Below are 57,406 nucleotides of genomic sequence, written 5' to 3'. Positions count from 1 at the left end.
GCCAACGTGGTGAGCCACACCAGCCGGCACACCGCGCAGGGCCTGCGCGAGACGCTGCTCCCCGAACTGCGCACGGCGGTACGGGCGATGGAGGCCGAGCTGCGCGACGCCCCGCCGCCGTCACCGGGCCCTGCCCCGGCGGGCCTGGCCATCTGGACGGGCGCCTCCAAGCAGGAGCTGGGCCGGGAGTTCGTCGAGTCGCTGGCGCGGGGACTGACCGTGCTGACCGCGTTCGGCGAGGGCCGCTCCGCGCTCACCCTCACCCAGGTCGCCGAGGCGACCGGCCTGGCACGGGCGACGGCACGCCGCGCGCTGATCACGTACGAGTACGCGGGGCTGGTCGCGCCGGGTCCCGGCCGCACCTTCGCGCTGACGCCCGGGGTGCTGTCCCTCGGCTTCCCGCCGCTGTCCCGCACCTCACTGCCCCGGATCGCGGAACCCCACCTGGCCGCGCTCGCCGACCGGGTGAGCGAATCGGCCTCGCTTGCCGTCCTGGCGGAGACCGGCGAGGAGATCCAGTACACGGCGCGGGCCTCGGCGGGCCGGGTGATGAGCGCCCGCGTCGCCATCGGCGCCCGGCTCCCGGCGTACGCGACCTCGCTCGGCCGGGTGCTGCTGGCCGGCCTCCCGGCCGACGCCCGCCCGCCTGCCCCGGCGGCCGGTCTCCCCCGGCTCCTCGACGAGGTGCGGGAGCGTGGATACGCCCTGGTCGACGAGGAGTTGGAGGCGGGGCTGCGGTCGATCGCGGTGCCGGTGCGCGACCGTACGGGCCGGGCGGTGGCGGCGGTCAACGTGGCGATGCACGCCGCCCGCCGGACGCCCGAGGAGTGCGTCACGGAGATCCTGCCGGAGCTGCGCCGCACGGCCGACGGCATCGAGGCGGACCTGCGGGTGGCCGGACGGTTCACCGGAGTCGCCCCGGCGTGAGCACCGCCACCTGGACAGGTGTCGCTTACTGGACAGGTGTCGCCTACTCTCGATCGTATGGTGATCGAGATCTGGGCGGACGTCGTGTGCGCGTGGGCCTACATCGGCCGGCGCCGACTGGAACGCGCCCTCGCCGACCTGGGCGGGGAGGAGACGGGGGTCCGGGGCGCGGGCGGTGCCGAGGTGGTGTGGCGTCCGTTCCGCGTGGACCCGATGGCGCCCGACCCGGCGGTCCCGCTCGACGACGAGCTGCGCGACCCGCTGGTGGACGAGGCGCTGCGCCAGTGCGCCCCCGGCCTCTCCCCGGCCGAGAACCGGACCCGCGTCTCCCGCATCGCCGCGGAGGAGGGCATCGGCCCCCGCTGGGGCGCGGCCTGGCGCACCAGCAGCCACGACGCGCACCGCCTGCTGGTCCTCGCCCTCGACCACGGCGCCCCCGGAACGCAGGACGCCGTGGCGCGGGCCCTGTTGCGGGCCCACTTCGTCGAGGCCCGGGACATCGGCTCGCCTCAGGTCCTGGCCGACGTCGCCCGCGCGGCCGGCTTCCCCGAGGGCCCGGACCTGCTCGCGCGGGGCGAGGGCGAGACGGCGGTACGGGAACTGCTGCTCTCCGGAAAGGCCCGGGGCGTCACCAACTCGCCGACCTTCGTCGTCGCGGGCCGCTCCCTCACCGGCGCCCAACCGCCGGAGGCCATCGCGGAGTTCCTGCGGGCCGCGGCCACGGGGGACGAGCGGAGCCTGCCGGCCGAGGTACGGCGGTTCCGCGAGGCGGAAGCCCTCCTGGACCTGGGCGACCCGCTGGGCTGCCTCACCCTGCTCGCCCCGCTCCTGACCGAGCAGGGGACGGACCGCGGGGTCCGCACGCTGGCCGCCCGCGCCTACTTCCACTCCGCCCAACTGGCCCAGGCGGAGGCCATCTTGCGTCCGCTGGTCACGCGGGTCCCCGACGACTCGTACGCCCGCCTGCTGCTCGGCCGCACCCTCGAACGCCGGGGCCGCGCCGAGGAGGCGGCGGCCCACCTGCGCCTGGCGAGGGCGATGACGCCGTCCTACGGGACGTGAGGGGCGGCCCTCCCGCAGCGGTAGGGGCCCATCGCCCCGCATCCGTGGCCGCGTAGACCCACAGCCTCGTACCCGCGTAGCCCCTGAGCCCGCCTTCCCCCCGACCGGAGGACCCGCGCCCATGCCCGGCACCGCCCCGACCCCCGTCTCCCGGACCACCTCGGACGATCCCCGGGCCCGCCGCACCCGCGCGCGGCTGCACGCGGCCGTGCTCGCCCTGTCCACGGAACGCGACCCGGACACCATCACCATGGCGGAGATCGCGGAACGCGCCGAGGTCAGCCGGGCGACGGTCTACCTCCACTACAAGGACCGCGACGACCTCCTCCTCGACGCGGCCGACAGTGCGATGACCGACCTGGTCGAGGCGGTCCGCGCCTGCCGCGGCGCCCCGGGACCGGACCCGGCCGATCCCGCTCCGCCGGGCCATCTGGTCACGCTCTTCACCCACGTCGCCCGGCACCGCCCGCTGTACGCACGGATGCTGGGCGAGGACGGCAGCGCCCGCTGCGCCGCCCGGCTGCGGAGCCGGCTCGCGGAAGCCTGGCGCTGCGACGCCCGGCGCGAGCAGGCCGGCCCGGAGGCCGCGGCCCGCTCCCACTTCGTCGGCGGCGGTCTGGTCGCCCTGATCGCCCACTGGTCCCGGGGCACCCTGCCGGGCCCGGCCACCCCGGCCGACCTCGCGGCCCTGGCCTGGTCGCTCCTCAGGGCCCACTCCTGACCCGGTGCGCGCTCAGGTCCCGTGGGCGACCACGGGCGGGCCCAGCGGCGCGATCTCCCGGTCGAAGAAGTCAGGGAACGCCTCCCCGCGCTCGTACAGCGCCTCGAACCCGGCCGATGTCTCGCGGATCAGGGCCGGGTCGGTGAAGCGGTTCGCGCCCATCGCGTTTCCGTCGCCGTCATAGAGCACTTCGTACATGGCGACGTCCCCGAGGATCACCACTTCGGGAACCGTGCGGTCCTTCTCGATATCGGAGATCTTCCGGGCGTCGAGCACCCTGATGTTGTCGCCTAATTCCACCCGCAGACGCAGGACGTGAAGCTCCCACTGCACGTACGGGGTCACCGGGAATTCCACCACGCGCAGGCGCCGCTCCAGGATGCCCCGCCGTTCCGCTTCGCGGAACTGTCGCGCGTAGACATCGCGTTTCTCCTGGACAAGGGCGAGCGCACGGTCCCAATCGCCGGCGGCGAACGCCTCCCAACTGGCGAATCCCCGCTCCTTGAAGTCCTGCCCCCGTTCGAGCTTGTTCAGGTGGCGAATCCCGCTCCCGTAGACCTGGCGAAAGTCGGCGTGATACGTGGGACGATCCATGTATGCGGAAAGTCCACGCGAGAAGGATTCAAACATTCGGGATGTCCTGTTTCGCCGCAACCAACATGTTCCGCGGAATGACTACGAGCCGTTCGTCCGCGCCGACGGAGACCCCCGCCGGTAACTTCCGCCCCAGAGGTTCCGTGAGGTCACGGCCGATGACAGCGATGTCCCCGTTCTCCAGTTCCCAGATGTCGGGGCAGTCGGGATTATCGGTCGTGTTCCCCAGTTCCTGCGGCGTTTTCCCCAGCCGCCGCTTGAATGACGTGGCGGGGTCCGCTTCCCAAGGTCTGGTCACTTCCATCGCCCCCTAGATCGGGCCAGAGTTCATCACTGTAGCGTCGCGCACATCGACTTCGCCACGCCATAAGCGGACACACTGAAGAGGACATCCATGACCCCTGGTTGTCCCATCCGGCTCAAGAGTGCGACGATGAATGATCACGAAACAGCACAACATCACAGCGCATCCCATACCAGCCATTTCGACATATGATCCGAAAACTCGGAGAGTTTAGGCAGGGGGAACCATGGACTCGGAGGCGGCAGTGCTCGCGCAGAGCGCGGGAGCCACATTGGTCACGTTGATGACAACCGACGCCTGGGACCGCACCCGAGAGGGAATCACGCGGCTGTGGCGCAGAATGCAGCCGCACCGCGCCGACGCGGTCGCCGCCGAATTGGACGCCACCCGTGACGACGCCCTGGCCGCCGACGAGGCCGACGACCAGGAGACACTGGGCGAACTGCGCCGGGAATGGCAAGGACGGCTGCGGCGGCTGATCACCGCCCACCCCGGCGCCGCCGCGGAACTGCGCGCGCTCCTCGACGAGATCGAGCCGCCGACGGCGACCGGTCCCACGATCACCCAGCACGCCACCGCCTCCGGCCACGCCCGTATCTACCAGGCCGGACGAGACCAGCACACCACCGAACGATGACCGGCGCGATGGACGGCCACGCCGAGGACCGCGGCCGGGTCTACCAGACCTCGGGTGACCAGCACATCAGCGAACACCACCACTACGGCGACGCGCCGCCCCCGCCCGGCGGCCCCGACTCGGTACGCCGCCCGGCCGTCGGCCGGCCTCCGGCCGTCCTGCGTGACCGCACCGAGGTACTGCGACGCCTGGACGCGAGCGTGCGGGCGGGCCGGTGCGGCGAGGTCTACGTCCTGTACGGCATGGGCGGCAGCGGCAAGACCGCCGTCGCGTACACCTTCTTCCACCGGGCCACCCGCGAAGGCGACCGGGTCGGCCTGTGGGTCAGCGCCTCGGACCGCGCGAGCCTGCGCGCCGGCATGCTCGCCGTCGCCTCCGACCGGGGCGCCGACGACAGTGAACTGCTGGCCGCCCGCAACGGACTCCGCCCCGCCGCCGATCTCGTCTGGCAGCACCTCGACGCCTCCGCCGAGCCCTGGCTGCTGGTGCTCGACAACGCCGACGAACCCGAGATCCTCCGCGACGGCAGTTGGCTGCGGACCAGCCCGCGCGGCACGGTCCTGGTGACCACCCGCCGGTCGGCCGCCCGTTGGTGGCCGGGGGCAGAGCTCCAGCACATCGGCGTACTGCCACGCGAGGACGCCGCACGGGTGCTCCAGGACCTCGCCCCGCACAGCGGCACCCGGGAGGAGGCCGCGGAGATCGCGGAACGGCTCGGCCGGCTGCCGCTCGCCCTCACGCTGGCGGGCGGCTTCCTCTCCCAACAGGTGCTCGATCCCTGGACGATGGAGACCTACGGGCGCCGCCTGGAGGACGAGGAGGGGGTGGAACTCATCGACCAGGGGGCCGATGCCCTGTCGGACGAGGACCCCCGGCACCTGGTCGGCCTGACCTGGCAACTGACCCTCGACGCCTTCGAGGCCCGCGGCCTGCCCGAGGCGACCGCACTGCTGAGGCTCCTGGCCCGCCTCGCCCCCGAGCCGCTGCCGCTCTCCCTGCTCAACCGCGCCGAGATCGACGGAGCCCTGCCCCGGGCCCGCTGCGAAATCGCCCTGAGGGCCCTGCTCGACCAGTCCCTGACGGAACTGGTCGACGTCGGGGTGCGGTGCGTACAGAGCCACGCGGTGCTGCTGGACAGCGTCGCGGCGGCGACGCCGGCGGACAGGCTGCCGGCCCTCGGCACCACAGCGGTCCGGCTCCTCGACGCGGCCGTACCCGCCGTGCCCGACGCCGGCCCCCACGATCCCCTCCTGCGGCTGCTGGTGCCCCACACGCTGGCCCTCCTACGACGCGCAGGCACCCCCTCGGTGACCGCCGACGCGCTTGCCGTGGCGACCCGCCTGTCCACCGCCCTGCACCGCACCGGCGACTACCTCTCCGCCCGGGAGACCGCCCGGATGGCTGCGGACCTCGGCGAACGCCGCCTCGGCGCCGAGCACCGCCTCGTCCTGGCCGCCCGCTCCCGCGCCGGACGCGCCCTCTTCCGGCTGGGCCGATACACCGAGGCGGAGCCGCTGCTCGTACGCGTCCACGCTGCCCAGGAGCGCCTGTTCGGGGCGGACGACCCCGACACCCTGGACAGCGCCCACGGCCTCCAACTCGTCCTCGGCAACCTCGGCCGCCGCGCCGAGGCCCTGGCGCTCCTGCGCTCCACCGCCGCCGGCCGCCGAAGAACCCTCGGCCCCACCCACCCCCTGACCCTGCGCTCCCGCTCCAGCCTGCTGGTCCTGCTGACCCCGCCCGAGCTGCTCACCGAGGAGGACGGCACACTGCTCTCCCTGCCCGCCGACTGCGTCCGCTCCCTGGGCCCCGACCACACGGTGACCTGGGGCGCCCATCACAACCACGCCTGGGCGCTGTACCAGTTGGGCCGCTTCGAGGAGGCCGAAGAGGAGATCCGGCGGGTCACCGAGGCATACCGACGCCGCTTCGGCGCCGACTACCCGATCACGCTCTCCGCCCAGCAACTCCTGGCCCGCACCCAGTCCGCACGCGGCCACCTGGACGCGGCCATCGAGCTGATGACAGACGTCGTGACCCGACGAGAACGCGGCCTGGGCCCCACCCACCCCTTCACCACCGCCGGCCGCCACCTGCTCGACACCCTGACATCGGAGCGAGGACGCCCAGAGGCCCCATGACACCCCGGGCCGCCGCCGAAGCCACCACACGACACCTGGGGCACAGCCCCACCCGCTAGACTGTCCGTGGCGCACCACCCAGGTGGCGCGTCGTGCGGATGCCCGAATCCCTCGGAGCACCCACACATCCCACGCCTTCGTAGCTCAGGGGATAGAGCACCGCTCTCCTAAAGCGGGTGTCGCAGGTTCGAATCCTGCCGGGGGCACAGCGCAGTAAGCCGCTGACCTGGGGTTTCCTCTCCAGGGAGGCGCCCTATTCGGCCTCGGACTCCTCGTCCGGGGCCGTTTGCGTGAGCGGTGCGTGAGCTGACCACCGCTCGACAGCCCGCCCGCGTCCTGATCACCCGCATCCAGCACACCGGCCGCAACCCGGCACCCAACCGCCGAGCCGAAGCCGCCCGCCGCCGTTCCACCCTCGCAGGATCGATCCGCGCCCGGCAGACCCACGGCGGTCAGCTTCCGCCGACGACTGCGACGCCTATCGAGCAGCAGCGCAGACAGCGCCGATAGGGACCGTCAGGCCCGCAGGGGTTGCGTTCCTCCGGTATCGGAGGAACATGTGAGGCTTTTCCGGATCACGCTGTCGCTGGCGCGCAGAGCCGACGTCAGTTCTCCTCGCAGCTCGTCCGGGAAGAACCCCGTGCCGAGGGCGCAGGCGCCCACCAGCGCGCGACAGTCCTGCACTTGCCGGTCCGTGGCAATCTCGGCGAACCGAGGGTGAGCCAAATTCTCGCGGGCCGCATAGCCGTCCTTGGCGTCCGTCGTCCTGCGGTAGAGGTCCTCGACGATGAGGTGCGCGGCGAGCTCCTCGGCGGGCCCGATCGCGTCGAGGACGGTAAGTCCGAGGCGAGTGTCGAAGACGGTCATCCCGGGTTCGGCCTTCCGTCCGGAGTAGGCCGTCACCAGGTCGGGCAGATGGCTGTCGATCGGCTGCCCGGCGTCACGGCGGCACAGGACGGTCAGGCATGCCGTGACGGCTTGTTCCCACGGGTCGCCGGGCTTCGTGGCAGTAAGGAGACCCGCAGCCCCTGCCGTGTCGTTCGCAGTGAGGGCGGCGAGTACGGCGACCTGCCGACCGTCGAGCATCCGCTGCCCGATGCCATGGTGGGCTTCGATGTGCGCCAGGGCCTCGGCCCATCGCCCCTCGGTGGCGAGGGTGCGCGTGCCGTCTGCGAGGAGGACGCGCCACAGCCATGCGCGAACTTCCTGGCGGTCTTCACGGGTCGCAGTGAGGTCCGCAGGTACGGTGACGCCCTCGAACCGTGCCGCTGTGCCGGTCTCCACGGCCTTGTACAGGTCGAGGAGTCGCTGACGCCCCTCGTCGGCGTGGCCAGCGCGGATCTGGAGGCGGGCGAGGTTGACGACCGGTTCCAGTCCTCGGATCGCGGTCATGCCGGGCAGGGGGCAGGCGTGGAGGTAGGCGGCGGCGTGCTGGTGGCACATCTCGCGGGCGAGGTCGGGGAGGCCGAGGTCGGAGGCGATGAGCGCGGCCTGGTTGTAGACGGCCGATGCGAGACCCTGGTCGGCCTTCTTCACTGCGGTGTCGGCCAGGTCGACGAGTGCGCGCACACGTTCCGGCAGAGGCAGGCAGGCGGGGCGGAATCGGGCGACGAGCGGGAAGCGCTGGGCTGTGAGGCCGTGCGGGTCCATGGATCCCCCGGGTCGAAAGTGAGGACTGCTGAGGCGGCGGTGCCCGCCAGCCGTGTGCCGACGGGCACCGTCCGCTACGCGTGGGACGTCATCGCCAGTCGACGACGATGCGGTTCAGCGGGGTGTCGAGGGCGAAGAGACCGGGGCGCTGCTCGATCTCGGGGGCGTCAAGGGGCTGGATCTCGAACGTGGCCTCACGGTCGTGGTAGTCGCGATCCCAGGTGCGGATGGCGTCGGCGACCCTCGCGGCCAGTTCGTCACTGCCGGGGCCGTGGCCGATGACGCCGAACTCCCAGAGCTTGTCGCCCTCGGGCGTCTGCTTATTCGACAGCCGCCGGGCGAGGTAGGTGACGGCGCCCTTGTCGACGACCGCGGTCGACGAGGGGTAGGGGTCCTCCGTGAGCAGAGTGCCCTTGGCGCTCTGGGGAAACAGCATCCGGATCAGGCCGGAGGGAAGGGAGCAGGTGACGAACAGTTCCATCCATTCCGGCGACTCCATGGCGCGGACCGTCATGCCGGTCCACTTCTCGGTGCGCGGCTGGTCAAGTACGCCTGCGAGGGCGTCGGCGTCGATGTTGAGCCCGGCGGGGGCCTGGAGTCGTACGGCGCCGTCCGTACTGAGCGGGATCACTCGGCGGTCGTCGTCAGCGATGCCCCGCCGAAGCGGCATGAAGGTGTTCATCTCGCTGCCGAGGGACACCCACCGGCCGTCACGCTGCTCGTAGGCGATGGAGCGGGACACCGTGCCCTTGAGGCGCTGGGGGACGAGGAGCCGACCGCCGGGGGCAAGCTGGTGCAGCCAAGCATGCGGAACACCGTGCGCGCCCACAGTGGCAATGATCCGGTCGTACGGTGCTCCCTCGGTGTAGCCGAGAGCCCCGTCGCGGGTCACGGCCTGGACGTTGGTGATCCCGGCGGCGGCGAGGTGCGCACGGGCGCCCTCCACCAGATCGTCATCGACGTCGAGCGTGGTCACGTGTCCGCTCTCGCCGACCAGGTGGGCGAGCAGACCGGCGTTGTAGCCGGTGCCGGCACCGAGTTCGAGGATGCGCTCGCCGGGCTGGGCGTCGAGCTGGTCCAGCATGAGGGCGACGACGCCTGGCTGGGAGGCGCAGGAAATGGACGTGCCGTCGGTGTCGTACTTGATGTGCACTGGCGCGTTGGTGTAGGCGTCTTCGAGCAACGCCTCGGGCACGAACACGTGGCGGGGCACGGTCCGCAACGCGGTCTCGACGGCGGGCGTGCGGGCGTGTCCGTCCGCGCGGAGCTGGTCGACCAGGGCGTTGCGGAGACGCTCGGCGTCCGCCGTGGGGGTGGTGATCGTGTCGGTGTTCACCGCGCTGACGCTATCGATGTCGGCTGTTGCCTCGGTAGGCGACTCGGTGTGGTCACTCGTTCCCATGACTACCTCTCGTGCGATGTGGGACAGGGCGCTCTGGTCGTCCCGGAGGAGACCGGCGCGGTTGGCGTGGAAGATCACGTGATGGGCGATGACGGCTCGCAGGCCGCGGGTGAGGGCGCCGCGGCCTGCAAGCTCGGCGAGCGTGGCTCCGGCCCGTTCGAAGGCGGTCACCCATTCCTCGTGAGCGTGCAGTGGGCCACGCGGGCGACAAAGGCTGTGGGCATCGGCGGTCATGAGTTTCCGCATGGCCGGAGCCAGTTCGGCGGCTCGTGCGGGTGGTGGTGGATTGGCGGCCGGTCGCAGGGCCGCGACCTTCGCCCATACGTCGCCCTGTTCGAACCAGTCGAGTCCAGCACCGCGCATCATGACGCTCGCCAGCAGGACGGCGGTCTCCCGGCGTCCCAAGTGCATCGGGCTCAGCTGGTAGGTGAGCAGGTGGTGGGAGTCGCTGTGGAACAGTTCGTGGGCTGCATCCATGGCCTCGGGTCCGCCGAACGTGTCGGTCTCGGGCTCGTAGACGCAGGGCAGGCACGACACGGCCACGCCGTCGCCGATGAGATCGCTCAGGAGCGACTCAATGGCTGGTGAGGGCTCGTCCGCGAGGTAACGCAGCGGCCAGGCCTGCTTGTTCATGAACCACCAGCCGGCGAGCTGCCCGTCGGCCTCGGCCTCGATCAGGGCGGGGCCGAGGCGTTCGGCGATGGTGCGCCGGGCGCTCTCGCGGTCGAGGAAGGTGATGTTGTGCTGCTGCCAGTGGTCGGGAGGCATAGAGGTCCTTCGGTCGGTGGATCAAGCGATGAAGAGACATGCGTCCCAGGCGGACCGGGGTGGTGCGGCGGTGCTAGGCGCCAGGAGGGCCAGGGCTATGCCGGCGGCGCCGTCGAGGAGGCCGAGGCCGCCTTCCTCGTCCTGAACGAGTGCTGTGGCCGTGAGTTCGGGGTCGGTGTCTGGTGGGGTAACCGCAGCCAGGAGGGCCGGGATCGCGGCGTGGAGTTTCCCCGCGGTCGAGGGGTGGGCGTCGTCTGCCGTACGTGCGGCGGCGTGGGCGAGGCCGGCGAACCCGTGGCAGAGGCCGTTGTCCGTCGTGGCCTTCAGCTGCTCGGGGTCGGTGAGGGCGGCCACGAGCGCGTTCTCCGTGTCGATCTGGCGGCTCGTATCGCCGAGTTCGAGCGCGGCAAGTTGCTGGGCGCGGACGAGGCCGGCGGTGCCGTAGCACCAGGACGGCCGCCGGGGCGCGGACGGGGCGAGATGCCCCGTCCGCAGCTCGTCCTGAGTGACCCAGTACGGCCAGACCGGTCCACCGTCAGCTCTCTGCTTCCAGCGGTCCAGCCAGGTCAGGATGGTGTGCAGTGCCGTGTGGTGCCCGTCAGTCACGGAGCCGTTCCGAGCGGCGAGGGCCAAGAACGCGAGCACACCGCCGATGCCGTGCGCCATGCCGGTGTTGGCGTGTCCCCCAGGGAATCGGTCGTCCGGACTGCCCGAGGGCCCGGTCTCCGTCCACCAGCCCGGCAGGAACTCGCCATGGTGGATGATCGGTTCGGTGAGGCGCACGCAGTAGTCGAGAACGGCGCGCATCGTGGAACTGCCGGGGTTTCGGCGCAATAGGTAGGCGCCGTATCCGGTGAGGCCCCTGATGGCGTCGAACTCGGCGAGCTGCGGCAGGCGTCCGGCGTCGATGCGGCGGTGTGCGGCGTCAAGACGGCGTCCGACGTCGATTGCGATCTGTCCGTCCATCGCGTCGAGGGCGCGCTGGTAAGAGCCGGGGAGGTAGTCGGCGGCGCAGCTCAGGGCGTGAGCGAAGGCGGGCACTCCGTAGAACGGGTGGCTGTCCGGGCCGCTGGTGAGCGAGTGCCGGGAGGCGGCGGCGAGCCAGTCGTGGGCGCGGTGCCACGGGCCGAGGCCCCTCGCGGCCAGCTCGATGTGCAGGAGCGCGATTCCGGGCGGGCCGTAAGCAAGGTGCTGCCGATCCGAGGACAGCGTCCTGGAGCCGAGGGGCACGGTGTCGGGATCGGCGAGCCGGTCGGCGATGGCGTCGACCAGGCCGAGCGCGGGGTGGGCGGTCACGAAGCCCTCCCCCTGGTGCGGGCGGTCCAAGCCAGGGCGGCGGCACGTGCCAGGTAGAGGCACACCTCTTCCTCAGGGAAGTTCACGGCGACGTGGCGCACGAAATGGACGTGCAGCAGGGAGGTCAAGACATCGTCGACGGCGATGCCCTGGGTGTCCGGGCCGGGCAAGTGCGGCCGGTACGCGGCGAGCGCCGTGTCCCGGTCGGCCCATCCCGACACGATGGCGTCCCCGCCTGGGACGCGGCGCAGCGCCGACCAGTCGTCGCTCGGGTCGGCGAGCCGTACGGCGTCGGTGAACTGCGGGCGTGGAACGGGAGCGGGGGCTGTCGGAGGGATGTGGTCGATCAGCCATCGCATCCCGGCCTCGGTGCTGCCGAGGAACGCGGAGGCGATAGCGACGGTGTGGGCGGCCACCAGCGTGCGCAGTTCGGGGCGCTGTGGCTGCGCGAGCTGGGCCAGGACGGCGCGCGAGTCCGCCCGGAACACATCCTCGGCCGCCTCCCATGCGGTGCCGGAGCCCCAGCGGCCCATCTCGCGGTAGGAGGTGGGATAGCGCAGGTCGGCCAGCAGGCCGATGCTTCGTAGCTCGTCGGCCCAGGCGCTCACCGTTCGGGCCGTGTCGGCGAAGGCTTCCGGGTCGGGGAGGGCGATGCGTACACGGAGGTGCTGGTCCGGGTCGCGGAAGCGGATGAACCACCACGGCGGGTTGCCGAGTTGTTCGAGGAGGCCGGGCCAGTGCCGGGAGAGCAAGACGTCTTGGCGGCGGGGGTCGCCGTATAGGGCGGCCAGAAGAACCGAGGAAGCGGCGGGTGTCTGCATCTGGGTCGCAGACAGGGCACGGGCCGGGCTGGGGGCTGGTAGTGGCGGCCATGCCGACGGCCTGGTTGCTTTGAGGGGCACCACGACCTCGTGGGCTCGCCCACCGCACCAGCCGTACGCCTCTGGTTCCGGGGCCTCGACGAGTACGGCCAGGCACGTACGGTCGAGGTGCCTGCGCAGGAGCGCACGGTGGCCGGCCTCGTCGAGGTCGAGGAAGAGGCGCCGGTCGTCCTCTACGAGATGGACGCGGCGCGGCAGCCTCCGCCGGGCACGCCAGTCGCTGAACGCTGCGTCCCACTCGGCCCGAGGATGGGCACGGCCGGGCAGTTCGGACGCTTCGAGCCGCCAGCGCGCCGGGGCCAGCACGGTCCGGCCGTACCGCAGACGTGGCAGGAACGGCATCGCCGCTGCGGCGCCCCAGTCGAAGACGGTGACCTGCGCACACTGAGCGCGGGACAGTTCAGTGAGGAACCGCACCAGTGGCGGGGTGTGGGTGCGCAGGTTCAGCGCGTGCATCCCGACGGCCTCCACGCGGTGGCCTCGCTCGGGGACGGCGAGGTACATGCGGCGGCCGTCGCACCCCACAGCCATGTCCTCCGGGGTCAGGACGGTGTCCTGCGGGGCGTGGTGCTCCTGAAGGCTGATCACGGTGCGTAGAACCTGTGGGGAGCGGGTGACGTGTGCGCTCTCGGGGAGCAGGGGCGGGAAAGAGAGCTGCGCGGGCATGGTGCTGCCGTCAGCGGCCGGGAGGTCGGCAAGCTCTGTGGCTAGGGCCTCCCGGTCGGCAGGGGCCAGCACGCTGAGGAATCGGCCCGTGGAGACGCCGACACCGCGGGACAGGCTCACGACCTCCAGTCGGAACCGCCCGCGCTGCAACTCCTCCAGGCTGGCCGCGTGCACCCGCACCCCAATCTCCATGTGCGGCGGCAGCCGAGGCTCGTCGGGACCCACGTCCAGGGCCTCAATCTGTTCGTCCGTGAGGATCACTCCGTCACGGCCGTCGAGCGCGGCGGCCTGAGCCAGCCGTACGAGGGCGTCATCCCGAGCGGAGACGCGGGGCCTGCGTGCGCTGGCCGGAGCGCCTGGGTAGCCGTCGGGATAGCCGGTGCCGCTGTCCGCGACGACCTCCGCGAGCGGCACCATCGTGCCGATGCCGTACCGCTCGTAGAACCGCTGGTGGTACTCGTTCCAGGCGGCGGTCCCGTACGGGCGGATGCTCAAGCGGGTCAGGACGAGAGCGGCCCGCTCGATCTCTTGGGCGACCGCTTCCGGCAGAACGATCTGGGCGTCCAGGCGGAGGTCGAGCGCGACGGGGTGGCGACGCAGGCCAGGGACGAGGTCTCGCATCCGCGCCGCGACGCTGTCCCGGCCGCCGTGTGTGGCGCACTCCTCTAGGCCAGCCCGGACCGCGTGGAGTTCGCGTACGGTCTCCGCGACCGGGGCGAGGCTTCCGGCGTCGATTGCGTCGAGTTGGCTCACCAGATACCCGAGTGCGTCGGTCTCGGTGCTCGGAGCGTGCAGGCCCGTGATCAGTACCCGCCGCCGGATCAGCTCCGCCAGCAGTTGACGCGCCTTCTCGGGACCGGCCTCGGGGAACTCCGCCTGGAGCTTGTCCACGAGGGTGCCGAACCGGATCGGTAGTCGGGTCGCGGCCAGGACCGCGCTCACCGGTCCGGTCAGGGCCAGAGACGCCTCGACCGGGCGAGTCCGGTCGTCCTGAACGTCGGGCTGGAACGGCACGATGAGCCGGTCTCCCCGGTACGTCACGGTGTTGTTGATGACGACGGGCAGTCGTTCGACGAGGTCCGGGCATGACTCCAGCCGTGCAACCAGGGCCGCCAGCCACTCTGCCCCTGCGCGGCCCACGGCCACGTGCTCCTCGCCCCAGTCGGCCCGAGCCTGTGGGCCGAAGTCCGCGGTGGCCACGCCGGCGAACAGGCCGAAGGGTGTCGCCCGGTGCTGCGCCCGCAGCAGGTAGCGGGCCACGGACAGCGCGGCGCGCTGCACATCCCGGAGGGCGGGGTGCTCGGCCGTGCACAGGGCCCCTACCTGCGCGGCCAGGACCGGGTTGGAGTGCTGGAGTGCCTCGACGACGTCCTCGTTCGCCCAGACCGCGCGTAGCCACGCCATGCGGGCAGACGAACCAGTGGGCGAGCAGTCATCGAGGTCAGGGCAGGGAGGAAACGGCAGGGAGGGCCGGGCCACGGCGCGCACGAGAGCAGTGGAGCCGGTGCGGAACGCTGCGGGCGGAGCAACCACCAAGTACCTCCGTAGGTGGGGGCGGGCGGCTGGTGCCGCCGCGCGGAGACGCGGCGGCACCAGACCGGATTGACCTCGGGCCGGTCAGGCGACGTTGGTGGTGCAGGCGCCGCAGGTGGACCCGCAGTTGTCGTCGGTCAGGTTGACCAGGCCGGCCGGGTCGACGATCTCGACGAGGGAGACGTCCAGGTCGAAGCCGTCCGATGCCCCCGGGATCTGCGGGCGTACTTCGGTGCGGCTGGGAACTACGGTGCTGCGCGTCATGCTGCAACTCCTCGCAATCGTTGTGGTGTTACTGGGCTGGAGCGCCCACCAGGTGCCCACGGGAGCGGTGCCGGATGGCTGCTCCTCGACGGCTCCTGGCCACCCGGCGCGAGGTGACGTGCTCCGCGTAGGAAGTCCTCGCGGGGGTGCCTGCCTCAGGCCGGGAAGTCGTGTGCCGGAAGTCTGATCAAGCGGATGCCGGCCGCCGCTCCATGAAGTACGCGAGCGCCTGGGCCTGGAGGCGATCGAGGCACGGCTCGCACGCGTAGAAGGGGGCGTGCTGCCCGTCCCACTGCACCGGGCCGAGCCAGATCACCAGAACTCCGGTACGCCTGCAGCCGAGCCAGCAATCACCGGTGATCCACGGCCACTCCATGGAAGGACGTCCCCTTTCTCAGCTGGTGGGGATGGTCGATCTGGCGGCCTGGCAGTGGGGAGCGCAGGCCCAAAGCTGGAACGGCAGGCCCTGGTGGCGTATCTCGCCCAGCCGTCGCCCACTCGCTCCCAGCCGGCGGGCGCAGAGGGCGCAGTCCATGGCCATCTGCTGGCGGGGCCGGAGTCGGGCGAGATCCGGAAGGGGCGAGGGTGCCGTGGCCGGGATACTCACTCGCCGCCCCCGGTGCTGAGTTCCGCCCAGACCTCTTTGCCCCAGGGGCGTCTGCCCGAGCCATGCAGGTCGTAGCCCCAGCGGTCGGCGACAGCATCGACGAGGAGCAGCCCACGCCCCGACTCGTCGTCGTCACCCGCCTGACTGAGTATGGGCAGGCGCGTCGGTTCCCGGTCCACGACCCCGACACGCACTCGTGTCGCGCTCGGCCGCCCAACCGTGAGGCGGATCTCGGGACACGGAGTGTGCCGGGCGGCGTTCGCGATCAACTCCGTGACGATCAGCGCGGCACGGTCGGCGAGGCCGTCGAGGTGCCACACACCGAGGACGGCTCGGACGAGGTCGCGGCCGATCTCGGCCGTGGACGGCTCGCACGGAAAGGTCTGGCTGTACGTGGGGTGGCCGACGGATGGGACCTCAACTGGTGTTCTCAGACTCGTCATTGAGTGGAGCCTTCGTGTCGTCTCGGCGCCCGGCCCGCCCCCGCGGGAGAACCTCGGGGGCGGGCCGGGCCGTCAACAGCCGCCCGCGAGGTGGGGCATGCGAGCGACCAGCACCCAGACAACTCCCTTTCCCAGCTGGTTGGTTAGGACGTTCAGGTGGTCAGCCGACGGACCGACCTAGGGCGTTTTGACTCCCCCTTTACCTGGCGGGCGGGGATCGTGCGGGCTACCGTGCCCGCATGGACACCACCCGCAACACCGTTCTTGAGGCGTGGATGGCCGAACACGGCTACAGCTCCAACAGCCTCGCCGAGGCCGTGAACAGGGCTATTGAACGGTTGACCGGGCGCCCTGGTGGACTCGACGGCTCATCGGTCCGGGCATGGAAAGCGGGGCGGGTCACGTGGCCAAAGTCAGCCGCCCGCAAGGCACTTGAGGACGTCACCGGACTACCCGCCGTCGCTTTAGGGTTCGTGCCACGGAGCCGGCCTACGTCCACCCCGGCCCCACCGCAGCAGGAGGACCCCGACATGAAGCGCCGCACCCTTGTCGGCAGCATCGCGGCGGCTGCCGCCGCGGCAGCCGCACCCGGCACCGCATCGCCGCGCCGTATCGGCATGAGCGACGTCAACCGCCTCAACAAGCGCTTCGCCGAGATCATCGCCAGCGACCACCGCCACGGCGGTCAGCTCGGCATCGAGCAGCGGGCCGCCGCTCTCGCCGACGAGGCGCTCAACCTCCAGAACGCAGGCGGCGCCACCCAGCGCGTACGAAGCAACCTCTACGCCTCAGCAGCTGCCTTCCGCTCCTCCGCGATGTGGGCTGCCATCGACGGCCGGCGCTACGACGTTGCCAAGGCGCACATGCGCGAGGCCCAGGCCCTCGCCGAGATGTCCGGCGACCAGGCGATCAAGTTCCGCATCTGGAGCCACGCGGGCACCATGTACCGCCACATGGGCCGCCCCGCCGACGCGTCCGCCGCCAACGACGTCGCCCGCAACCTCCACCTCACCCGCCGAGACCCGCTGTTCGCCTCCCTCGGCCTGGCCCGCCAGGGCGCCATCCACGGCGCGGCCCAGGACCGCACCGGCACCCGCCGCGCCTTCGAGCAGGCCCAGGACGCCATGCTGCGCGCCAACCCCGCCGACTACCGCCCGGTGTGGATGCTCGCCTTTTACGACCAGGCCGAGCTGGACTCCCTGGCCCTCTCCGCACACCTGGCCCTCGGCGACTACTCCACCGCCGAGTACCACGCTCACCGCTGCCTGTCCGCCCTCCGACCCCACATGATCCGGTCCCGGGCCATCACCACCACCCGGCTCGCACACGCCCAGCTGGCACAGGGCGCCCCCGACGCCGCCACGGCCACCGCGATGAAGGTCCCCGCCGAAGCCGCCACCCAGCACGCCCGGGTCACGCGCATGCTCCAGGAGTTCGGGGCCGCACTGCGCGCCACCGCACCCGGAAGCACCACCGTCCAGACCTGGACCGAGCACACCGCCACCTGGAGGATGGCCGCATGACCACGGCGCCCGCCATCGAACTGCGCACCTTCACCACCCTCGACACAGCCCGCGGCGACCTCCTCGACGTGTACGCCGACGTGCGCGCCCCGCTCCTCCACCTGCCGAACTACGCAGTCACCGCGTTCGGCGAGCGCCTAGACCGGCACGGGAGTGAGCCGGGTTTCACGGCCGTCCTCGCGTATGCGGACGGGCATCCGGTCGGCTACGCCTACGGCAACACCATCGAGCACGGCGACCGCTACTGGCAGCGCACCAGCCCCACACCGGCGGAGACGTACACCAAGCGTCCGGCCGTGGCCCTGAAGGAAATTGGCGTCCGACCGACCTGGCGCAAGACCGGCACCGCCCGCCGCATCCACGACGCCCTCCTCGCCACACGCGATGAGCCGTATGTCACGCTCATGGTCAACCCGGCCGCCGGGGACGGAAAGGTCCACTCGCTCTACGAGTCGTGGGGGTACGAGGACATCGGACAGAGCCAGCCGTCACCGGCCTCGCCGGTCCTCACCGTGATGATCCGCACCATCCGCTGACCGGATGCGTACGGCGATCCCCCCACTCGGACCGCCAAACAAGGTTCCGTAGAGCCGAGGAGCTGGGCCACCTACGGCACGGTAGGTCAGCCACGGAACGATTTCGACGCATAGTCAACTACCCCATCAGTCCACCAGGTTGGGGAGGTCTCGGTAAGCTCACAGGGTGAACACGGGTGACCTGAAGAGCAAGGTAGACCGCGTCTGGGACGCGTTCTGGTCCGGTGGGATCTCGAACCCTCTGGAGGTGATGGAGCAGATTACGTACCTGCTCTTCATCAGGTGGCTGGACGAAATCCAAATCCTCAAAGACAACCAGGCCCAACGCACGGGAAACCCTGACCCTGCCCCGCTCTTCTCTGAAGGCCAACAGGATCTGCGTTGGCACAACTTCAAGGCCAAGCAACCCGAGGTCATGTACACCCTCGTCTCCGAGGGCGTGTTCCCCTACCTGCGCCGGATGGGCGGCGACGAGTCGACGTTCTCGCATCACGTGAAGGACGCCCGCTTCACCATTCCGACCGCGAACCTCCTGGCGAAGGTCGTCGACCTCCTCGACGACATCACCATCGAGAAGAGCGACCCCCGGAGCGACATCTACGAGTACCTGCTGGCGAAGGTAGCCACCGCTGGCCAGAATGGCCAGTTCCGCACACCCCGCCACATCATCGACCTGATGGTCGAGATGACCGAGCCTCGCCCGAGCGACGAGGTCTGCGACCCCGCATGCGGCACAGCGGGCTTCCTTGCCCAGACGGCTGCCTACGTGAAACGCGAGCACGGCGACGTCCTTCTGGAAACCAAGCAGCGCAAGCACTTCAACGAGAACATGTTCCACGGCTTCGACTTCGACTCGACGATGCTCCGCATCGGGTCGATGAACATGCTTCTCCACGGCGTCAAGAAACCGGACATTCGCCGCCAGGACTCGCTCGCGGAGAACCTGGCGGGCGAAGCCGGTAAGTATTCCCTCATCCTGTCGAACCCGCCGTTCGCTGGCAGCCTCGATTACGAATTCACAGCCGCAGACCTCGTCCAGGTCGTCAAGACCAAGAAGACGGAACTGCTCTTCCTGGCACTCTTCCTGCGCTTGCTGAAGATCGGTGGACGAGCGGCGGTCATTGTGCCAGATGGCGTCCTATTTGGCTCCACAAAGGCGCATAAGGAACTGCGTCGGATGCTAGTCGAGGACCACAAGCTGGACGCGGTGGTGAAGCTCCCGAGCGGTGTTTTCAAGCCGTACGCCGGAGTCTCCACCGCCATCCTCTTCTTCACCCGCACGGACACGGGCGGTACGGACCACGTCTGGTTCTACCAAGTCCTAGCCGACGGCCTCAGCCTGGACGACAAGCGAACCCCCCTCCTGCCCGAGGGTCGCCTTGGCGCTCGCCCCTCGGGTGGCCCCCTGTCAGACGACGAGCACGCCCACAACAACTTGCCGGATGTCCTGAACCGCTGGTTCAACCGCAACAACACGGAGCGTAACCGAACGCGAGCAGAACAGAGCTTCTGTGTCCCCAAAGCAGATATCGCCGCGCAGGGCTACGACCTGAGCCTGAGCCGATACGCCGAACGGCCTCGGTACTTGATGACCGGCAGACGCGTAACGCTGGCCAATCTTGTCGATGCGGGTCTACTCGCGGAAAGCACACGGCTGACCTTTGAGTGTGCGGGGGTAAGCCACACCGCAACAGTGACAGCTGCGGGACAGCTCGAACTAGCTGATGGCCAGCGGTTGTGGTCTCCCTCTCAGGCCGCGGCAGCAGCGGCCGGCGAAGGCTCCTTTGACGGTTGGCAGACGTGGATCCTGGAAGACGGCACAGCACTTGACCGGCTGCGCCAGAGATTCCTAGAAACCCCGACCACAGGCATTACTAGCCCTAGCATCGCTGACGTTACGCTCGCCGCTCAACGCCACGAAGAACTAAAGCATGCCAGAGAGCAGGCAGCGAACGGAACGCCGGTGACTCTAACCGTGACGGAGCTACTCGAATGGTGGGGGGTTCAGCGACGTAGCTCCATCACCAGCGACAAGATAGTCGCTGAATTGGCAAACCACAGCTTGGTCACATCACCCAACTTTGATAGCGTGCCCGCCTTCACCACGGTGCAATTGATTAGCGCAGTCCAACATACCGAAGCAACAGAAAAATCTCACCATACTCTATCGGTTGACGAATCACCGACAGCAGACACAGATGAGGATGCGCCTGTGGCCGGTCCGACCGTGGGCATGTTGCCCTCTGCTCTTGGTGGCGTCACCTCTGTCTCCCCGCATGCGACGTTCGATGAAGCCATCACCCAGATGATGCTCAACGACTACTCGCAACTCCCGGTTCTATCAGGACGCACCCTCCACGGGGCTGTCACCTGGAAGTCGATCGCCCGCGCACGGCACGCTAATCAGAAAGCCCCTTTCTCTCGGGCCATCATCCCCGCCAGGGACGTCCTATACAATCAAGATCTGATTGACATTCTTCCAGCCCTCACAGAGTCCGAATTCGTGCTCGTCCGAGACCAGACCAATGCCATCGCAGGGATAGTAACTGCGAGCGACGTGGCATCCGCTTACGGAGCCATGGCTACCCCGTTCCTCCTAATCGGGGAATTCGATCGACGGCTGCGCCGGATACTTTCCTCTTCTATCGAGCTCCGCGAGATCCAGGCCCTATGCGATCCGGAAGGCGACCGGAGCATCAAGGAATTCGATGACTTGTCGATCGGAGATTATCAGCGCACTCTAGAGAACAAGGACGCGTGGGAGAAGCTCGGTTGGCCGCTGGAGCGAAAGGTATTCATCGCACGCCTCGACCAGATACGAGGGATCAGGAACGATCTCATGCATTTCAACCCTGACCCATTGCCTGACGATGCCGTCCAGAAGATTCGCCACATGATCGCCGTGCTAAGAGAATATGACCAAGAAGAAAGTTAGGAACCTGCCCCATTCATACGCTCGCCCCTCAGCCTGAGATGGTCAGATATAGACCGCGGATAGCCTGAACGAGGCTCCCGATGTGGGTCATCGAACATCGGAGCTTACGAGGGAGCCAACAGGACCCGAGGGTGGCAACAGCCTACTCGATGAGGATTGCGGGACCGTTTGCCCGCCACCTGGCCGGCGAGCGGTTCTCTTACCGGCCCAGGCGCTGGAAGCCAACCGTGCCTCCGGCCCCCCCGTTATGTTTTCCGCGGTCCTGCAACGGGGCCGCCTTGGCAAGAAGCACGACGATGCTGTGCTCGTCGACCGCGCCACCTCGGGCACGGCGTGGCGCCGGGCGGACCGGTGAGGCCCACAGCAGAGAGCCCAACGGCGACGGCCCACCCTGTTCGTACAGCGTGGCCGTGGAGCGCACAGGCGAACTGGAGACGCAGTTCGGCCAGACAGCCTCCACATAAGGGCCGTCAACTTATTCTCCACGCTGTCGACGTTGCATAGCCCGGGGATTCTAACCCTGGTCTACTATTTTTCCTGAAACAGTGGAATCACACCTGGATCCAGGTGATCTTGATTTCCCATTGGCTTAGCCGCAAGGAATAGCTCTTCACGCACTGGGACTCTAGCCGTGACAGTCCGAAAAAGCCCCGGCGTCACTCGGGCCTCTCTAGCCAAGGACATTTCACTCATTCCGACACCGGAGAGAATTTCCACGGCTCGCGGATACAAAGACGGTTGTTCCACGGCCGGCATCTCGCCAGGCTCACGCCTCCGCCAACCCTTCGACGACAAGTAGGCGATCGCATTGCGGTAGGTTACGTCACTCATGACACCGAGCGCCCTGGAACGATAAAGCAACGCTTGTAGGCTGACACCGTACGTTTCCTTCAAGGTCGCGAGGACTCTCCAATCCGCCTTGTTGGGCAGAACATCTCTCAACTCATCTTCTGGCAGCAAGAGTTCGGCAGCGAATCGGTGAGCCTGATTCTCTACAATCCTCCCCCCCGGTTCGGCATCTACGTGCATAACCAGGTGCCCAAGTTCGTGAGCCACGTCAAACCGCTGGCGATAGTAATCTTCCTTGGCAGGATTCAATACTATTGTCGGCCTATATCCGTCATCAAATGAGTAGGCGTCGACTGCTGCGGTCTGCGCGGGGCTGAAGACGACCACGACACCGTTATTCTCCGCGAGTCGAACGAGGTGGCCGACTGGGCCGACCTTGATATCCCAGTCCTTGCGCAGCAGTCGGGCCGCCTCTTCAGGCAGGGCACTGGCTTCGTCATCTATGTCAACGCTCAGCCTTGGGATGTTCGACTCAGGGAACTCGACATGTCGCTCAAGAGCGGCGCCGACATCCCCGGCGATCATCCCATAGGCGAAGGCTTGATCACGCGCTAGCTGCGTTGTGGAACGCAGGGACCGGAAATGAGGAATTGTGTTGCTGACAGCAGGCTGATGGGGGCCAGGCAGAAAGAAACTCGGCTCCACACCAAGCGTTAGGCACAACTGAGCAACCGTTGCCGGGGCAGGTCGCTTCGTGTTGTTTTCATACGCAGCGACGGCAGTTGCGCTTTTGTCGATTTTCGCCGCAAGTGCGTTCTTCCGAAGACCGACCAACTGCCGTGCCAGCGTCAAGCGTTGTCCGTCAAAGAGGCGAGAGGCGTCACCCACCTGCACTTCGGTGCGGCGCAAGGACTCCATGACCATCCACTCGTTTCATTACTTGTCGTTCCCCTCCCGCACCTCGCGACGGAGACGAACAGGGGCATCCTGCACGCCGGGCGTTCCGGGACGGGGGCCGGGAGAAGCCGGAATCGTTCCCGTACCGGGAGTTCCGAAGTCGGTAGCAAGTAGATCATGCTTCCAGTACCAGGCTTCCCCTCTTCCACGGTTCAAACGAGAGCGTCCTAGGTAAAGTTCTCGGATACCCACCTCAAGTTCCACACTATGGGCGGCAATGAGCGACGTAAGGTCCAGATCCTCCCCTTCCTCACTCATTGCCTGGGCTATGGATGCAAGGGACGGGGCAAACTCATCGCCGAACGGAAGCATGGGGTGTGGGTCGACATACCCATCAGGCTTGCCCTGGGACGCAACGCGCTGCTTGGTGGGGCTCTTCCGGGGCCAAGGGATGCGATTGCTCTCCCCATAGACGAACGAGGCAAGGAGGATGCGCCACCTCCCGCACCGCCACCCTGGCGACTGGTTGAGATCCGACCACGTGACGACGCCCGGAGTGATGATCGGCATCTTGCGGTGCTCGCCAGGGAACAAGCCGGCCGCTACGGCGTCCAGACCCGCGCCAGCAGCCTCGGGGGCATCCACGGCGTACTTGCCCGTGGAGAACACCCTGTGCAGACGGTCACAGAAGAGCCTGTGGGCAGTCGTTCCGACCCAACCCTGATCATGCCCCGTGTCGGGGTCGTAGTCCTCCATCGTGCGCCTGTAAGCCGACGTACCGGCCCAGGCCAGGGCGGAGAGCACACCACTGGACCCAAGGTCTTCAAGCGCATCCTGCTGCTCGCTCATGCCACGGGACTATACACCTTAACCAAGTAATCCGTGCATGAAACTGAACCAAGGGACCCCTCTCGCGTGCCGACATGAACCGAACATGTGAGCTATTTACGTGGGGAACCTACCGTACCCACTGTGGTGACACCAGGGATACACACCACGCAAACACGGCCCAGGGGCAGCAGGTCGTCACTGACAGCCAACACTCGACACCAATCAGTGCCCAATCGGTGTTGCGCAACCCGGTTCGTGCTTGGTACCGTTTAGGTGTTGCCCCTCACAGGGCAGCCTCACATACTAACCCGAGGCGTATGCCTCCAGAGGGCGAGACCTTTACGGTCTCGCCCTCTTTGTTTGGGGTGACCACTTGACCACTGCCTCCATTCCTGACGGCAAAGACCCAAACTCCGCCTACAGCCGGCACGTCACAACCCGACTGTTCGACTTCACCAGCGCTTGGACCCCTTGGCACCGAAGACTTTGGGCTATTGGCTCCTTTTTGTCACTAGAGGAAGTTTACGAGGCCGGCCAGTGGATGGAAAGAAAAGTCCTTGGCAATTCCACCGTCGAGTGGCATAAGCATGCATTGGAACGCCTGCTTGGGCAGGATGCAGCAATCGCAGATAAAATCCGTAAGCAAGAGCTTCAGAAGCTACTCCGAGGCGACCTATCGATTGCTAGCGCAGATCGCAGACGCCTTAGACTCTTCATCGACCGCTGTCGTCCCGGCTACCTGGAAAGATGGGCAGACAAGGCTGCGGAGGCAACTCCGCCTAGAGCTGAACTAGTCGCTCGGTCGGTTGCGTCCCATCTTCTCGATGACGGGCATAGCTTCTCAGGTCTTCAACACTGGATTCGGAATGGCCGCTCTAACCTGTCCGCTTATGACGTGATCCGCGAAGCCAGCCTCCTCGCTGACCAGGGCAGCAGCATTTGGGAAATCTACGTCCCTTTCAAGTCCCTTCCGAAGTTTGAAGAGCTTACGGAAGGGCTCAGCCATTGGGTCATGACGAAAAATGCCCCTTCCTGGCTATCGCAATGCAGCTACGTAACGGATCCAGATGAGGTCGGCGGTTTTATCTATCGCGTGGAAGCTCGGGACTTCGAGCGAGCCATTGAGATAGCTAGCGACCTGGTTGACCGAGTAAAAGCTCGATCAAAGTTCGCCCGCCTCGCTGGGACAGTAGCCCCCTGCGCAGATGTATGGGTGAAGGGTGTTTCTGGCCCTCAGCCACTAACTTCCGCCACTCGCGGGGCCCACGTATTGTCGCTGGCATCCGAAAAGCAGATCTACGCTGTTGGTAGCGGAGTAAACCGGGCAGGAGGCGACAGGGAAGAGTTCATCGATGATGCCTTGGAATTGGCCGCCACTCTCAATACGGGCGGTCTAGCGCCAGCGCTTTCGGGGTCTTGGGCGGCACTGGAGTCTCTTCTAACCGAGCCACGGGACCCCACCGAGCCAGGCAAGGTTATTGCGGCCACACGCGCTGCTCAACTGGTGGCTTGCTCGTGGAGCAGAGCAGAGCTTACCGCAATTGCTCACCAAGTGCGGGAGCGTCAAGGTGACACCATTGCCGCCGACCTAAAGGCCATGGGAACCAACCGGGAGCGGGCCGAGCATGTGGCAAAGCTGATTGAGTCAAACGTTGCCATCCCCTTGAAGAAAAGGTGGCGCCTACGTAGTGATGTTGCAGCTATCGAGAGAATGCAAGAGTTGCTCGCCAACCCTTCCGGGGTACTGAATCGAGTGCATTTTTACCTTGAGTCATCTCTACGCGGCCTCTACAGGGCTCGCAACGTGGTGGTGCATGGTGGCTCAACGGGTGGCGTCGCGCTAGCAGGAACGCTGAGGGTTGCTGCACCCTTGGTCGGTGCGGCTCTGGATCGAATTACTCACGCCTACCTTGTCTCGAATACTCCGGTCCTTGAGCTGGCAACCCGCGCGGAGTTCAACCTGGCGCATGCTGGCGACGAGTTGGGTCCTCACGTGTGCAACCTCCTTGAGTAGCGCGCAGCGCTTCGAAAGTTGGCCGCACCTGCCAGCGGGGGCCAAACGGTGCAGCCTCACCAGTACTCCCGCGGACTGTCGTAGGCAGCCACGGAGCCGAGCTGCCTCTCCGAATCTGCAAACGCCAAGGCGTCCCGGTCCTCGCCGACCATGCCTACATGGGAGCCGGCCAGTGGGTGACGACACCCCTCTCGGTTGGAGCACAGCTGGTCATACGCCTGAATGCGTGAGCGATGCGTGAGCGATGCGTGAGCGATGCGTGAGCGGACAGAGCGGCATCCGGTGTCAGAGGGCAGGGGCGGGGGTAAGGCCGGGTGGTGCTGACCTGCACGGACAGCACCACCCGGCACGATCAATCACTGACGATCACGGATCCAATCCCACTCCTAAAGCGGGTGTCGCAGGTTCGAATCCTGCCGGGGGCACAGCGAGAAGGGCCAGCTCAGGAGGGGTTTCCCCTGGGCTGGCCCTTGGTCGTTTCAGGGGGCGTGCCATACGTGTGCCGCGGGAGGTCACGTGGAGTCCGCGTCTTCGGGGAGCGTCTGAACGGTCAGTGACCTCACCCGGGCTTGGGGCTACTCGGAAGCGGAGGCACGCGACGGCCGCCGTGACCGTGCAGTGCACGGCGGCTTGTGAGCGGTGTGTGAGTGCAGGGGAAGTCGGTCTCCCGGGCGTCTTCCCATGGATCACCACCGTTCGGTACGGGTTTCGCGGCGCTCTTCTCCACGGCGAGTCGCTCGGCGATGGTGATGAGCCCAGGGGCCAGGTTGGTGTCGGCCTGCGGCGTGGCCGAGGAAGGGTCCGGTGCGTTGCCCGTGAGGGGTGCGGTCTTCGGCGGGTCACGGGCCCATGTGGACGTGTGCGGCCCAGAGGGTCGGAAACCGGGGGTAGCGGTCTCGGATCAGTTGGATCGCAGCGTGTACGGAGGCGCCGGTGCGGGTGGAGTCGAAGCCGTCGGCGGCGAGTTGGGCGTAGACACGTTCGGCGATCTCGACGGCGATGGTGTCGTTGATCTGCCACAGCGTCCCGACGACCTGGGGAAAGCCGGCGAGTTGGAACGCGGTGACGACGTGGAGGGACTCGTCGGCCAGGTCTCCTCCGGTCACGGCGGTGTCGCATGCGGAGAGATAGGCGAACTCGCATGTCTCCAGGCGCAGCCGGGAGATCTCCAGCACGTTGAGCGGGTTGACGGCGTGGTCGTGGACCAGCAGGTGGCTCCGATAGGGGTCGTCGGGGTCCGCGCCCGCGTGACACGCGAAATGCGCCCAGGGGTGGGTGGCGAGGCTCGAAAGCACGGCCTGGCGGGTCGCCCCCTCCCCGACCAGGCCCTCCACCGTGGGAAGGAGCCGAGCCAGGTGCCGGTATTCGGTCAGGGCACCCGGCAGGTCCCGGGCATCCGGTGTGTGTGGCATGGCGACCGCCAGTAGGCGCGGTGGGCCGGATTCCCCGGACGGCGTCCTGCGCCGGGCGTGTTGGGCCCGTGCATGGGAGAGGGCGCGCACGGTGGGCGCGTACGAGGACACGACTCTGTCCATGACCGTTCGACGGGTCCCGCCCTCGGGGGGCGTCTCGAGATGGTGGCCGGCGGCATGCAGCGGAAAGTGCGCCAGCGGGCCGCAAGGTATCCACCACAGCCGGCGGGTGCCGGATTCCCCCAAGGGCCGGGTGGGGAGGAGCAGGTCGAGGACCGGTTCCGTCACCGTGTCCCAGAGCCAGGGCAGCACGTCCTCCACGAAGCCACGTTCGGCTTGGAGGCGTGCGTCACGGGAGCTGCCGCTCCGCGCCAGGAGGTTCCGCATCTCGCCGAGACGGTCACGGACATCGTTGTGGTCGACGTCCGGCAGCTCGCACACCCGAATGCCCTCGGTGGTCAGAGCGAGGGCGTCGCACCGGTAGCGGCTGACGTTGACCATCACGATGGGCCCGCCGTGCGCTTCGGCGGCCAGTCGGTCGGCGCGAGGGGGCAGCAGGAAGCCCTCCAGCCCGGCCAGTGTCCGAATCCGCGCGACAAGAGCGTCCAGCTCATGGGCCAGCCGGCGGCGGAGATCCGGATCTTCCTCGCCCCCGGCGATCAGGTCGGGGCCGTCCGTGGCGGAGTCGTCCAGCCGGGCGCAGAGGTGATCGAACCGTTCCGCCAGGGCCGGCGCGCGTTCCCTCAGCTCCGTGAGATCCGTTCGGGACTCCAGGGCCTGCGCCAGGAGCACGCCCCGTCCCATTTCGAGCACTTCGACGGCACGATCCGGCTCTCCTGCGGCGAGCGCGCATGCCGCCGCGTCACTCGCCAGACGTGAGTACTCGGCCATCCATCGCGTCGCGTCGGACCGCGGGAGTCCACGAGCCGCCAAGCGGGGCAGCAGTTCCACGCCGAGCGCGAACCCACGCGCCGCCTGCTCGGGCCGGCCGGTCGCCATCGCGAGCTCGCCCCATTCTCGAGCGGACGCGAGCCGGACCGTCGTCGGGGCGCTGTTCCTGGACGCCGCCGTCTCCAGGAGACCGAGCGCCTCCTGGACGTGCCGTCCGTCCTCCGCCGTCACACCGTGGATGCTCAGCGACAGCGCGAGATTGACTTCGCACTGTGCCCGGAAAGGATGGTCCTCGGCGGTGCCGTCGACGGCGGCACGGCCTGCCGAGATCGCCTCCTCCAACGAGGGCATGTCCCCCGAGTGTGCGAAGTACAGCCGTAGGGAGTTGCCGAGATTCGTCAGAGCGGCGGCTCGGTGACGGCCGCCGCCCTCGGAGGCGAGATCCGTCATCTCGCGCTCGAACACGATGGCGTGCCGCAGACTGCCGAGGTCCTTGGTCCGGTGGGTCCTGGCCTTCAGCACGACGGCGAGGTTCGCCACGTACATCCACCGATTCGGGTGGTCCTTCGGCGTCGCCGCGACCGCTTCACTGCCCAGCGCGATCGCGCGGTCCAGGTCGTGTGCGTCTCCCACCTGGTTGAACCTGTGGTTCAGCATTCCCACGAGGGCCGACCGATAGCGCGCGCCGTCGGGGTGTCCGGCGGGCGAGGCGTCGACCGCGGCGCTCGCGGCCTCGATGGCCTCGTCGAGCGCGGCCATGTCCCCGTTGCGTTCGGAGAGTACGTGCAGAAGGCTGCCGAGGTTGTGAAGCGAGGTCTGCTCGATCGGCGTACCCCGCGGCGCGGCCTTGGCCGCGCCGCGCGACATGGCGATGGCCTCGTACAGGACCGACCGGTTTCCGGTGCGCTCGAAGTGGTAGCGCAGCAGGATGGCCGAGTTCAGGAGCGCTGCCGGCCGATCCCGGTCGGACTCCGGCAGGGCTTCCAGCGCGGAGGCGCTCAACTGCAGGGCCTCGTCCAGCACGGTGGCGTCGTCTGTGCGTTCGTACAGCATCCGCAGGGAGTCGGCCAGCCCGCCCAGGGGCAGGTACCGCTTGTCGTCCGTCTGCGGCACCTCGCGCACCGCCGCACGGCCGATGTCGACCGCCTCCCGGAGGTGTCGGACCTCACCTGTGCGACCGAACAGCGCGCGGAGGGACTCGGCCAGGTTGTGCAGGGACATCGTCCGGTCCGCGCTTCCGACGGCGGACTCCCTCGTCAGGCGCCGGGCGATCACGACGGCCTGCTGGATGTCGGCGAGTTCCCCCGTGTGCTCGTACAGCCGCTGCCAGGCCATCCCCAGGGTCCTCAGCCGGCCGACGAGCAGGGCAGGATCTTCAGCGGTGTCGGCGGCGGCGTTGCGCGCGGCTTGGATCGTCAGCCGCGCGGTGTGCGCGTCGGCGCCGCCGCCCAGGTGCATGGCCAGCACCTGGAGGAGGTCCTCCCACGTCGCCTCGCCGTCCGGCCTCAAGGGTGCCCCGGGCGGTCGCGGCACCGGATCAGGCAAGGGCAGATCGGGTCTCAACAAGCTCACGACGACGAGCAGTGCCGTGGCCGTCCGTACCTCCGGCAGGGCGCGCGCGTCGGCGAGAGACAGTCCTCGTTGCCAGTGCAGCATCCCGACGAGGTGGCAGGTCTCCACGATGTCCCGCGTCCGGGTCGTACAGGCAAACAACTCGACCGCCTCGGTCAAAGCGGCCTGGTCGAGGAGACCGTACGGGCCGGCCGCACCATCGAGCCTGGACCGGACCGCCGCCGTCCACCGTCTCCGCACGCATCCCCCCAACGCCCGTCGCACACAACGGATTTCACGGCGTACGGGTCTCAACACCGCATTCTCGCGTGAAGCTTATGACTCAGCACGTAACGTGACCACATGGCAGATTTGGTCGAGACCCTGTCCGACGTCATCCTGAAGTCCAGTGAGACAGTGCTCCGAACGCACGGTGCCTGCCCTCGGCCGCAGGTTCACATCCTGGCCGAGGACATGGACCAGCCCTACGTCGGCTTCGTCACGTGTCGGCTCTTCTACCGTGGCGCGGACGCGGCGTCCGCGCTCGCGGGCCTGGGGCTGTTCCCCTCGGTCCTCATGGCGACGCGAGTCCTGGTCGTGTGGGAGGACTGCGACCTGCGTACGGCATTGGAGTCACCGGGCGACTCCTTCGCGACCGGCGTGGTCATTCTCGACGCCGGCCTCGATGAGCACACGCTGAACTGGCACCCCTTCGACGTCGAGGTCGGCGGCACCAGTCCGCACGGCATTCCCACGGTCATCCCGCGCTGGGGCACCACCGCCCACTACAAGAACGTGCGACTGCCGGCGCCCGTCGCGGAACTCCTCGGGGTATGGCGGGAGTTCCGGCAGGAGGACATCCAGGAGACGGCGATCAGACTCCAGGAGGCCGGGTACGAGTTCGACATGGTCACGCGCTGAGACCGTGCTGGGCGTTGCCGGTGGGCGGCTGCTGCTCGGCTGTACCGGACGGCGACGCGCCGGCGGGCCCCGGTGGCGGCTCCGGCGGCTCCTCAGGGGCGTCGGCACCGCCCTGCGGCTGATACCCACGAGGGTCACCGGGTCCGGCCAGGAACGCCCGCTCCCACGGGGTCAGTTCCTCATCCGCTGCTGTCATCTCGCCCACCTCCGGGTCGGTGTTCCGGGGCCTTCACCATCTCCACCACGTCAACATCGGCCATACGCAGGTAGATCCCGCCCGTGTGTTCCACCCGGGAGACGAAGGAACCGTCCGCGGCCATCCGGTACGAAGCCTGCAAATACAGGTCGGCCTCCTGGGGATGGCTTGAGGCGTACGACCGCGTACCGAACCAACCGCCCACCCACGTACCGTCCTTCAGCCGCGCCCGGACGAAACGCGGCCCGCTGTCGGCACTCGTACCGAACACGTAGTCCCACGCCGTCGGCACGGGCCTGTACACGGAACGGGCACGGCGTCGCTCCCCGTACGACACCGTCGCCGCGGCGGCGGCCGGTACGCCGAGGAAGAGCACCAGAGCCCACATACCGGTCTGCCGTGGGCTCTCTGCCGCCAGCGCGCTCAAGCCGGACCGTTCGGCCCTGCGCCATGCCCGCACCAGTGCCGGACCGGCGATGACCGCGTACACCCCGTTCAGAACGACGCCGGCGGTGATGGCCCGCAGCATCCGCTCGCCGAGTTGCGCCTCCGTGGCGACCGGCCCCCGCCAGCGCTCGCGCAGAAACTGATAGGTCAAGCCGGGCAGAACGAGCAACACGAGGGCCAGTAACTGGCTCATCGTGGACGGTGGTTGCATACCTCCCCCTGCACCCCGAGCCCTCGAAGTCTCCCACAGAGAACGCGGTTCCGGTCTTCTGTCGTCACCGTCACCCCACCAGGACGACGCCGATCGCTACGACCACGGCGATCCCCCCGGACCGGCATGTGGCAACGGCAGCACGAAGTGGCTCGGTCAGCGGTCAGCGGTCAGCGGTCGGGGTCGGGGTCGGGGTTTTCCCCGGTGGTGTCGCAGGTTTCCGGGGTGGTCGTCCTCGGGGGGCGTTTCTTGAGGATCTCGCGGGCGCGGGTCTCGGACCAGCTCGTCTCGTACCAGGACGCCGTTGCCGGGCCGAGGTCCCTCGCCAGGGGGGCGAGGGCGCAGGACCGCAGGGGCTCTTCGAGTCTGTCCAGGGCCGGGACCGCGTCCGCCGAGAGGTCGCGCGCGTAGTGCAGGTCGAACTTGTGGGTCGTCTCGTATCGCCGGACGTTGTTCTCGGCGATCAGCGCGTCGGGGGCGGCCAGGCCGAAGGCGAGGGCCCCGGCGGCGGCCGACGCGGCGACGGCGCGGGGCAGCCGGCGTGCGCCCCAGACTCCGGCGGCCATGATCAGCAGGATGACCAGGCCGAGCCACAGCTCCATGGTCACGACGGAGATCCGCAGCCGGGTCAGCCCGTACGCCTCGACGTACATGTCCATGCGCCGTACCGCGGAGGCGACCACGATCAGGGTGAGTGCGGAGAGGGTGCCGAGGATCGCCCGCACCAGGTTCCGGTCACCGGGTCCGCCTCGTGGTGCCCAGCGCAGCGCGACGACGATGACCAGGAGGGTGAGAAGCGTGGCGATGAGGAGCTGCCAGAAGCCCTGCCGCGCGTACTCGGCGTAGGTCTGGCCGGTCTTGTCCAGGACGGCCTTGTACCCGCCGAACAGGACGGCGAGCTGGATGGCGTTGAAGACGGCGAACAGCACGCACAGGAGGAGCAGCGGGAGCGCCCATTCGGCCCGGCCCCGGGGGCGCCCCGGACCGGTTCTGAAGCTGTCCCACCGCAGAGGGGCGGCGGCGCTGCGTCCCGCCGCCAGGGCGCCGAGGAGGCCGAAGGCGAACAGCACCAGCCGCCAGGGGCCCTCGCCCAGGGACGTGTCCGGGACGAGCCTGCCCAGCAGGTCGGCGAAGGCCGCGTCGGCCCCGGCGAACAGCGCGCCGAAGACCAGGAGGAGCACGGCCGTCACGGCAAGGGCGCGCAGCGCGGAACCCAGGTTGCCGGCGGCGTCTCCGGCCCGGGACCGCACTCCTCGCCAGCCCCACGCGGCACCCTTGGACAACGAGTCGACCAGCCCGAAGGGGCTGAGGAGGACACCGGCCCAGGTCCGCGAGCCGTGGAGGGCGAGCGACGCGAGGCCGACGGCGGTGGCCACGGCGAGGAACGAAGGCCACTGGGCGGCGTGCAGCGCCGGTACCAGCAGGAGGGCGAGCCCTCCGGTGCCCCAGGCGAGCGTCCAGGGGCGGGCCCGCGACCGGCCGGCCCGGCGCGCGGCGAAGTACGCGGTGAGCGTGGCCGGCAGGGCTACGAGGAGCAGGTTGACGCCCACACCGTCGTCGAGGAGCGCCATGCTGAGCACACCGGTGGCGAGTGCCGCCCAGAGGACGTCGGTGCCGACGGCGGGGGGCGATCCGCGGCGCAGTCCGGCGAACCAGACGCCGTGGGCGTGATCGCCGTCGTACGCGAGGCCGGGGGCTTCACCGGGCTGCGTCTCCGTCGCCGCGCGCGACCTGCCTTTCGGTGGTGTCGCCGCCCTCTGCGCCCTGCCCGTGCGTGCGGTCTCCCCCTCAGGTATTCGCTCCGACTGCCGGGAGCGCTCGGGCGGTTCGGCGGGCTCAGGCAATCCGGCGCGCACCGGTGGCCTCTCTTTCACGGGACCCCTCCCAACCGGCCCCGGGACGCCCGTCCTCGGGTACGTCGAGCGGGTACCGGTGTCGCTTGCGAAGCCGCCGCCGTGATCGTCAGGGCGGCGTGCCGCAAGGGTAGCGGGACCGAGGGGCGCGTCCGATCACAGTCAACTCAACGTGTTTACAGGGGTGTTGTGCCAAGAGCTGTCCCGTCCATCCTGCCGATACGGCTTGGTGTCCCGGGGCGGGAACGGGAGTACGGGTCAGGGCGTCCCATAAGGCAGGGGGGTGGAGACCGGGTCACCGACGGCCGGCCCCGACCGGACACCGAAGGAGTGGACTCAGCCATGGAAATCTCCGCGGAAGCCCCCACCACCCTGGGCGAGCAGCTCCTGCTCCTCTCTCTGGACGACGAGTCCGGCGAGACGCGGGAGTTGGTGAAGGTGGTCCCGGCGATCGCCGCGGCCGAGCTGGTGGAACTCGCGTTGGCCGGCCGGATCGAGGTGACCGAGGACGAGGTCACCGTCGTCGACGCGACTCCTCTGGGTGAGCCCGTTCTGGACGCCGCGCTCAGCACCGTCGCCGGTGAGGACGAGCCGGGCCGGGTCGGGGACTGGATCAACGTGTTGAAGGCCGACGCGGTGCCCCGGACGATCGCGGGCCTGGTCGGCAAGGGGCTGGTCCGGGAGGAGAGGAAGAGGGTGCTCGGTCTCTTCCCCGTGCGCCGCTATCCGGAGGCCGACGGCACGGTGGAGGCGGCGGTACGGCAGCGCCTCCACGCGGTCGTCCTGGAAGGCGCGACACCGAACGAGCGTACGGCGAGCCTGGTGGCCTTGGTCCACGGAGCGAGAATGCACCGCCTGGCCTTTCCGGACGCCGACGCGCGCCGGGTCGAGGCGGCCATGGAGTCGATCTCACGGGGACAGTGGCCCGCAACGGCCGTGCGTCACGTCGTGAAGGCCACGGAGGCCGCGCTGACGGCGATCACCGCCGTGACGGTGGCGACGACGGTCGTCACGAACGGCTGACGCTCTCGGGGACCGCGTCCCGTTGCAGCGCGGGGTCGCCGTCCTCGCCGGACGTCTCCGCCGGCAGGTCGCGGTAGTGAGCCTGGCCCTCGTGCCGGGCGAGCCTCATCTCCAGGCCCTCAGGCCGTAGATGACGAACAGGGTGAGTGCCGGCCACAGGGCCCAGCCGAGGGCCAGGGACAGGCCCACGTAGCCGATCCATCGGCTGATCTTGGCCATGACGGGTTCGTCGTCGTTCAGGATCTTCGCCCTTCAAGCGAAGCGGGAGCTTGGATACGCGGACTTCCGGCGTCCCTACGGCAGTCCTCTCCCGGCGTTCGTCGGGTCCTGCGCCAGTAGGTCCAGTGCCTCCTCCCAGCGGAACGTGTGCGCCCCGCCGCCGGACTTGGGGCGGTGTGGGTCGTAGGAGCTGACGCGGATGCCCATGTCGCGCAGGCGGGCGAGGCTCTGGGGATAGGCCGGGTGGGCGGCCTGTGCGGAGTTCAGGTAGGGCAGGACGACGGTCGGGACGCCCATGCCGTACGCCTCGCACAGGATGCCCAGGGCGAGGGTGTCGGAGATGCCCGCGGCCCACTTGTTGAGGGTGTTGAAGGTGGCCGGGGCGACCGCGATCGCGTCCGGCGGCGGCAGGGGGCGCGGTTCGCCCGGTGCGCGCCAGGCGGAGCGGATCGGGTACCCGGTCTGCTTCTCGATCGCCTCCGCGTCGATGAAACCGAGCCCCTGGGGTGTGGCGACGACGCCGACGTTCCAGCCGGCCCGCTGGGCGGCGGTGATCAGCGTGCCGACCTCCCCGGCGATGCCGCTCGCGCAGACGACGACGTACAGGAAGGGCTTCTCGCTCGGCTCGGCCGGCTCGCTCGGCTCGGTCACGCGGCGCTCCCCCGGTGTGGTGGCTCGGACTTCGGTTCCGGCAGCGTACGTCGGCCGGCCGGGGCGGCGCTTTCCCTCCCGCTCGCGGGCGCGCGGGGTGGGCGGTGTGCGCTAGCGTCCCTGCGTATGCGGAGACTTGGGGCGGGGATACGCGGGGTCGTGGTGAGTGCCGGGGTCGTGGGGCTGGTGGGGGTGGGGATGCCCGCGGTGGCCTTCCTGGCGGAGTACGGGTGCGGGGAGCAAGAGGAGCGGCTCGGGGCCGTGCTGGCCCGGGAGGCCGTGCTCGGCACCGCGCCCGAGGGGGCCCGGCCGCAGGGGCGCTACCGGGGCTGTGACGACGACGACCGGCGGGTCGTCGCGGGGGCCGGGCACCGGTACGGCGGCTCCGCCGAGCAGGTGCTCCGGTACTACGACGAGGCCGCCCCGGCGGCGGGCTGGCGCGGTACGGAGGTGCCGGGGTGCTTCGCCAAGGAGGTGGACGGCACCACCGCCTACCTCACCGTCGAGGGGCCCGAGGGCGGGGTCTTGCTGGTCGAGGTCCTCGCCGACCGCGAGGCGTCCGCGATGTGCTGAGCCCCCGGGCCGTCCCGGCGCTCAGGTCGCCCGGACGGGCAGCAGGCCGCCGCCGGGGGTCGTCCGGCGGCTGGTCGCCGTCAGGGCGAGGGTCACCGCGAGGGAGCAGGCGCCCATCACCGTCATCGCCGTGGCCGGCGAGGTGAGCTGGGCGACCGTGCCCGCGAGGGCCGCCGCGACGCCCTGCATGGTGAGCATCCCGGCGGAGTGCAGTCCGAGGGCGTGGCCGGTGAGGTCGTCGGGGGTCAGGTCGACCAGGCGCTCCTGCTGGACGAGGCTCGCGCCGAAGCCGATGGAGGCGACGGCGACCAGCACGGTCGCCACGGGCAGCGGCGGGCGCAGGAAGAAGACCAGGTACGGGGCGGCCAGCAGCACCAGGAGCGGGATGCCGAGGTGCGGGCGGAGCCGGGGCGGCAGCAGGCGGCCGACCAGTACGTCGCCGGTGAACATGCCGAGGGCCGCGCCCGCGAACAGGGTTCCGGCGGCCCGGGGTTCGTAGGAGACGTAGAGGGATTCGCAGCCGACGACCAGGCCGTTGGGCAGCCACAGGGCGAGGTAGAGGTGGCGGCGGGGGCGCGAGGACCACAGGGCGGCGTTGGCCCGCCGGGTCGCCGCGACGGAGGGCCGGCCGGTGGCGCGGGGCGGGCGGTGGGTGAGCCGGAGGGCGAGCAGCGCCGCGGCGGCGTACAGGCAGGCGGCGACGAGCAGGGTGGTGCGCGGGGAGAGCAGGGCCACCAGGAGGCCGCCGGCCGCGAACCCGGCGATCTGGAGGAGGCCGGCCATCATGTTGAAGACGGAACGCCCGGTCAGGTAGCCCTTCTTGGGCAGGATCTCGTTGAGCAGGCCCCAGCGGACGCCGCCGCTGAGGGAGGCGATCAGGCCCTGGACGAGGATGACGGCGAAGACGCCCCAGACCGGCAGGCCGGGCGCCGCGAGGAGCGCCGTGGTGACGGCGAAGGCCAGGGAGACGCCCGCCAGCGTCGTGCGCGGGGGCAGCCGGTCGGCGCCGGACAGGAAGAACGTCGCGCCCACCACCTGGGCGAGCGACGGGCCGAACATGCTCACCGCGGAGAGCAGCGGCGAGTTCGTCGCCCGGAACACGAGGGTGCCGAGGGCGAGTCCGCTGACCGTCTGGGCGGTGATCGAGGCGGAGGAGGAGACGAAGAGCGCGGTGAATTCGGGGGTGCGGAACAGGGCTCGGTAACTGGTGTCGGCGGCCATACGGAGAGCATGCGGCGCTCCGGCCGCTGCCGTTACTGTTTCGCCGGTGCGCGAAAGGGCGGGGGGCCGGACCGGGCCTGGGTGAACGTGGCTCGGTGGCGCGTTGGGGGTGCGGCCGGGGACCGGGAGGAAGGGCCCGGTGGTGGGCGGGGGCCGGACGGCCGGAGACGGGACCGCCGGGGCAAGGGTGTGCGGGCCTGACCGTGGGGCCAGGGGCCGGCCGAGGCGCGATCTGCCGTAATGGAGGGCGGGGCCCGGCGTCGTAGGACGGGCACCGTTAGCATCCGGGCATGACGAGCACTGTGAACGGACAGACCGCCGGTGGCGGTACCGCCCCCTCTCCCCTCGATGTCGAGGTCGGCGCCCTCCAGGGCGGGCCGGCGGACCTCGCCCAGTACGCGGGCCGGGTCGTGCTGGTGGTCAACGTGGCCTCGAAGTGCGGGCTGACCCCGCAGTACGAGGGTCTGGAGCGGCTGCACGAGCGGTATGCCGAGCGCGGCTTCACCGTGCTCGGGGTGCCGTGCAACCAGTTCCTCGGGCAGGAGCCGGGCAGCGCCGAGGAGATCGCCGAATTCTGCTCGGGGACGTACGGCGTCACCTTCCCGATGACGGAGAAGGTGGAGGTCAACGGGGCGGGGAGGCACCCGCTCTACGACCGGCTGGCCGGCTTCGCCGACGCGGAGGGGCACAGCGGGGACGTGCGCTGGAACTTCGAGAAGTTCCTGATCGGGCGGGACGGCGCGGTGGCCGCCCGCTTCTCGCCGCGGACGGAGCCGGAGGCGGCGGAGATCGTGGCGGCCGTGGAGGAGGCACTGGCCGGCTGATCCCGGGCCGGTACGGGCCCGTGCGTGCCGTCCCCCGGTCGGGGGCGGGGAGGCGGGGCCGGGCAGAGCCCTCTCGGCGAGGTCGGCGAACTGGTCGAGAGGGCCCTGCCGGTGGCGTCGACCGGGTCGGCGCCGGGGAGTTGCGGTGTTCCGGTACTCGCGGTGCTTGCCGTGTGGTGCTTGCCGTACGTCCGGTGTGCTCGGCGGGGTCGGCGACCGTCGGGTCGTCAGCCCTTCACCGAGGCCACGAAGACGTTCCACGCCTGGGCGGGGAACGCCAGCACCGGACCCTCGGGGACCTTCGAGTCACGGACGGCGAGCGCCGCCGTGACGGGGGACTTCACTTCGACGCATGCGCCGTTTCCTCCGGAGTAGGAGGACTTGGTCCATGAATCCGTGGCGCCCTGAAGAATTGCCATGTCTGCTCCGATGGCCAGAGTTGCTGAGTCACTGTCGCCGCGCCACGGGCCCGGAGGGCCGCAGCACGGATTACGCCAATGTCCTGTGCTTCGTTGGCGTGATCGACGCTACTCGCTGACCTTCACATTCGGAGCAGCCATTCACCCGACCGGATGGCATATTCCAAGGGACTCTTCCAGGACGACCGGGCCGGGGTGTAACATCCCCGCCCGCCCTGGCCCCATGCCTCCTGCGCACCCCGTCCGCCGTCCCGGACTCCCCGGCTCAGCGGGCGTACGCCTTCGCCATGTCCTCGATGAGTTGCCGCGACTGGTCCACGTTGAGGGCCTGCGCCCGCAGGTGCTCGTACATCACCGTGTACTTCTGCACGTCCTGCGCCTTCTCCAGGTACAGGTCGCTCGTGACGCCCTCCAGGTAGACCACGCTCGAATCGGCCGCGTCGGCGAACTCCAGGATCGAGTACTGCCCGTTGATGCCCGGGTGCGCCCCGACGTCGAACGGCAGCACCTGCACGGTGATGTGCGGGAGCTGCGACATCTCGGCGACGTGCTCCAGTTGTTCGCGCATCACCTGGCGGCTGCCGACCACCCGGTGCAGGGCCGCCTCGTCGAGGACCACCCACAGCCGCAGCGGGTTGGTCTCGGCGGTGACGCGCTCCTGCCGCCGTATCCGTACCTGCACCCGCTTCTCGATGTCGGCGACCGACGTCTCCGGCAGGGCACCCTGGATGAGGGCCTCGGCGTACGAACGGGTCTGGAGCAGGCCCGTGATGATCTGCGGCTCGTAGGTCCGCAGCGACTCCGCGTCCGTCTCCAGGCCGATGTAGACGCTGTACGGGATGTCGCCGAACGCGTGCCACCAGCCCTGCTGGCGCGAGTCCTTGGCCATCTGCATCAGCGAGTCGACGATCCGCTGGTCGGCGACCTCGTAGACCCCGCACAGATCGCGGACGTCACGCTGGCTGATGCTGCGCCGGCCGTTCTCCAGGCGGCTGATCTTCGACTGGGAGACCAGGAGCCGTTCGGCCACCTCCTCCGCGGTCATGCCCTTGAGCTCGCGGAGCCGGCGCAGCTCCTGGCCCAGACGGCGCCGCCTGACGGTGGGATTGACATTGGACGCCACGGGGCGTGCACCTCCGGCTGCGTGACTCATACTTGCCACTTTGCGTATCTGCTGCTGAGCAGATTGCCACCAAGGTGCTTTCTACCGCTGGGAAACGGTCGATATGCGCCGCGTAAGCGCCACTTCGGCGTGTCTGCCCGCACCGTGCGATAAAAACGGCGGCGCGGGGCGACCGTACCGCGCCGGCGTCCGGTTCTCCGGACGGGCCGTGGCGTTCCGTCGCCCCGCGCCGGCCTGTGGCTCCCGTGACCGGGTCCAGCGGACGTCCGGTACGGCGGTGCGGGTGTGGTGCGTACGGCGGTCCGCCGCCGCTACGCGTGGTGGTGCTGGGTGATTCTCACGCTCGGTGATTCTGGTGCTCGGTGATTCTGATGCTCGGTGACTCTGGTGCGGTGCGATGTGCGGTGGTGCGTGGTGTGGTGTGGTGCGGTCGTCCGCCCGTGGTGCGGCCCTCGGGCCTCACCGGTCGGCCTCTGGGGCTCCGGGTCAGTGGACCGCCGCGCGCGCCATCGATCCGTGGCGCGGCTGCGCCGGCACACCGCGGGCGGGTTCCGGAGCGGACCGGGCTCCGGGGCCTCCGGCCTGCCGGCCGGCCGCGGTCCGGCGTGGTTGCGCCGCCACGCCGTTCTGGACGTCCATCACCGCGTGTGCCACCAGGCCGCCCATCGGGTCGTGCCGGATGAGGTCCCGCAGGCGGGACCGTGAGGAACGTCCTTCGTTGCCCGGGTACAGATGCTTGCCGAGGCCGACCGCGTGGGCCAGCGCGGCGAGCGCGGCGGTCCGCGGGTCCGGCGGTACGCCGGTGCGGATCGCCGAATCCAGCCGGGCCCTGATCTCCCGGCTGATCGCCGTGTCCGTCGCCTGGTAGCGAGTCGTCGGCAGCACCCCGCACATCTGGCCCGGCACCGCGGCGACCATGCCGCACCGCTCCAGATGTGAGAGGTAGGTCTGGCGGAGCCCGAGACGCGGCCCGCCGATCCAGTGGACGGCGCGTACCGGAGCGCCGCGCCTGCGCAGCAACTCCAACGCACTGTCCAGGGTTGGGTCTCCAGTCGGCCGTGGTACGACCACGGCGATACGATCCCCGTCTGGGGCTATCCGTCCGGCCAGCGCCAGCTCGACGAGCTGTGCTCCGGCCAGGCCGAGATCGAGCGACTGCGGCTGCGCAGTGGTACCCGTGGTCGGGTCCAATGCCAGCAACAGAAGCTCCTCCGGAAGTGTTCTGCGGCTCCTGCCCATCCATGCCTCCCCGCGTGGATGAATGACAGGGTGACCCCTCTCACATTGGTCTGTCGAGGGTGCGTGACCGGTTCGTAAGGGAACCGGTAGGTATGTCGTTCTCGTCTGACGCGTGGGTTCTCCCCGTAACACAGGACACTGGTACATGGTTCGGTAGCGCACACAGGACGTGCGGCGCATGGAGGAGGCATCGGTGGCGGGCGAGTCCCCCGACAGGTCGAAGCAGCGCGAGTCGTCGGAAGACCCGACGTCGGGAGGGGCGAGTCCGGTCCCCGAGGCCAGGGCGGGGGCAACGGACGGTGAGGCCCGTGACCCGCGGGTCTCGGTGACCCGGGAGTCCGCCGGAGCGCCGGGCGGGGCCGCGGAGCCTCGGGGCGGCGTCGACACGGCCACCCGGGTGCTGACGGTGCCGGAGACGGAGGCGGAGGCGGAGGCGGACGGGGGGTCTGACGCGGGGTCGGGGTCGGACGCCGACGCGGGGTCAGGCTCGGGCCGCGACTCGGACGGTGGAGACGACGCCGGTACGGATGCCGCCGCGGAGGACGGCTCGACGGACGAGGCCGGGGCCGACGGCGGGGCGGACGACACCGATGGCGCCTCGAAGGACGAGCCCGAGGGAGCGGACGCCGACGGCGCCAAGAACGAGGACGAGGACGAGGACGAGGGCGAGGGCGAGGGCGAGACGGGCGGCGCGGGTCAGGGTGCCGACGGTTCCGCCCCGGCCGAGGGCCGCCTGCGGGAGGCCGTCGCGGCGTGGGTCGTGACCGCCGACGAGCGGGAGGCCGCGAACGCCCGCCGCGAGGACGCCTCCGACGCGGCGGACGGCGACGGGGACGGCGACAGCGCCGGCGACGCGGGCAAGGCCGGCCAGGGTGCCGCCGCCGACGAGCCCTCCGCGACGTCCACGTCGACCGGGTCCTCCCCCACGTCGGCCAAGCCCTCCAAGGCCAGCAAGGACGCCGAGCCCGCCGAGGAGCCGGACGCCCCCGTCGAGGCTCCCGAGAAGCCCGCCGAGTCCGGCAAGTCCGCCAAGCCCGACGACACGGCCGAGCCCGACGACCCCGCCGACGGCTCCGACCGCCCCTCGGCCCCCGCCGAGCCGGTCGTCGACCAGCCCACCGCCATCTTCCGGAACCCGGCGTCCACGAAGCCGCCCGTCGACCAGCCGACGACGATGCTGAAGTTCGGCGGCACGGCCGACAAGGCCAAGGCGAAGCCCGGCCAGGGAGCCGAGAAGGGCGAGAACCCCGAGAACCCCGAGGACGGCAAGCCCGGCAAGCCCGGCGCCGCCCACGCGCCCCCCACCACCCGGCCCCGCCCGGAGGCCCCCGCCGAGCGGACCAGCAAGTTCGTCGCCCTGCGGCACCCGGACGACCCGGCGACCCGCAAGCCCCCCGTGCCGCCCGCGCCCCCCGCGCCCCCCGTGGGCGCCCCCCAGCCGCCCGCCGCGGGCCCCGTCACCGCCGTACCCCCGGCCGTGCCCGAGCGGACCACCGTCCAGCCGCTGCCGCCGAAGCCGCCGCTGGACCTGCTGGCGGAGCTGACGAACACCCCGCCGCCCCCGGAGACGCCGCTGCGCACCGCCGTGCGCCGGGTCAAGATCTGGACGCCGCTGGTCGTCCTGCTGGTGATCGTCTTCGCGGTCGTACAGTCGATGCGCCCGCTGCCCGCACCCGGGCTGGACCTGACGGCGCGGGACAGCTTCACCTTCGAGGGCGGCAAGGTCGCCATCCCGTGGCCGGTCAGCGGACAGGCGGCGCTGGACGTGCAGGGCATCGGCACGTTCGGCTCGTCCGGCGCGCAGAAGCCGGTGCCGATCGCGAGCGTCGCCAAGGTCATGACGGCGTACATCATCCTGCGTGAGCACCCGCTCAAGAGCGGTGAGGACGGCCCGATGATCGACATCGACCAGGCGGCGCAGGACCAGTCGCGGGCCGGTCAGGAGTCGACGGTCGACGTCACCAAGGGCGACTCGATCTCCCAGCGGGAGGCGCTGGAGAGCATCCTGATCGCGTCCGCGAACAACGTGGCGCGGCTGCTGGCCCGCTGGGACGCGGGGTCGGAGCAGGCGTTCGTGGACAAGATGAACGAGGCCGCCAAGGACCTCGGCATGACGAACACGACGTACACCGACCCGTCGGGCCTGAACGACACGACGGTGAGCACGGCCGTGGACCAGGTGAAGCTGGGCAAGGCGGCGATGGAGGCGCCGGTGTTCCGCGAGGTCGCCGCGATGATGTCGTACGACGACTACAAGGGTGTCAACCACTCCAACTGGAACCAGCTCGTCGGCAGCAACGACGTGGTCGGCATCAAGACCGGCACCACCACCTCGGCCCTCGGCAACCTGCTCTTCGCCGCGAAGAAGGAGGTCGGCGGGGAGACGCGGACCATCGTCGGCGCGGTCGTGCGCCAGCCGTCGGGCGGGCCGGAGAACACCATCCTCTCCGCCGCGCTGGACTCCAGCGACAAGCTGATCCGGGCCGCGCAGGCCGCGCTGGAGTCGTCGACGATCCTGAAGAAGGGCACGGTCGTCGGGTACGTGGACGACCGCCTCGGCGGCCGGACGCCGGTCGTGGCGACGCGGGACGTCACGGCGGTGGGCTGGCCGGGCCTGACGGTGAAGCTGACGTTCCGCGCGGACGAGGTGCCGCACGCGGCGCCCGCCGGGACCAAGGTGGGCACGCTCACCGTGGGCGACGGCGACAGCGCCGGAGCGGTGGAGGTGCCGGTGGCCCTCCAGGAGGACCTCGTGGAGCCCGGCTTCGGCGCGAAGCTGACGCGGCTGGGCTGACCGGCGCGGGGCCCGTACGCGGGGCCCCGCCGGCGACCGTGGCCCGTGGCCGGTACCCCCGGCCGCGGGCCGCCGTCGTTTCCGGGGGCGGCCCGCGGACGCGGCAGCCAGGCCGGCGGGGTGCGTGCTAGCGTCACGAAACGGGGCAGGTCGCCGGTCGCGCCGACACGGCGGTGAGCGGTACGGACAACGGATGCGGACGCTGCGGGCAGCGGGAGACGGGACACGGGGAGTGCCTTCGAGTGGCCAGTGCGGAGCCGACACATGCCGACGACGCGGAACCGGGTCCGGACGCCGGTGAGCGACGACCACGCGTCCCCGCGCCCCGGGGGCGGGACGCGATGACCGGCACCGGCCCGGACCGCACGGGCACACCGGACGACCCCGCCGAGGGCCCCGCCGGCCACCCCCGCTCCCCCGGCCCGGACTCCCCCGACCCTGACACCCCCGGCCCGGAATCCCCGGGCCCCGCTCCCGCCCCGGTGCCGACGCCGTCCGCCGCGCGTGCGCTGCCGCCGTCCGTCGCCTCCTTCACGGCGACCGCGCGCCGGTACGTGGGCCGGCACCCGGTGCTGTACGTCACCGCCCTGGCCGGTCTGCTGCACGTCGTCTGGTTCTTCACCTTTGCGAACAGTGGTGGTGACCTCGCGGCGCAGGACGCGTGGGCGGAGTTCGTCGGCCGGCATCCGGCCTCGGCGTACAACCTCGCCTGGTACGGGGGCATGCACCCGGTGTCGTACAGCGTGGTCTCGCCGTACCTGATGTCGCTGCTCGGGGTGCGGACCACGATGATGATCGCGGGGACGCTGTCGGCGGGGCTGCTGACGCTGATCCTGATCCGCAGCCGGTCGGTGCGCAATCCGCTGTGGGCCGCGATGGCGGGCCTGTTCGGGCTGCTGGGCAACGCGGCGTCCGGGCGGGTGACCTTCGGGCTGGGCACGCTGTTCGCGCTGGGCGCGGTCGCGGTGGTCTTCTGCTGGCCCTACCGCTGGCGCTACCGGCGCTGGGCGAAGGCGCTGTGCGCGGCGCCGCTGGCCGCGCTGGCCACGATGTCCTCCCCGGTGGCGGGGCTCTTCGTCGGCCTGGTGGCGGTGGCGCTCTTCCTCCAGAAGCGGCGGCCGGGCGCCTACGCGCTGGGGCTGGCCCCGGCGGCGGTGGTCGCGCTGTCGGCGTGGCTGTTCCCGTTCTCCGGCACGCAGCCGATGGCGTTCGGTTCGGCGTCGCTGCCGATCCTGTACGCGGTGATCGTGTGCCTGGTGGTGCCGTCCTCGTGGACGACGGTGCGGATCACGTCGGCGGTCTACGGGCTGTCCGTGCTGCTGGTCTGGCTGATCAGCTCGCAGATCGGCTCGAACGTCACCCGCATGTCGATGCTCTTCGCCGGGGCGGCGCTGGTGGCGGCGCTGCCGTTCGCGGTGCCGCGCTCGCGCAGGTGGTACGCGATCGTGGTGGCCTTCGCCGGTTTCGTGGCCTGGATCGGCTTCAAGTCGGCCGACGACGTCGTGAACACCACGCCGACCGCGTCCTGGGCGCGGGAGCTGGCGCCGCTGGTCAACGAGTTGCAGCAGGTCGGGGCGGAGAAGGGCCGGGTGGAGGTGGTCCCCGCCCGCTCCCACCGGGAGGCGTCGGCGCTCGCCCCGTACGTGAACCTGGCCCGGGGCTGGAACCGCCAGGCCGACATGGAACGCAACCCGCTCTTCTACGACGACACCCTCAACTCGGCGAACTACCACGAGTGGCTGCGGCGCTGGGCGGTGCACTTCGTGGTGCTGCCCAAGGACGAGCCGGACGGCGACGGCGGCGAGCGGGAACGGGAGCTGGTGCAGCGCGGGCTGCCGTACCTCCAGCAGATCTGGGGCGACGCCAACTGGCAGCTCTTCCGGGTGACCGACCCGACGCCGCTGGCCGAGCCGGACGCGGTGGTGCAGCGGGCGGAGCAGGGCGAGTGGACCATCGACGTGAAGCGGCCGGGGCGGGTCCTGGTGCGCATCCCGTACTCGCCGTGGCTGAGCCTGGTGGACGAGGAGGGCAAGAAGCTGGAGCCGCCGCAGGAGACGGAGGCGTCCAGGAACCGCGTCGACGAGGAGACGCCGCGGACCTTCGACAACGTCCACGGGTGCCTGACGGAGACGGAGGAGAACGCCGAGGGCGACACCTGGACGCTGCTGGTGGCGCCGGAGGCGGGCACGTACCGGCTGGCGGCGCCGTACACGGTGCCGCGCGGGACCCCGTGCCCGGACGAGCTGAGGGAACCGGCCCCGGCCGGCGGCACCGCGACGCCCACGGAGCCGTGACGGGCGGCGGGTGTCTGACGCCCGTGACGCGCGCCCGTTCAGGCCCTCGGGTACCGGGTGAGCCAGGCGGGGGACGAGCCGGACGGGCCGTGCAGGGCGGGGCCCTGGGTCATCTCCATGGCGAAGTCGTCGGCCAGTTCCAGGACGGTGGAGCGGCCCTCCAGTTCGGCGAGCCAGGCGGGCGGGAGGGCGGTCTCGCCGTGCAGGGCGCCCAGCAGGCCGCCGGTGAGGGCGCCGGTGGCGGCGGAGGGGCCGCCGTGGGTGACGGCGAGGCGCAGCCCGTGCCGTACGTCCTCGCCGACGAGGGCGCAGTACACGGCGGCGGCGACCAGGCCGGCCGCGGTGCCGTCGCCGATCAGGTCGGTGATCCGCTCGGGGCCGGGCTGGCCCTGGCGCACCGCGCCGAGCGCCTGGCGCAGCGCCTCTGAGACGGGCTCGTGTCCGGGCCGGGCGGAGAGCAGGGCGAGGGCGCGCTGCGCGGACCCGTCGAGGACCTCCCCGCGGGCGAGCCCCTGCACGATCACGGCGTACGCGCCCGCCGCGAGGCAGGCGGTGGGGTGGCCGTGGGTCTGCGTGGCGCACTCCACGGCGAGCTGGGCGACGAGCTGGGGCTCCCAGCCGACCAGCAGCCCGAACGGCGCGGACCGGGCGGCGGCCTCGGGGCCCTGTTCGGCGGGGTTCTTGGGGGCCTGCGGGGTGCCCATGGTGTCGTCGCCGAGCCCGAGCAGCAGGGGGCGGGGAGGGTTGCGGCGGGCGTACAGCCACTCCTGGCGGGCGAGCCAGCCGTCCTCGCCGCGGCGTTCGTCGGGTCCCCAGTCGCGCTGGGTGGTCTCCCAGCGCCGGTAGGCCCGGTGGAGGTCGGTCGGCGGGTGCCAGGCGCCGGTGTCGCGGCGTACCTGGGCGCGGATCAGGCCGTCCACGGAGAAGAGGGTGAGCTGCGTGAGGTGGGTGACGGCGCCGCGGCGGCCGTGGGCGACGGTCATCTCGGCGGGGCCGTCCGCTCCGTGCGCCGCGCGGATGCCGTCGAGGTCGGTCCCGTCGACGGGTGTGCCGAGGGCATCGCCGACGGCGACGCCGAGCAGCGTGCCGCGCACCCGGCTGCGGAAGTCCTGCTGTTCGGTCCGACCCCAGACGGCACCGCCTGTCGCCCCCACCTGGACCTCCCCACGGCACCACCCGTACGTACGACGCCCAGCACTGTAATCGAACAACATGACCGCCTCGGGCTCGACGGGGGTGCGGGCGGCCTGCGGCGGCCGGCCGGCACCGGTGTCCGGCATCCGGTGGCGTTGACTTCGGAATACGTTCCGAAGTACCGTCGTCTCATGTCCACTCCCACGGTCGCCTTCTCCGAGCTCTCGAAGAACTCGAAGCGTGTCGCCGAGACGCTCGACCGCACGCAGCGCCTTCACGTCACGCGCCGGGACGGTGAGGACCTCTACCTGACCACCGCGCGCCACGACCGGCAGCGGGAGGAGACGGCGGACGTGACGGCCCGCCTGCTCGCCGCCCTGGTGCGCAGCGACGTCGGCGAGCGGGCCATACTGCGGTCGCTGCCGTCGGTCTTCCCCTGGGTCCGGCACCTGTCGGCGCAGGAGCTGAGGGAGTTCGTCGCCGAACTCGCCGACGCCACGTCCGACGTGGCCCACCTGGACGTCCACGGCAATCTGCACCGCGTCATCGTCGAGTGGCGGGCTACGGCACGCGTCCTCGCCGACCCCGCTCTCACCGAGCGGCTCACCCGCCGGCTGCCCGACGAGGACCACGGAGAGGTGACGGCACCGTGAGCCCGAAGAGGGGCGACGACGTGGCCCCTCCGCCGGTGGACGGGGAATGGCGGCTCCGCTTCGCCACGAACGCGGCGGCCAAGGGCTGGGGCGAGCTGGGCGCGGAGGCGCCGGGGAACACCCGCCGCTGCTTCGAGGCGCTGCGGCGCGCACCCCTGTCCACGGAGGACCCCGACCGTCAGCACCGGCTGCGCGGCCGGCTGGCGACGGGCCACCTCGGCGGCCGTGACCATCCCCAGTGGGAGTACGAGGTGACGGCGGGCGGCCGGGTCCGCTACCTCGTGGACGAGGAGCGCCGCACGGTCCATCTCGTCGACGCGGCGACACGCCACCCGAAGGACACGGAGTAGCGCCTCGCGGAGGGTGGGCGTCGGTCAGTCGACGACGGTGATCGGGGTGCCTGGGGTGGCGAAGTCCCAGGTGGCGGTGCCGTCGGGCTTCTTCAGGCGGATGCCGCCCGTGGTGGAGCCCGCGGCGGGCGGGGGCGGGGAGGAGCCGTCGACCGCGTTGGAGAAGGCGACCGAGATGCCGTCCCGCAGGGCGAAGTACACGATGTGCTCGACCTGGACGCCGTCCGAGCCGGTGGTGGCCTCCGTGCGGGTGCCCACCTCGTAGGTGCCGGGGGCGGGGCTCACCGTGCCCGGCCAGACGGTGAAGGTGCGCCGGGCGGCGTCGCTGGCGTCGATCAGCCAGACGCGTTTCTGGCCGAGGGAGTACACGATCCGCCGGCCGGTGCCCGAGCCGTCCGGCACGGCGGCCGGGGGCGACGCCTTCGGGGTGGGGCTCGGCGAGGCCGACCCCGACGCCGTGGGACCCGGGCGCGCGGAGGCGACGGGGTGGGGGCCCTGGGCCGCCTGCGCCGCCAGGACGGTCACCGCCGCGATCGCCCCCACGGTCAGACCGGAGACCCAGGCCCATGAGGGAACTCGGGCAGGCACGGGCACGCATCTCCTCCGCTTGGGAACCCCGCCACACCGGGGGTCGGATCATCGTACTGTGGGCGGCCCGTGCCCCCGACCGGGTGCCCGGACCCAGGCCCCCGCTCAGTCCAGGACCGGCAGCAGCTCCGGCAGGTGGCCGTCGGAGGACTCGGCGGCCCGGCGCCGTTCCTCCGGGACCTCGCCGTACAGCGTGGTCCGCGGCTTCGCCGGACGGCCCGCCGCCTCCGCGACCGCCACCAGATCCCGTACCGACTTGTACGAGCCGTACGACGAACCCGCCATCCGGGAGATCGTCTCCTCCATCAGCGTCCCGCCCAGGTCGTTGGCGCCCGAGCGCAGCATCTCGGCGGCGCCGTCCGCGCCGAGCTTGACCCAGCTCGTCTGGATGTTCGGGATGTGCGGGTGCAGCAGCAGGCGGGCCATCGCGGTGACCGCCCGGTTGTCCCGCACCGTCGGGCCGGGGCGGGCGATGCCGGCCAGGTACACCGGCGCGTTGGTGTGGATGAAGGGCAGTGTCACGAACTCCGTGAAGCCGCCGGTGCGCCGCTGGATGCCGGCCAGCGTGCGCAGGTGGCCGAGCCAGTGCCGGGGCTGGTCGACGTGGCCGTACATCATCGTGGACGAGGAGCGGATGCCCAGCTCGTGCGCCGTCTCGACGACCTCGATCCAGGTGGCCGCCGGCAGCTTGCCCTTGGTCAGCACCCAGCGGACCTCGTCGTCGAGGATCTCCGCGGCCGTGCCCGGGATCGAGTCCAGCCCCGCCTCCTTCGCCGCCGACAGCCACTCGCGCACCGACAGCCCCGTACGGGCGGCTCCGTTGACGACCTCCATCGGGGAGAAGGCGTGCACGTGCATGCCCGGGACGCGCTCCCTGACCGCCCGCGCGATGTCGAAGTACGCCGTCCCGGGCAGGTCCGGGTGGATGCCGCCCTGCATGCACACCTCCACCGCGCCCACCTCCCACGCCTGCTGGGCGCGGTCGGCGACCTGGTCCAGGGAGAGCGTGTACGCGTCCGCGTCGGTGCGCCGCTGGGCGAAGGCGCAGAAACGGCAGCCGGTGTAGCAGACGTTGGTGAAGTTGATGTTCCGCGTGACGATGTACGTCACGTCGTCGCCGACCGCCGAGCGGCGCACGTCGTCCGCCACCCGGCACAGCGCGTCCAGCGCCGGTCCGTCGGCGTGCAGCAGGGCGAGGGCCTCGCCGTCGGTGAGCTTCTCCGGGTCGTCGGCCGCGGTGGCCAGCGCGTGCCGTACGTCGGTGTCGATGCGCTCCGGCGCCATGCCGGGCGCGGCGGCCTCGCGCAGGGCGTCCCAGTCCCCGTACACGGCGTCGAAGTCGTCGCGGCGGTCGCCGGTGCGGCCCTCGGTGTCGATGGTGCGGTGCAGGTCGGTGCGGCCGGAGGCGGTGAACGCCTCGTCCGGCTCCTGCCACGGCCGGCCCTCGACGACCGCGTCCGGGCGGGCCAGTCCGGTGTCCGGGTCGGCGAGCGCGGCCACGTGCGGGCGCAGGCGCGGGTCGAGCCAGGGCTCCCCGCGGCGGACGAACTCCGGGTAGACGCACAGGCGTTCGCGCATCTCGAAGCCGGACGCCCGGGACCGCTCGGCCAGTTCGTCGATCCGGGGCCATGGGCGTTCGGGGTTGACGTGGTCGATGGTGAGCGGGGAGATCCCGCCCCAGTCGTCGATGCCCGCGCCGATGAGCCGCCCGTACTCGGCGTCGACGAGGTTCGGCGGGGCCTGGAGGTTGGCGGAGGGGCCCATGATGAGCCGGGCGACGGCCACCGTGGCGACCAGTTCGTCCAGTTCGGCGTCGGGCATGCCGCGCATGGCGGTGTCCGGCTTGGCCCGGAAGTTCTGGATGATCAGTTCCTGGAGGCCGTGGTACGACCGCGCGACGCGGCGCAGCGCGAAGAGCGACTCGGCGCGCTCCTCGTGGTTCTCGCCGATGCCGATGAGGATGCCGGAGGTGAAGGGGACGGAGGAGCGTCCGGCGTCCTCCAGGACCCGCAGCCGCACGGCCGGTTCCTTGTCAGGGGAGCCGTGGTGGGGGCCGCCGGGCTCGGACCACAGGCGGGTCGCGGTGGTCTCCAGCATCATGCCCATCGAGGCGGCGACCGGCTTGAGCCGCTGGAAGTCGGTCCAGGTCAGCACGCCCGGGTTGAGGTGCGGGAGCAGTCCCGTCTCCTCCAGGACGCGGATGGAGACGGCGCGGACGTAGGCGAGGGTGTCGTCGTAGCCGTGCGCGTCGAGCCACTCGCGCGCCTCGGGCCAGCGCTCCTCGGGCTTGTCGCCGAGGGTGATGAGGGCTTCCTTGCAGCCGAGGGCGGCGCCGCGCCGGGCCACGTCCAGCACCTCGTCCGGGGACATGAACATGCCGTGTCCGGCGCGGCGGAGCTTGCCGGGGACGGTGACGAAGGTGCAGTAGTGGCACTTGTCACGGCAGAGCCGGGTGAGCGGGATGAAGACGCTCTTGGAGTACGTGATGACGCCGGGCCGCCCGGCGGCCTCCAGGCCCGCGTCGCGCACCCGGGCGGCGGAGGCGGTGAGGTCGTCGAGGTGCCCGCCGCGCGCCTGGAGCAGCACCGCCGCCTCGGACACGTCGAGCGCGACGCCCTCGCGGGCCCGTTTGAGGGCGCGGCGCAGGGCGTTCTCGGTGGGGCCGGTTCCGGAGGGCACGGAAGTCGTCATCCTTCGAGCATACGAGCGGGGTGATCAGCACGCCGGACCCCCGGGGGCGGGGAGCGGCGGGGGCCGGCGGGGCGCCTGTCCGGCCGGCCAGGGGCGGGGCGGCGGCAGGCGGGCGCCGGGGGCCGGCGGGCCCTCGCGCGGGTGACGGGCGGCGGGGCGGTGACGGACGGCCCGGCGGCGGGGCGGGGTGCGCCCGGGGTGCCCGGGGAGGCGGGGCACCCCCGCCCCCGAAAGCGGGGTCCGTGCGGAGAGAGTGTGAGGGCGTTGCGGGGCCGGGGGTGTGGTGCGGTGATCGGCGTCCCCGCGGCTGACGGAGCCGCCGTGGGCAAGGCAAACTTGGCCTGGTTGCTCAGGAAGCCTAGGGGGACTCCATGGACGGTGTGGCGCGGACCCCGGAACGGCGGGGGCCCGGCTCCCCGGTGGAGCCGGCCGCCGTACCGGTGCCGCAGGAGCCGGCCGCCGTGCCGGTGCCGCCGCGCTTCGGCGTGCTCGGGCCGGTGCGCGCCTGGCGCGGCGGCGAACCGCTGGCCGCCGGTTCCCCCCAGCAACGCGCCCTGCTCGCCGCCCTCCTGCTGCGCGAGGGCCGTACCGCGACCGCCGACGAGCTGATCGACGCCCTGTGGGGCGAGGCCCCGCCCGCGCGGGCGCTGGCCGCGGTGCGGACGTACGCCTCCCGGCTGCGCAAGGTGTTCGGCGCCGGGGTGCTGGTGAGCGAGTCGGGCGGGTACGCCGTACGCGGCACCCTGGACCTGACCGAGGCGCGGGAGCTGGCCGCCGGGGCGGAGAAGGCCCGGGGCGCCGGGGACCTGTGCGCGGCGCGCGAGACGCTGCGGCGGACGCTGGCGCTGTGGGACGGCGAGGCGCTGGCCGGCGTACCGGGGCCGTACGCGCGGGCGCAGCGGGTCCGCCTGGAGGAGTGGCGGCTCCAACTCCTGGAGACCCGGCTGGAGCTGGACCTGGAGCAGGGCTGCCACGCCGAGGCCGTCTCGGAGCTGACCGCGCTCACGGCCGCGCACCCGCTGCGCGAACGCCCCCGCGAGCTGCTGATGCTGGCCCTGTACCGCAGCGGACGGCAGGCCGAGGCCCTGGCGGTCTACGCGGACACCCGGCGCCTGCTCGCCGACGAACTGGGCGTCGACCCGCGCCCGGAACTCCAGGATCTCCAAAACCGCGTCCTGCGCGCCGACCCGGCCCTGGCCCAGCCGCCCGCCCCGGCCGAGGAACCGGCCGCCGCCCCCGTACGCCCCGCCCAACTGCCCGCCACCGTGCCGGACTTCACCGGCCGCGCGGCCGTCGTCCGGGAACTGGGCGAGGTGCTGTCCGCGGCCTCCGGCTCCGAGGCCCGGGTCATGGCGGTCTCGGCGCTGGCCGGCATCGGCGGGGTCGGCAAGACCACCCTCGCGGTGCACGTCGCCCACCAGGCGCGGCCCGCCTTCCCGGACGGGCAGCTCTACGTCGACCTCCAGGGCGCCGGCGCGCGGGCAGTCGAACCGGAGACGGTGCTCGGCGCCTTCCTGCGGGCGCTCGGCACCCCCGACTCGGCGGTGCCGGACTCGCTGGAGGAGCGGGCCGCGCTCTACCGCTCGGTGCTGGACGGCCGCCGCGTCCTGGTCCTGCTGGACAACGCCCGTGACGCGGCGCAGGTGCGCCCGCTGCTGCCGGGCACGGCCGGCTGCGCGGCGCTGGTCACCTCCCGGGTGCGGATGGTGGGGCTGGCCGGGGCGCATCTGGTCGACCTGGACGTGATGTCCCCGGAGGAGGCACTCGCGCTCTTCACCCGGATCGTCGGCGAGGAGCGGGTCGCGGCCGAGCGCAAGGCCGCGCTGGACACCGTCGCCGCCTGCGGTTTCCTGCCGCTGGCGATCCGCATCGCCGCCTCCCGCCTGGCGGCCCGGCGCACCTGGACCGTCTCCGTCCTCGCCGCCAAGCTGGCCGACGAGCGGCGCCGGCTGGACGAGTTGCAGGCCGGGGACCTCGCCGTCGAGGCGACCTTCGAACTCGGCTACGGGCAACTGGAACCGGCGCAGGCGCGGGCCTTCAGGCTGCTCGGGCTGGCCGACGGGCCGGACATCTCCCTGGCCGCCGCCGCGGCGGTGCTGGACCTGCCCGAGCACGACACGGAGGACCTGCTCGAATCGCTGGTGGACACCTCCCTGCTGGAGTCGGCGGCGCCCGGCCGCTACCGCTTCCACGACCTGGTCCGGCTCTACGCGCGGGCCTGCGCGGAGCGCGACGAGCACCCGCCGAGCGAGCGGGCGGCGGCCCTTGCCCGGCTGCTCGACTTCTACCTGGCCACGGCGGCCGGGGTGTACGCCATCGAGCGGCCCGGCGACCGCACGGTGGACCACCTGGAGCCGACCGCGTTCCCCGGCACGGTCTTCACCGACGACGCCGGCGCGCTGGACTGGCTGCACGCCGAGGCCGCCTGCATCCTCGCCTGCGTCCGCCAGTCCCTCGGCCCGGCCACGCTGCGCCGCGCCGTCGACCTGCTGCTGGCCGCCAAGGACCTCGCGGAGTCGGGGGCGAGCGCGCTCGGCTACGAGGCGGCGGCGCTCGCCGCCCGGGACGCCACGGCCGCCGCGGGCGACGACCACGCGGAGGGGCGGGCGCGCACCACGCTGGCCCAGGTCCTCAGCCGGGCCGGGCGGTTCGACGAGGCCGGCCGGGAGGCCGAGCGCGCCATCGAACTGGGCGCCCGCACCCAGGACCCCTGGACCCGGGCCAACGCCCACAACGAGCAGGGCATCATCGCCAACTGCAAGAACCTGCGCGCCGCGAGCGAGGCCCATCTGCTGGAGGCCGTACGGGCGTTCCGCGCCGACGGCAACCGGCCCGGGGAGGCCAGCGCGCTGTGCAACCTCTCCCGTGTCCTGGTCTCGGTCGGCCGCACCTCCTCCGGCATCGACCTGGTCCGCCAGGGCATCGCCATCTACGACGAGCTGGGCCTGACCTTCCGCCTCGCCAACGCCCGCTACGCGCTGGGCATCGCGCTCAGCCACGCCTCCCGGCAGACCGAGGCGCTGCGTGAACTCTCCGCCGCGCTCCAGACGTTCGTGGAGAACCGGCAGCGGCTGTGGGAGGGGGCGACGCACTTCCGTATCGCCCAGGTGCACCTGTCGGCCGGACGGCCGGCGCAGGGGGCCCGCCACGCGGAGCAGGCGCTGAGCACGGGCAGCATCGGCGGCGACTGGATGCGCGCCAACATCCTGACGCTGCTGGGGCGTTCGCTGAGCCGGCTGGAGCAGACCGACCGGGCGCGGGCCTGCTGGCGCGACGCCCTCGCCATCTACGAGCGGCTGGACGCGCCCGAGGCGGGCGAACTGCGCACGCTGCTGCGGCCGGTGGGCGCGGCCTGAGGGGGCCCCACGCGCGCGGCGTTCATCGAACGTTTATGGCCGCCTGCCACTGTCATGGCAACGGTCCGTCGCGTCGGGGGGCAGACGGGCCGCCGGGGCCTCGCCGATAGGGTGAACGGCCCCGGAGCGCCCGTTCGGCGATCCGCGGGGGAGTCGCCGAACGGGCGGTTCCAGCCAATCGCTCCGTCACTTCATGGGGGTCCACACGATGAGCAACGCCGTCGGGAACAACGAGGCGAAGAAGAAGGCCGACGAGACGATCACGACGCTCGACAGCCACATGCCGGCACCGCCGAAGGACGGCGTCGCCACCCCGCAGGACAGTCACATGCCGGCGCCGCCGAAGGACGGCACCGTCACCACGCAGGACAGCCACATGCCCGCCCCGCCCGCTCCGGGCCGGGACGGCGAGTAGACCTTCCTCCACACGGGGATCGGCCGCGGCGGCGCGGGCAAGGGGGAGCCGCCGCGGCCGAGGCGTTCCCGGCGGCCCGCCTCCTCGCCGGTCAGGACGCCGGGAGGGCGGTGGGGTCGGTCTGGCAGTGGTCGGGGGTGCGCGGCGCGGCGCCGGTGAGCGGCAGGCGGACGCGGATCGTCTCCCGGGCGGGTACGGAGCTGCCCCGGACGACGTCCTCGATGGTGCGGCCGTCGGCGTCCCGGAAGGAGACGGCGACGTCGAAGGTGCGCCGCCGGTCGTTGGGGTTGGTGACCTCGACGGTGGCGTAGGGCCGCTTGGCGGTCGCGCAGCTCACCAGGCGCACCGTGGCGGGCCGGGTGGTGGGGCTGGGGCCGGCGGTGCCGGTGGGGCCGCGATGGGTGCCGCCCCGGTAGGTGCCGCCGGAGGCCGACGTGGACGTGTCGTGGTCCTGCCGGGAGCTGCTGCACCCGCCGCCGCCACGGCTGCCGCTCTTCCCGGTGCTGCGGCTCTTGCTCTTGCTCCCGCCGCCGTGGCCGGTGCCGGTGGAGAATCCGGTCAGGCAGAGGACCACCGCCACCGAGACCGTCGTGAACCTGAGTGCTCGCCCCCGTGTCGTCATGGCGGTCAGCGTAGTCAGCCGACTGTCACGGCCATGTCACCAGTGCGGTACGGCCGCGCACGCCGGGTGACCGCGCGGGCGCCGGGGCCGTCAGGACGTCCGGGCGGCGGGGCCGTCAGGCGGTGCGGGCCGTCCCGGTGCCCTTCTCCGCGTCCAGCGCGTAGACGCAGCGGTCCTTGCTGCACGCGTACACGATGCCGTCCCGCACGACCGGTGAGCCGGTGATCTCGCCGCCGGTCGCCAGCTTCCAGCGCAGCCGGCCGTCGTCGGCCTTGAGCGTGTAGAGCAGGTGGTCGGTGGAGCCGAAGTGGATGCGGCCCTCGGCCACCGCGGGCGCCCCCACGATGTCTCCGCCCGCCTGGAAGCGCCACTTGGGCGTGCCGGTGACGGCGTCCAGGGTGTAGAGGCCCTTGCCGCTGCCCACGTGCACGTGACCGGCGGCCACCAGCACCGGGTCGGCGCAGGAGCGGGCCTCGGTGGCGATCCGCCAGCGGTCGCGGCCGTCGGTGGCGTCGAGGGCGTAGACGGTGCCGAGGTAGTCGGCGAGGTACACCCCGCCGCCGGTCACCGCCGGGCCCGGTACGAAGGCGGGCGGCGAGAGGAAGACCGCGGGGGCCTCGAAGTGCCAGCGCACGTGGCCGCCGGCGACCTCCAGGGCGATGACGCGGGTGCCCGCGGCGACGTAGACGTAGCCGTCGGACGCCTGTGTCAGGCGGACCGGCACCCCGCCGCAGGAGGCGGCGTCGCCGATCGGGTACGACCAGCGCTCCTCGCCGGTGCGGGCGTCCAGGGCGCGCAGCCGGGCGTCCTGCCAGACGTAGACCGTGCCCTCGTGGACCACGGCGCCCGCCTCGGCCGACTCGAAGTCGGTCTGGGCGCCGGTGATCTCCCAGAGCCGCTGCCCGCCCGCGGCCTCCCACGCCTGGACGCCGCCGCCCCGGGTGGCGGTGACGACCGTGCCGTGGTCGGCCTGGATCGAGTAGACCCAGGCGTCCGTCTGCAACCGCCACAGGTCGGAGCCCTCGCGGGCGTCCAGGGCGAAGAGGGTGGGCCCGTCGGAGGCGTGGATACGGCCGTCCGCGACCGCCATCGACCAGGCCACGTCCCGGGTCTTGAAACGGCGCCGCCCGGTGGCCACGTCCAGGGCGTGCACCTCGAAGGAGGTGACGTAGACCAGGTCGCCGTCGACCGACGGCGTGCCCCACACGTCGTTGGACATGCGGAAGCGCCAGGGGCGCCAGCCGGCCGGCGAGGCGGACTCCGGGGGTGCCGCCGGAACGGGCGGTACGGCGGGATCGGCGCCGTTGACGCCAGGGCGGGGCCGGGACCAGGAGGCGGCCAGGGCGGCCTCCGGCGGGGGCGCGGCGACGGCGGCGGCCCGCATGTCGGAGACGCGGGGGCCGGGGCCGATCGGCACCGGGGCGCCGGCCAGCCGCACCGGGCCGGTGTCGGGGACGGCGGGCAGCGGCGGGACGACGGGGTCGTGCGCGGGCGGCGGGGGCAGCGGCAGGGCGGGGCGGACGCCCTGCGGACCCCGGCCGCCGCCCGCGCCGCCGGGCCGGACCGGGGGCCGGCCGTTGCGGCGCTCCTCGATCAGGCCGACCGCGTGCTCGGGCAGCCAGGCGGAGGCGGTGCCGCTGTCGTCGGAGCCGGAGCCGAACAGGTGCGGGGCGAGCTGGGCCTGGAGGTCGGCCGGGTTGGGGCGGGCGGTCGCCTCCATCTGCATACACGCCTCGATGAGCGGGCGCAGCTCGTCCGGGAGCCCGTCGAGGTCGGGGCCCTCGCGCAGCAGCATGAACACCGTCTCGACCGGGTTGGCCCCGTGGAAGGGCGGGTGCCCGGTGGCGGCGAAGACCAGCATCGAGCCGAGCGAGAAGACGTCGCTGGCGCCGGTGACGCTGCGGGAGTCCTTCGCCTGCTCCGGGGACATGTAGGCGGGGGTGCCCACGGCGACGTTGGTCATCGTCAGCCGCGTGTTCGACACACCGGAGGCGATGCCGAAGTCGATCACCCGGGGGCCGTCCTCCACGACCAGGACGTTGGACGGCTTGAGGTCGCGGTGGACGAGTCCGGCGCCGTGGATCGACTGGAGCGCCTCGGCGACGCCCGCGGCCAGCCAGCGCACCGCCTGGGCCGGCATCGGGCCGCACTCGTTGACGATCTCCTCCAGGGAGGGCGCCGGGACGTAGGCGGTGGCCAGCCAGGGCACGGCGGCGCGGGGGTCGGCGTCGACCACGGCCGCGGTGTAGAAGCCGGAGACCGCGCGGGCCGCCTCCACCTCGCGGGTGAAGCGGACGCGGAAGAGCTGGTCCTC

Annotated in this window: 45 protein-coding genes, 1 tRNA gene and 2 pseudogenes (2 of these 48 cut by a window edge); 22 read left to right on the top strand and 26 right to left on the bottom strand. The window is 71.1% G+C overall.

The annotated features are described in order from the left end of the window. The 3 genes from J5Y05_RS23380 to J5Y05_RS23370 all read left to right on the top strand — a co-directional run. Positions 1-927, top strand: partial view of an IclR family transcriptional regulator domain-containing protein gene (locus J5Y05_RS23380; protein WP_210875021.1) — the 3' portion only. 783 nt of this gene lie to the left of the window's left edge; only the last 927 of its 1,710 coding nucleotides appear in the window; its start codon lies off the left edge, out of view; the stop codon is at positions 925-927. Positions 928-984: 57 nt separating this feature from the next. Beyond that, positions 985-1,989 carry a DsbA family protein gene (locus J5Y05_RS32490; RefSeq protein ID WP_210875020.1) on the top strand — a complete coding sequence of 335 codons (1,005 nt, stop codon included), beginning with the start codon at positions 985-987 and terminating at the stop codon, positions 1,987-1,989. Between the two features lie 121 nt (positions 1,990-2,110). Further along, positions 2,111-2,710, top strand: a complete 600-nt coding sequence (locus J5Y05_RS23370; protein WP_210875019.1) for a TetR/AcrR family transcriptional regulator — start codon at positions 2,111-2,113, stop codon at positions 2,708-2,710. 12 nt (positions 2,711-2,722) lie between these two features. Here J5Y05_RS23370 and J5Y05_RS23365 read toward each other — a convergent pair whose 3' ends face one another. Beyond that, positions 2,723-3,340 carry a DUF6879 family protein gene (locus tag J5Y05_RS23365; protein ID WP_210875018.1) on the bottom strand — a complete coding sequence of 206 codons (618 nt, stop codon included), beginning with the start codon at positions 3,338-3,340 and terminating at the stop codon, positions 2,723-2,725. After that, on the bottom strand, positions 3,333-3,602 hold the full coding sequence (locus J5Y05_RS23360) for a hypothetical protein (protein WP_210875210.1): 270 nt from the start codon (positions 3,600-3,602) through the stop codon (positions 3,333-3,335). Before J5Y05_RS23360 ends, J5Y05_RS23365 begins: the two co-directional genes overlap by 8 nt. 232 nt (positions 3,603-3,834) lie before the next feature. Between J5Y05_RS23360 and J5Y05_RS23355 the strand changes: the two genes are divergently transcribed. From J5Y05_RS23355 to J5Y05_RS31995, 4 genes and pseudogenes are all read left to right on the top strand, one after another. After that, the gene (locus J5Y05_RS23355; RefSeq protein ID WP_210875017.1) at positions 3,835-4,245 is read left to right on the top strand and encodes a hypothetical protein; all 411 of its coding nucleotides are present in this window, start codon (positions 3,835-3,837) and stop codon (positions 4,243-4,245) included. Next, positions 4,242-6,386, top strand: coding sequence for a tetratricopeptide repeat protein (locus J5Y05_RS23350; protein WP_210875016.1), 2,145 nt, complete (start codon positions 4,242-4,244; stop codon positions 6,384-6,386). The genes J5Y05_RS23355 and J5Y05_RS23350 overlap by 4 nt, the downstream gene beginning before the upstream one ends. A 133-nt stretch (positions 6,387-6,519) precedes the next feature. Then, positions 6,520-6,592: transfer RNA gene (locus J5Y05_RS23345), tRNA-Arg, on the top strand. Between the two features lie 88 nt (positions 6,593-6,680). Further along, positions 6,681-6,896, top strand: a pseudogene (locus J5Y05_RS31995) (mobilization protein); the annotation flags it as partial. Positions 6,897-6,902: 6 nt separating this feature from the next. On the opposite strand, the gene J5Y05_RS23340 reads toward J5Y05_RS31995, so the two are convergent. The 7 genes from J5Y05_RS23340 to J5Y05_RS23310 all read right to left on the bottom strand — a co-directional run bounded on the left by J5Y05_RS23340 (position 6,903) and on the right by J5Y05_RS23310 (position 15,896). Continuing rightward, positions 6,903-8,036 (bottom strand): hypothetical protein, encoded by a 1,134-nt coding sequence (locus J5Y05_RS23340; protein ID WP_210875015.1) that lies wholly within the window; start codon positions 8,034-8,036, stop codon positions 6,903-6,905. A gap of 88 nt (positions 8,037-8,124) precedes the next feature. Continuing rightward, on the bottom strand, positions 8,125-10,206 hold the full coding sequence (gene fxlM, locus J5Y05_RS23335) for a methyltransferase, FxLD system (RefSeq protein ID WP_210875014.1): 2,082 nt from the start codon (positions 10,204-10,206) through the stop codon (positions 8,125-8,127). Between the two features lie 21 nt (positions 10,207-10,227). Then, complete coding sequence (locus J5Y05_RS23330) at positions 10,228-11,502, bottom strand: lanthionine synthetase C family protein (protein ID WP_210875013.1); 1,275 nt, start codon at positions 11,500-11,502, stop codon at positions 10,228-10,230. After that, a complete protein-coding gene (locus tag J5Y05_RS23325) occupies positions 11,499-14,453 on the bottom strand; it encodes a lantibiotic dehydratase (protein ID WP_210875012.1) in 2,955 nt (984 codons plus the stop codon). The genes J5Y05_RS23330 and J5Y05_RS23325 overlap by 4 nt, the downstream gene beginning before the upstream one ends. Positions 14,454-14,666: 213 nt before the next feature. Continuing rightward, positions 14,667-14,846, bottom strand: a complete 180-nt coding sequence (locus J5Y05_RS23320) for an FxLD family lanthipeptide (RefSeq protein ID WP_210875011.1) — start codon at positions 14,844-14,846, stop codon at positions 14,667-14,669. 187 nt (positions 14,847-15,033) lie between these two features. Then, positions 15,034-15,222 carry a hypothetical protein gene (locus J5Y05_RS23315; protein WP_210875010.1) on the bottom strand — a complete coding sequence of 63 codons (189 nt, stop codon included), beginning with the start codon at positions 15,220-15,222 and terminating at the stop codon, positions 15,034-15,036. A gap of 227 nt (positions 15,223-15,449) precedes the next feature. Continuing rightward, positions 15,450-15,896 (bottom strand): ATP-binding protein, encoded by a 447-nt coding sequence (locus J5Y05_RS23310; protein WP_210875009.1) that lies wholly within the window; start codon positions 15,894-15,896, stop codon positions 15,450-15,452. Positions 15,897-16,135: 239 nt separating this feature from the next. Here J5Y05_RS23310 and J5Y05_RS23305 point away from each other — a divergent pair, with 239 nt between their 5' ends. From J5Y05_RS23305 to J5Y05_RS31990, 3 genes are all read left to right on the top strand, one after another. Then, entirely contained in the window at positions 16,136-17,419 is a 1,284-nt protein-coding gene (locus J5Y05_RS23305) for an NsdA family TPR-like regulatory protein (RefSeq protein WP_210875008.1), read from the top strand. Beyond that, a complete protein-coding gene (locus J5Y05_RS23300) occupies positions 17,416-17,955 on the top strand; it encodes a GNAT family N-acetyltransferase (RefSeq protein WP_210875007.1) in 540 nt (179 codons plus the stop codon). Before J5Y05_RS23305 ends, J5Y05_RS23300 begins: the two co-directional genes overlap by 4 nt. Positions 17,956-18,121: 166 nt before the next feature. Next, positions 18,122-20,890, top strand: coding sequence for a CBS domain-containing anti-phage protein (locus J5Y05_RS31990; RefSeq protein WP_307854056.1), 2,769 nt, complete (start codon positions 18,122-18,124; stop codon positions 20,888-20,890). A gap of 528 nt (positions 20,891-21,418) precedes the next feature. On the opposite strand, the gene J5Y05_RS23285 is transcribed toward J5Y05_RS31990, so the two are convergent. Together J5Y05_RS23285 and J5Y05_RS23280 are read right to left on the bottom strand one after the other, a co-directional pair. Beyond that, on the bottom strand, positions 21,419-22,603 hold the full coding sequence (locus tag J5Y05_RS23285; RefSeq protein WP_247615188.1) for a helix-turn-helix domain-containing protein: 1,185 nt from the start codon (positions 22,601-22,603) through the stop codon (positions 21,419-21,421). 12 nt (positions 22,604-22,615) lie between these two features. After that, positions 22,616-23,425 carry a hypothetical protein gene (locus tag J5Y05_RS23280; RefSeq protein ID WP_210875006.1) on the bottom strand — a complete coding sequence of 270 codons (810 nt, stop codon included), beginning with the start codon at positions 23,423-23,425 and terminating at the stop codon, positions 22,616-22,618. A gap of 355 nt (positions 23,426-23,780) precedes the next feature. Between J5Y05_RS23280 and J5Y05_RS23275 the strand changes: the two genes are divergently transcribed. Together J5Y05_RS23275 and J5Y05_RS23270 are read left to right on the top strand one after the other, a co-directional pair. After that, positions 23,781-25,421: a hypothetical protein gene (locus tag J5Y05_RS23275; RefSeq protein WP_210875005.1), complete on the top strand. Its 1,641-nt coding sequence runs from the start codon at positions 23,781-23,783 to the stop codon at positions 25,419-25,421. 107 nt (positions 25,422-25,528) lie between these two features. Then, positions 25,529-25,612 (top strand): annotated as a pseudogene (locus J5Y05_RS23270) (IS5/IS1182 family transposase); the annotation flags it as partial. A gap of 648 nt (positions 25,613-26,260) precedes the next feature. Here J5Y05_RS23270 and J5Y05_RS23265 read toward each other — a convergent pair. Then, positions 26,261-29,455, bottom strand: coding sequence for a CHAT domain-containing protein (locus J5Y05_RS23265; protein ID WP_210875004.1), 3,195 nt, complete (start codon positions 29,453-29,455; stop codon positions 26,261-26,263). Positions 29,456-29,638: 183 nt separating this feature from the next. Here J5Y05_RS23265 and J5Y05_RS23260 point away from each other — a divergent pair, with 183 nt between their 5' ends. Continuing rightward, positions 29,639-30,196, top strand: a complete 558-nt coding sequence (locus J5Y05_RS23260; RefSeq protein ID WP_210875003.1) for a hypothetical protein — start codon at positions 29,639-29,641, stop codon at positions 30,194-30,196. Here J5Y05_RS23260 and J5Y05_RS23255 read toward each other — a convergent pair. From J5Y05_RS23255 to J5Y05_RS23245, 3 genes are all read right to left on the bottom strand, one after another. After that, entirely contained in the window at positions 30,186-30,392 is a 207-nt protein-coding gene (locus J5Y05_RS23255; RefSeq protein ID WP_210875002.1) for a hypothetical protein, read from the bottom strand. The genes J5Y05_RS23260 and J5Y05_RS23255 overlap by 11 nt on opposite strands. Beyond that, positions 30,376-31,032, bottom strand: coding sequence for a DUF6338 family protein (locus tag J5Y05_RS23250; protein WP_247615187.1), 657 nt, complete (start codon positions 31,030-31,032; stop codon positions 30,376-30,378). Before J5Y05_RS23250 ends, J5Y05_RS23255 begins: the two co-directional genes overlap by 17 nt. A gap of 188 nt (positions 31,033-31,220) precedes the next feature. Then, positions 31,221-32,924, bottom strand: a complete 1,704-nt coding sequence (locus tag J5Y05_RS23245; RefSeq protein WP_372450517.1) for a DUF4153 domain-containing protein — start codon at positions 32,922-32,924, stop codon at positions 31,221-31,223. A gap of 321 nt (positions 32,925-33,245) precedes the next feature. On the opposite strand from J5Y05_RS23245, the gene J5Y05_RS23240 reads away from it, so the two are divergent. Next, complete coding sequence (locus J5Y05_RS23240; protein WP_210875000.1) at positions 33,246-33,926, top strand: GOLPH3/VPS74 family protein; 681 nt, start codon at positions 33,246-33,248, stop codon at positions 33,924-33,926. Here J5Y05_RS23240 and J5Y05_RS32320 read toward each other — a convergent pair. Next, the gene (locus J5Y05_RS32320) at positions 33,913-34,035 is read right to left on the bottom strand and encodes a hypothetical protein (protein WP_281730806.1); all 123 of its coding nucleotides are present in this window, start codon (positions 34,033-34,035) and stop codon (positions 33,913-33,915) included. The genes J5Y05_RS23240 and J5Y05_RS32320 overlap by 14 nt on opposite strands. A 185-nt stretch (positions 34,036-34,220) precedes the next feature. Then, on the bottom strand, positions 34,221-34,796 hold the full coding sequence (locus tag J5Y05_RS23235) for a flavoprotein (RefSeq protein WP_210874999.1): 576 nt from the start codon (positions 34,794-34,796) through the stop codon (positions 34,221-34,223). 126 nt (positions 34,797-34,922) lie between these two features. Here J5Y05_RS23235 and J5Y05_RS23230 point away from each other — a divergent pair, with 126 nt between their 5' ends. Then, the gene (locus J5Y05_RS23230; protein WP_247615186.1) at positions 34,923-35,369 is read left to right on the top strand and encodes a hypothetical protein; all 447 of its coding nucleotides are present in this window, start codon (positions 34,923-34,925) and stop codon (positions 35,367-35,369) included. Between the two features lie 21 nt (positions 35,370-35,390). Here the strand turns inward: J5Y05_RS23230 and J5Y05_RS23225 are convergent, their stop codons facing one another. Then, a complete protein-coding gene (locus J5Y05_RS23225; protein WP_210874998.1) occupies positions 35,391-36,590 on the bottom strand; it encodes an MFS transporter in 1,200 nt (399 codons plus the stop codon). Between the two features lie 290 nt (positions 36,591-36,880). On the opposite strand from J5Y05_RS23225, the gene J5Y05_RS23220 reads away from it, so the two are divergent. After that, positions 36,881-37,414 carry a glutathione peroxidase gene (locus J5Y05_RS23220; protein ID WP_210874997.1) on the top strand — a complete coding sequence of 178 codons (534 nt, stop codon included), beginning with the start codon at positions 36,881-36,883 and terminating at the stop codon, positions 37,412-37,414. A gap of 227 nt (positions 37,415-37,641) precedes the next feature. Here the strand turns inward: J5Y05_RS23220 and J5Y05_RS23215 are convergent, their stop codons facing one another. From J5Y05_RS23215 to J5Y05_RS23205, 3 genes are all read right to left on the bottom strand, one after another. Further along, positions 37,642-37,833 carry a DUF397 domain-containing protein gene (locus tag J5Y05_RS23215; RefSeq protein WP_210874996.1) on the bottom strand — a complete coding sequence of 64 codons (192 nt, stop codon included), beginning with the start codon at positions 37,831-37,833 and terminating at the stop codon, positions 37,642-37,644. A gap of 265 nt (positions 37,834-38,098) precedes the next feature. Then, positions 38,099-38,956: a helix-turn-helix domain-containing protein gene (locus J5Y05_RS23210; protein WP_210874995.1), complete on the bottom strand. Its 858-nt coding sequence runs from the start codon at positions 38,954-38,956 to the stop codon at positions 38,099-38,101. Between the two features lie 486 nt (positions 38,957-39,442). Next, positions 39,443-40,195: a GOLPH3/VPS74 family protein gene (locus tag J5Y05_RS23205; RefSeq protein ID WP_030419391.1), complete on the bottom strand. Its 753-nt coding sequence runs from the start codon at positions 40,193-40,195 to the stop codon at positions 39,443-39,445. A 178-nt stretch (positions 40,196-40,373) separates the two neighbouring features. Between J5Y05_RS23205 and J5Y05_RS23200 the strand changes: the two genes are divergently transcribed. Both J5Y05_RS23200 and J5Y05_RS23195 read left to right on the top strand, forming a co-directional pair. Continuing rightward, positions 40,374-42,989, top strand: a complete 2,616-nt coding sequence (locus tag J5Y05_RS23200) for a D-alanyl-D-alanine carboxypeptidase (protein ID WP_210874994.1) — start codon at positions 40,374-40,376, stop codon at positions 42,987-42,989. A gap of 242 nt (positions 42,990-43,231) precedes the next feature. Next, positions 43,232-45,283, top strand: a complete 2,052-nt coding sequence (locus J5Y05_RS23195) for a DUF8823 domain-containing protein (protein ID WP_210874993.1) — start codon at positions 43,232-43,234, stop codon at positions 45,281-45,283. 38 nt (positions 45,284-45,321) lie between these two features. Here J5Y05_RS23195 and J5Y05_RS23190 read toward each other — a convergent pair whose 3' ends face one another. Further along, entirely contained in the window at positions 45,322-46,437 is a 1,116-nt protein-coding gene (locus J5Y05_RS23190; RefSeq protein WP_210874992.1) for an ADP-ribosylglycohydrolase family protein, read from the bottom strand. A gap of 171 nt (positions 46,438-46,608) precedes the next feature. On the opposite strand from J5Y05_RS23190, the gene J5Y05_RS23185 reads away from it, so the two are divergent. Both J5Y05_RS23185 and J5Y05_RS23180 read left to right on the top strand, forming a co-directional pair. Next, positions 46,609-47,070, top strand: coding sequence for a prevent-host-death family protein (locus J5Y05_RS23185; protein WP_210874991.1), 462 nt, complete (start codon positions 46,609-46,611; stop codon positions 47,068-47,070). Further along, positions 47,067-47,420, top strand: a complete 354-nt coding sequence (locus J5Y05_RS23180; RefSeq protein WP_210874990.1) for a hypothetical protein — start codon at positions 47,067-47,069, stop codon at positions 47,418-47,420. The genes J5Y05_RS23185 and J5Y05_RS23180 overlap by 4 nt, the downstream gene beginning before the upstream one ends. A 24-nt stretch (positions 47,421-47,444) precedes the next feature. Here the strand turns inward: J5Y05_RS23180 and J5Y05_RS23175 are convergent, their stop codons facing one another. Together J5Y05_RS23175 and J5Y05_RS23170 are read right to left on the bottom strand one after the other, a co-directional pair. Further along, complete coding sequence (locus J5Y05_RS23175; RefSeq protein WP_210874989.1) at positions 47,445-48,008, bottom strand: hypothetical protein; 564 nt, start codon at positions 48,006-48,008, stop codon at positions 47,445-47,447. A gap of 105 nt (positions 48,009-48,113) precedes the next feature. Continuing rightward, positions 48,114-50,699, bottom strand: a complete 2,586-nt coding sequence (locus tag J5Y05_RS23170; protein ID WP_210874988.1) for a bifunctional FO biosynthesis protein CofGH — start codon at positions 50,697-50,699, stop codon at positions 48,114-48,116. A gap of 371 nt (positions 50,700-51,070) precedes the next feature. Between J5Y05_RS23170 and afsR the strand changes: the two genes are divergently transcribed. Beyond that, positions 51,071-54,055 carry an SARP-family global regulator AfsR gene (gene afsR / locus J5Y05_RS23165; RefSeq protein ID WP_210874987.1) on the top strand — a complete coding sequence of 995 codons (2,985 nt, stop codon included), beginning with the start codon at positions 51,071-51,073 and terminating at the stop codon, positions 54,053-54,055. Between the two features lie 208 nt (positions 54,056-54,263). Beyond that, on the top strand, positions 54,264-54,470 hold the full coding sequence (gene afsS / locus J5Y05_RS23160) for a regulatory protein AfsS (RefSeq protein ID WP_210874986.1): 207 nt from the start codon (positions 54,264-54,266) through the stop codon (positions 54,468-54,470). A 91-nt stretch (positions 54,471-54,561) separates the two neighbouring features. On the opposite strand, the gene J5Y05_RS23155 is transcribed toward afsS, so the two are convergent. Then, entirely contained in the window at positions 54,562-55,092 is a 531-nt protein-coding gene (locus tag J5Y05_RS23155; protein WP_210874985.1) for a hypothetical protein, read from the bottom strand. A 115-nt stretch (positions 55,093-55,207) separates the two neighbouring features. Then, positions 55,208-57,406, bottom strand: partial view of a serine/threonine-protein kinase gene (locus tag J5Y05_RS23150; RefSeq protein ID WP_210874984.1) — the 3' portion only. The gene runs 153 nt beyond the window's last position; 2,199 of the gene's 2,352 nt are visible here — the last part of the coding sequence; its start codon lies off the right edge, out of view; its stop codon occupies positions 55,208-55,210.

Source organism: Streptomyces tagetis (assembly GCF_018069565.1).
GTDB lineage: Bacteria > Actinomycetota > Actinomycetes > Streptomycetales > Streptomycetaceae > Streptomyces > Streptomyces tagetis.
The sequence above is the reverse complement of the archived record's forward strand: the minus strand, read 5'-3'. Positions and strand labels throughout refer to the sequence as shown.

What these genes read in the sequence shown, in the direction of transcription:
- J5Y05_RS23340 (WP_210875015.1), bottom strand. Translation starts at nt 8,036, where the DNA reads ATGGACCCGCACGGCCTCACAGCCCAGCGCTTCCCGCTCGTCGCCCGA.
- J5Y05_RS23285 (WP_247615188.1), bottom strand. Translation starts at nt 22,603, where the DNA reads ATGGTCATGGAGTCCTTGCGCCGCACCGAAGTGCAGGTGGGTGACGCC.
- J5Y05_RS23225 (WP_210874998.1), bottom strand. Translation starts at nt 36,590, where the DNA reads ATGGCCGCCGACACCAGTTACCGAGCCCTGTTCCGCACCCCCGAATTC.
- J5Y05_RS23355 (WP_210875017.1), top strand. Translation starts at nt 3,835, where the DNA reads ATGGACTCGGAGGCGGCAGTGCTCGCGCAGAGCGCGGGAGCCACATTG.
- fxlM (WP_210875014.1), bottom strand. Translation starts at nt 10,206, where the DNA reads ATGCCTCCCGACCACTGGCAGCAGCACAACATCACCTTCCTCGACCGC.
- J5Y05_RS23205 (WP_030419391.1), bottom strand. Translation starts at nt 40,195, where the DNA reads ATGGGCAGGAGCCGCAGAACACTTCCGGAGGAGCTTCTGTTGCTGGCA.
- J5Y05_RS23320 (WP_210875011.1), bottom strand. Translation starts at nt 14,846, where the DNA reads ATGACGCGCAGCACCGTAGTTCCCAGCCGCACCGAAGTACGCCCGCAG.
- J5Y05_RS23300 (WP_210875007.1), top strand. Translation starts at nt 17,416, where the DNA reads ATGACCACGGCGCCCGCCATCGAACTGCGCACCTTCACCACCCTCGAC.
- J5Y05_RS32490 (WP_210875020.1), top strand. Translation starts at nt 985, where the DNA reads ATGGTGATCGAGATCTGGGCGGACGTCGTGTGCGCGTGGGCCTACATC.
- J5Y05_RS23185 (WP_210874991.1), top strand. Translation starts at nt 46,609, where the DNA reads ATGTCCACTCCCACGGTCGCCTTCTCCGAGCTCTCGAAGAACTCGAAG.
- afsS (WP_210874986.1), top strand. Translation starts at nt 54,264, where the DNA reads ATGAGCAACGCCGTCGGGAACAACGAGGCGAAGAAGAAGGCCGACGAG.
- J5Y05_RS23370 (WP_210875019.1), top strand. Translation starts at nt 2,111, where the DNA reads ATGCCCGGCACCGCCCCGACCCCCGTCTCCCGGACCACCTCGGACGAT.
- J5Y05_RS23220 (WP_210874997.1), top strand. Translation starts at nt 36,881, where the DNA reads ATGACGAGCACTGTGAACGGACAGACCGCCGGTGGCGGTACCGCCCCC.
- J5Y05_RS23250 (WP_247615187.1), bottom strand. Translation starts at nt 31,032, where the DNA reads ATGAGCCAGTTACTGGCCCTCGTGTTGCTCGTTCTGCCCGGCTTGACC.
- J5Y05_RS32320 (WP_281730806.1), bottom strand. Translation starts at nt 34,035, where the DNA reads ATGAGGCTCGCCCGGCACGAGGGCCAGGCTCACTACCGCGACCTGCCG.
- J5Y05_RS23325 (WP_210875012.1), bottom strand. Translation starts at nt 14,453, where the DNA reads ATGGCGTGGCTACGCGCGGTCTGGGCGAACGAGGACGTCGTCGAGGCA.
- J5Y05_RS23260 (WP_210875003.1), top strand. Translation starts at nt 29,639, where the DNA reads ATGGCAGATTTGGTCGAGACCCTGTCCGACGTCATCCTGAAGTCCAGT.
- afsR (WP_210874987.1), top strand. Translation starts at nt 51,071, where the DNA reads ATGGACGGTGTGGCGCGGACCCCGGAACGGCGGGGGCCCGGCTCCCCG.
- J5Y05_RS23350 (WP_210875016.1), top strand. Translation starts at nt 4,242, where the DNA reads ATGACCGGCGCGATGGACGGCCACGCCGAGGACCGCGGCCGGGTCTAC.
- J5Y05_RS23200 (WP_210874994.1), top strand. Translation starts at nt 40,374, where the DNA reads ATGGAGGAGGCATCGGTGGCGGGCGAGTCCCCCGACAGGTCGAAGCAG.
- J5Y05_RS23255 (WP_210875002.1), bottom strand. Translation starts at nt 30,392, where the DNA reads ATGACAGCAGCGGATGAGGAACTGACCCCGTGGGAGCGGGCGTTCCTG.
- J5Y05_RS23280 (WP_210875006.1), bottom strand. Translation starts at nt 23,425, where the DNA reads ATGAGCGAGCAGCAGGATGCGCTTGAAGACCTTGGGTCCAGTGGTGTG.
- J5Y05_RS23365 (WP_210875018.1), bottom strand. Translation starts at nt 3,340, where the DNA reads ATGTTTGAATCCTTCTCGCGTGGACTTTCCGCATACATGGATCGTCCC.
- J5Y05_RS23315 (WP_210875010.1), bottom strand. Translation starts at nt 15,222, where the DNA reads ATGGAGTGGCCGTGGATCACCGGTGATTGCTGGCTCGGCTGCAGGCGT.
- J5Y05_RS23305 (WP_210875008.1), top strand. Translation starts at nt 16,136, where the DNA reads ATGGACACCACCCGCAACACCGTTCTTGAGGCGTGGATGGCCGAACAC.
- J5Y05_RS23240 (WP_210875000.1), top strand. Translation starts at nt 33,246, where the DNA reads ATGGAAATCTCCGCGGAAGCCCCCACCACCCTGGGCGAGCAGCTCCTG.
- J5Y05_RS23215 (WP_210874996.1), bottom strand. Translation starts at nt 37,833, where the DNA reads ATGGCAATTCTTCAGGGCGCCACGGATTCATGGACCAAGTCCTCCTAC.
- J5Y05_RS23310 (WP_210875009.1), bottom strand. Translation starts at nt 15,896, where the DNA reads ATGACGAGTCTGAGAACACCAGTTGAGGTCCCATCCGTCGGCCACCCC.
- J5Y05_RS23155 (WP_210874985.1), bottom strand. Translation starts at nt 55,092, where the DNA reads ATGACGACACGGGGGCGAGCACTCAGGTTCACGACGGTCTCGGTGGCG.
- J5Y05_RS23230 (WP_247615186.1), top strand. Translation starts at nt 34,923, where the DNA reads ATGCGGAGACTTGGGGCGGGGATACGCGGGGTCGTGGTGAGTGCCGGG.
- J5Y05_RS23170 (WP_210874988.1), bottom strand. Translation starts at nt 50,699, where the DNA reads ATGACGACTTCCGTGCCCTCCGGAACCGGCCCCACCGAGAACGCCCTG.